This is a genomic window from Caulobacter sp. SRI_008 (genome assembly GCF_057586355.1).
Genome location: NZ_JBYCZS010000003.1, coordinates 169,916 through 221,458 on the forward strand (window position 1 = coordinate 169,916; position 51,543 = coordinate 221,458).

Genomic DNA, 51,543 nt, shown 5'->3' on the forward strand with positions numbered 1-51,543 from the left:
TCGCCCTGGTGCACCTGGGCCTCAACACCGGCCGGACGGTGGATCCTGTCGCCTGGATCCTCGACGCCTCGCTGGTGCTGGGGGCCGGCCTGCTGGCGGCGTCGGTCTGGGGGTCGCGCCGGACGGCCCAGGCCTGATGGATATAAATCCCAATATATGAGTCATTGACTCGTATATTGAAATAATGCCGCTATCTCGGGCGTGCGAGCGGGACGCGGGGGCGACGCCTCCGAACCCGTCCAACGCACGCCCGACAACAAGAAACGATAGCGAGGAAACACTCCCATGCAGCGCACGAAGACCCTCGTCGCCCTGGCCGCGATCCTGTCGGCCGGCGCCTCCCTGACCCAGGCTGGCTTGGCACTGGCCGGCGAGCCCCTGAACGGCGGCCTGGCCCGGATCGACAAGGACGGCGACGGCAAGGTCAGTCCGGCCGAATGGACCACCGAGCGGGCCGGCCTGTTCAAGAAGCTCGACGCCGACCGCGACGGCAAGCTGACCCTGGACGAGATCACCCAGTTCTACCTGAAGGCCGCCCCGGCCGACGATCCCAAGACCCAGAAGCGCATCGACGCGGTCACCGCCGCCGACAAGGACGGGAACGGGGACGGCAAGGTCACCCTGGCCGAGATCACCGCCCTGGCCGACCGCGAGTTCAAGGGCCGCGACAAGGACGGCGACGGCTTCATCACCGGCGACGACAAGTAGGCCGCTTCCGGCGCGGACGGATCCGACGATCCGGACCGCGCCGCCCTGCCAGGGCTCTGTCTCGACTGTCTGGGAAGTTTGGAGCGGGCGGGGGGAATCGAACCCCCGACATTCAGCTTGGGAAGCTGACGTTCTACCTCTGAACTACGCCCGCGCGCGTCAATGTTTTCAAGAGCTTACCGCCCTCTCCGCTGTTCTGAACCTGATCGGTTTACACAGCGGTCAACAGAGACCGTTCCGAAGGCGTCCCGTCTACCCGGTCTTCACGGCCCGCTCAAGCGCAATGAGGGGTGTGGGCGTGGTCGCGGGATCCGCGTAATGCTTGCGGATGGTCGCCCGGCGACCGCCAAGCGCTTGCCGTCGCCAAGGCCCGCAGTGACGTGCTGGGCGTCGAGCCCCAGACCGCAGTCGCCCTGCCGCTTGGTCGAGACCCGGCAGTAGGCGACGAACCGCTATATATGAGCCTCTAGACGGTGGAGCGCGACCATCTAGGGTCCTGGGATCTCGGGGGGTCAAGGGTCTGAGGGGCGGCAAAGCGCCAAAAACCGCCGTTGGCGAGTCTCCAGAAACTCGACGCTTGCCCAGGCGCGGTCAGTCGTTCAGGAGCACGATCTTGCCGGTCACCGATCGAGCCTCAAGCGCGCGATGAGCCTCCGCCGCCGCCCGTAGCGGATAGGTCGCGCCGACCTCAGGGGTCACGACGCCATCCGCCACCAACTTCAGCACGGTGGCCAGATCGTTTTGATAGGCGCTGGGCCGTCCATCGCGCCAGGGCTCGCTGGAGTAGGCGACCACGCCCTGCCCCTTGGCGAACAGGCCAAGGCTGGAGAACCGCGCGTTCAGGAGCAGATCGGCCACCGCCAGCGGATTGACCTTGCCGCCTCGACTGACATCGTAGGCGCCGTAGAACACGCCAACGCCGCCAGGACGCAGCGCCGGCATCGAGACCGTCTTGAAGTGCTTTCCGCCAAGGTGGTCGAACGCCGCGGCCACGCCGCCGCCGCTCAGGGCCATGGCCCGGACGACGACGTCCTCCCGCGCGTAGTCGATCGGTTCGCCGCCGCGCTGGGCGACGGCGTCGGCCTTGCCGCGTGAGGCGGTTCCGATGGCGCGCACGCCGGCGATGCGCGCCATGTCGAGCAGCAGACCGCCCACGCCGCCGCCGGCCCCATGCACCAAAACCCATTCGCCTGGCGCGGGGTTGGCGATGCGATGGAGCATTTGCCAGGCCGTCACCCCGTTCAGGACCGCCGCCACCAGCCGGCCCGCATCCACCCCCTCGGGCGCGGGGACCAGCCATTGCGCCGCGACGTTGCGGCGGGTCGCGTAGGAGCCGAAGACGGTGATCCCGGCAACGCGCTGGCCGATGGCCAGGCCCTTGACGCCTGGTCCGATCGCCTCGACCCGGCCGACCAGGTCATAACCCGGCGTGATCGGCGGCTTGTGTCCCGCATAGACGCCCTGCCGCATCATGATGTCGGCATAGGCCACGCCGACCGCTTCGATCGCGACCCGGACCTCACCGGCGGCCGGTGGCGGCAGACGGCGCTCGACCGCGGTCATCACCATCGCCGATCCCTTGCGAGGGATGTGCATTTCGAGAGCCTGGTCGGTCATTTCGTCAGTCCTGGGGTTCGGGGGTCTCAAAGCGCGAGCCTATGCGGGCAGTCGCATCTGCTTGCGCAGGCTCTTGTCGAAGGCCTTGGCCGGCACGAACCGGCGCAACAGCGTGATCTGCTTGGCCAGCTTGCCGGCCGGGTAGCGCAGACGCGGCTGCGGATCGACCGCGGCCGCGCGAACCACCGCGGCCACCACCTCGGGCAACTCGGCGGTCGGCATGACCTCGTCCAAAAGCGCCCGCACGCCCGCTCGCGCCTGATCATAGACGGCGATCTGGGCGTCCGCCTCTACGGCGTTCTGGTCAAAGGTGCTGCGGATGTAGCCCGGCTCGATCAGGGAGACGCGGACATTGAAGGCCCGAACTTCATGGTCGAGCGACTCCGAATAGCCCTCCAGGGCATGCTTGGTGGCCGCGTAATGGGCGGAATAGGGCGCGGGGATCAGTCCAAGAACCGAGCTGATGTTGAGAATGCGACCTTGGCGCCGGGCGCGCATCGACGGCAGCACGGCGTTGGTCATCCGCATGACGCCGAACAGGTTGACGTCGAACAGGGCCTGGACCTGACCGATCGAGCTTTCCTCGGCCCCGCCTGTCAGGCCAAGACCCGCATTGTTGACCAGCACGTCGATCTGGCCTGCCTCGGCCAGCACTTCGGCGACCAGCTCTCGGACGGACGCCTCGTCGGTGACGTCGCACACCACCATACGAACCCCTTTGGGCGCGGCGACGGTCGGTCGGCGGCTGGTCCCATAGACCGTGTAACCGCTCGCGGCCAGAGCTTGAGCGCTGGCCAGGCCGATGCCGGCGGAAGCTCCGGTCACCAGGGCGATCTTCTTGCGTTGAATGGTCATGGGCCTTCCCGTAGGCAGCAGGCGCAAGAACGACGCTGCTCATTGCATTACAATCATAATGTGGAAGTATGATCGTAATGCAATGAGAATCTCGGAGGCAGGACATGCGCTATGAAAAAGGTCATCGGGACGCGTCGCGCGAGCGCATCCTGCAGGCGGCTTCGGAACGCTTCCGGGCCGACGGCATCGCCGCCTCCGGCCTGGCGCGCGTCATGAAGGATGCTGGCCTGACGAACGGCGCCTTCTATCCCCACTTCGAGTCTAAGGCCGAACTGGTGCGCGAAAGCCTGATCGCCGCCCTCGACGCGCAGGCCGACCAAATGCGACAGATCCTTGCCGCTGACGGTCTCGAAGGGCTGATTGCGGCCTATCTCTCCCCTGTGCACCGCGACAATCCGCAGGACGGCTGCGCCACCTCCGCGCTTGCCGCCGAGATCGCGCGCGAACCTCTGGAAACCAGGTCCGCCTACACCGAGCGCGTCGCTGCGTTCGCCGAGCTGGTCGCGGCTTACCTTCCGCCGCACGCCACGGACCGGGAAGCCGCCGCCACGGCGCTGCTGGCGACCTGCATCGGCACGCTGCAAATCGCGCGCGCCGTCGACGACGTCGAGATGTCCGATCGCATTCTCGCGGCGGGTCAAGAAGCGGCGCTGACGCTTTTGCGAACTAGCGCATCGTCAGCGACCTAAGCGGCGTCAGATCAACTTAATCTTTGGCGACGGTGCGCCAAAAACTGACCCTAGGCGCTGGTCGCAACGGACATTGAACGCGACGCCAATAGGCCGCGTCACTCAGCCACCGCCCCCCCCCTCCCCGCCCCGAAGTTGACGACCGCCCCACGCAGGCGCAGCCTCCGCGTCAAACAGACGTTCGGGAGGAGGACGCCAATGGCCGACGGCGAGGAGCATCCGCGGGCGCGGTTTCACGCCATGACCGAGGGCACGGCCGAGGACTGGGGGATCATCGCCCGGGCGGCCGGCGACTATGGGCGCGAGCTGCCCGACCGGCTGATCGGGCACCTGAAGCTCCTGCAGGGCGACTGCGGCGGCTTCGCGGTGGATCGGCTGGAGCACAGCCTGCAGACCGCCACCCGCGCCCACCTGGCCGGCGAGGACGAGGAATACGTGGTCTGCGCCCTGCTTCACGACATCGGCGACATCCTGGGGCCGCGCAATCACGCCGACATCGCCGCGGCGATCGTCCAGCCCTTCGTGTCGGAGGCCAACCACTGGATGGTGGCCAACCACGCGATCTTCCAGGGCTACTACTTCTTCCATCACCTGGGCCTGGACCGCGACATGCGCGAGGCGTTCCGGGGCCATCCGCACTTCGAGCGGACGGCGAAGTTCTGCCACCAGTACGACCAGCCGGCCTTCGATCCGGCCTATGAGACGATGCCGCTGGAGGCGTTCGAACCCATGCTGCGGCGGGTGATGAGCACGCCCAAGCGGTCGATCTACCTGCGCCCGGAATGAGCACCCGCCCAGGTTGCTCCGGACCCGCGCTCCCCTAGACTGCGCCGGACGATCTGGCGGGGGAGAACATGGTCGACATCCAGGGGACCGCGATCCATGGAACCGCGTGTCCGCACTGCGGAACGCACAACAACTTCCATGCCGACGCCGCCGCCATCGCCGCGCAGTGCGGACGGTGCGACCGCAGGCTGTTCGAGGGCAAGGCCTACGAGGTCGGCGGCGACGCGTTCCTCGCCCACAGCCTGGCGAGCGATCCGCCGCCGGGCAAGATACCGCTGCTGCTGGTCTGTTTCGGGGTCGGCTTCGGCGTGACCCGTATCAACGCCGACCGCTACGCCAAGCTCTACGAGCCCAACCTGCGGGTCCTGAAGATCAACGCCTTCGAGCACCAGGAAGCCCTGGCCGGCTATGCGGTCAGAGCCGTGCCGACCGGCCTGCTGTTCCAGGCAGGAACCGTCGTCGCCAGGGCGCTCGGCGCGCCGATCCCCGAGGCGGACCCGTTCGCGCGCATGCTGGACGAGCATGGCGTGAAGCGGGCCGTCCCGTTGCGCGGGGCGCCGGCGGCCGAGGCCTGAGCGCGCCCTACTGAACCCGCTCGGCCTTGATCCCCAGCTTGGCCAGTTCGGCCTGGACGCTGTCGGGACCGACCAGGTGGCCGGCGCCGACGGCGATGAAGCTGACGCCCTTGCCGCCCAGCTTGGTCTTGAGCTGGCCGGCCCAGGCGGTGTTGCGGGCGACGATCAGGCTCTTGTAGAGCGGCGGATACTTGCCGCGCATCTCGGTGACGAACTCGGCTTCCAGCGCCTTCTGGTCGCCGGCGGCCCAGGCGGTGACCAGGGCGTCGAGCTTGGCCGGGCCTTCGTCGACCTCGTCGAGGGTGGATTCCAGCAGGTCGACCTCGTCCTTGATCGGCAGATCGGCGAAGAAGCGGATCTGCTGCTCGGGGGTCTCCAGGCTGCCCAGGGACTTGCCGGCGGCCTTGGCCTCGGCGGTCAGCACCTGCTCGACGCCCTTCTTCGGGTCGAAGCCGGCCTTCAGCATCGGGCCCAGCGCCAGGGTGATCGAGGCCATCCAGGGGCGCAGGCTGTCGAACGCGGCGGGCGGCAGGCCCATCTCGGCCGCATAGCCCTTGGCCTTGTCCCAGTCGGCGGGCGACAGCTTCTTCGACAGCGGGGTGGCGCGGTCAATGCCGTACTGGATCACCAGCGGCTGCATCACGGCCGGGTCGTCGGCGCCGGCCACCTCGGTGACCAGTTCGCTCGAGGTCTTCAGGGCCTCGTCCAGCTTCGGCGTGCGCCACTGGGTCTGCGGCCGCAGCACGTGGACCGTGCCGAAGAGGTAGATCGTCGAGTCCTTGTCCTTGATCACCCACAGGGCGGGATCGGCCAGGGACGGCGTCGCCGCCCCGAGGGCGAGGACCGAGACGAGGCCGACGACGGCGCGGCGCAGGGTCTTGATGGACGAATGAAACATGCAGCTCCCCTAGTGAAGGTCTGTCGGAAAGGAAAAAGGATCGGGTCGGCGGCTAGTCGACGAAGCCTCGCCGCCAGGCGACGAGCATGGAGATCGCCAGGTAGCCGATCATGGTGACGTTGAAGGCGTCCCACAGGGTCAGGGCCGGCAGCAGGGCCAGTTTCTCGCCCGCCGCCCACAGGAACAGCAGGCCCTGCAGCAGGATGAACGAGACGGCGGCCGTCTCGGCCATCGTCCGGCGCAGCAGTTCGTCGCTGCGCATCCACTGGCTGATGTTGCCGACGGCCTGCACCAGGAACAGGGCGATCAGGCCGGTCATCACCGCCGAGGCCAGCAGCGGCGACAGCGGGTCGAACAGGGTCACGGCCAGCGGCGGCGCGGCCAGCATCGCCCCGGCCAGGATCAGCACCAGGCCCTGACCGGCGTAGAACCGGGCCTGGGCGGGGGTGGCGGCGCGGGCGTCGTCGCCGTTGATCCGCCGGCCCAGCGCCTTGCGGCTGCCGGCGAGGCCGGCGGTGACCAGTCCCGCGAAGACCAGAAACGCCGCCAGGATCAGGGTCAGCATGTCGCTGCCCGACGGGTCGAACCCGCCCCAATGTCCGTCGCGCCTGAGGCCCAGCAGCCAGCGCCCGCCGAAGAAGCCGACAGGCAGGCCGGCGACCATCAGGGTCAGCGCCCGGCGGGCGCGGGGCGAAACTTTCGAAACTTGCGGCTCGGCGCTCATGTCAGGCCTCGTCCTGGAAAATGGCTTCGATGGGTTGGCCGAAGAGACGGGCGATCCTGAAGGCCAGCGGCAGGCTGGGATCGTACTTGCCCGTCTCCAGGGCGTTGATGGTCTGGCGCGAAACGTCGAGCCGCTGGGCCAGGTCGGCCTGGCTCCAGTCGCGTTCGGCGCGCAGCACCTTGAGGCGGTTCTTCATGTCGGCGTCAGCGGTAGCGCCAGGAGACCAGGCCGTGGGAGAGGCCGAACAGCACGGCGAACACCGGCGCGACCACCCACAGCTGGAGATGCGGCGCCAGGCCGAAGCCCTCCAGGATCCCCCAGGCCGTGGCCAGGGTCAGCACGCCGCCCAGGGCCCACAGCAGGCTCTCGACCGCCACCCGCCGCAACAGTTCGTCGGTCTCGCGATGGAGGTAGATCCCGAGGCTGACGAAGGCGCCGACCAGGGCCAGCGCCGGGGCCAGGGCGGCGTAACCCAGCGCGCCGTGGGCCAATCCCGCCGCGTCCAGCCTGATCGCGCCCAGCAGTAGCAGGGCGTAGGCGCTGATGGACGTCAGAAAGCCGATGAGGAAATCGCGCAGCGCCGGGCGCACCGGGTCGCCGCCATAGGACCGGGCGGCGGTCACGCCGAAGGCGATGGCCGAGAGCACCATGCCCACCGCGCCGATATAGCTGGGCCATTCGCCGTCGCCGTTCAGGAGCAGGGCCATGGAGCCGCCGATCCCGCTGACGGCGATGATGGCCAGGGCGGCGGGCTTGGCTTCGGCGGGACGGTTCTTTTTCTTGAAGGCGTTCATCGTCTCGCCCCTTCAGCGCCGCACCAGCCACCAGCCGGCCCAGGCCAGCACGTAGCCCGCGATCTGCAGCATGAAGCACAGCCCCACGCCGCCGATGAAGATCGTGGACGGCGCGGCGTCGGCCAGCGAGGCGTTGAACGAGGCGGGAAACAGGGCGACGTTGGCGAACAGGACCGCGCCGGCGCCGATGCCGCTGCTTCCGCCCCAGTACCAGGCCCATTTGTGCGCCTCGCGCACCATCTCGTCGGCGGCGCGCCACCAGCGGGCGCTGAGCCACAGGGTCACGACAATCACCACGGCCATGACCCCGGCGACGGCCAGTTCCGACAGGCTTGCGGCCAGAGGCGACTTGCGGCCCAGCACCATCAGCACGCCGCCGATGATCCCGCCGAAAATGGCGACCGCGAACGTTCCGAAGACAACGCCGATCAGGCGTTTATTCGCTCTGCTGAGCCCCGACATGCCAAGCATCCCCGTCAAAATGACAAGGTACATTGACATCGCAATCCAGAGTCGTGTCAAGGACCCTGTACAAAAATCGCGTTTAAGCCGCGTTACGCTCCCCGCGCCAGTGGAGCGGCATCGGCGGGGTGACGCCCAGGGCCTTGGCCAGCCAGTGGGCCCTGGGATCGGCGTGCAGCAGCCAGCCATACTGCGAGAAGCGGTCGCCGTAGTCGTCCCAGCGGATCACCCGGCCCTCGGCGTCGCAACGCCAGACGGCCTTGTCGCAACCGGGGATGCGCTCGGCCCGCTCCCAGGCGGAGACGCGCTGGCTGTGGGTCGAGAACGGGCCGGAAAAGAGGCGGTTCATGACGCGATGGCTCCTGTCGACGCGTGCGGATTCGAAACCGAATCTGCGTGTAATCGCAACAACCGGACACTATCACTTGATAACCGCCAACGTGACCGACACCACATGTAGTGCGACGCCGTGTCGCGCGACAGCTTGAGCAGGTCGCCCGACTTGCCTTTTAGGCGACTCGCGGCGGGGTAAGCGGCCGTCGGTTCGCATCCAGACGAACGTGCATGTCGGCCCTCCCTGGCAGGTCAGCGGCGCACCAGGCCGTCAGCCGCTCATAGTGGTCGAGGAAGCGCTCCAGGGCCGCCGGATCGAGGCCCCCTCGCCTGCCCTCTGCGGAGAGCCGCGCCTGCAGCTTCGCCTCCTGCTCGCGCCGCCAGGCCCGGACGGTGGCGAAGTCGGGCGCGGTCAGCACGGCCAGCCAGTCGAGCCGGCCGAAGAGCTCGCGATAGGCGCCGGCCAGGGCGGCGTCGATGAAGCCGCGCCAGGCGCCGTCAGGATCCTCGTCGCGCTCCAGGGCGTTGACCGGCTCGGCCAGGGCCGCCGGACCTTGCGGCCGCACGCCCAGGCACCAGCCTTCCAGCAGCACGACGTCGGCGGGATCGTCGAACACCGGCCAGGCCGCGCGTGGCGCGCGGTCGTCGGCGGCCTTGTCGAAGCGCGGCAGGGTCGTGCTCCCCTCCCCGGCCAGGCTGTCGAGCGTCGCGAGGCCCAGCGCCACATCGTGCGTGCCCGGCGGCCCTCGCGTCGCCAGCAGCGGATGGACCTCGGCGGCCAGCTTCAGGCGTTCGGCGCGGGTCAGGTAGAGGTCGTCCAGCGACAGGGTGGCGACCTTCAGCCCCTCGTCCTCCAGCAGTCGGGCGACTACCGCGACCAGGGTAGACTTGCCCGCCCCTTGCGGTCCCGACAGGCCGGCGACGAAGCCCGGACGGCCATGGGCCCACGCCGCGGCGGCCAGACGCTCGGCCAAAGGCCGGTGCAGCGCGTGGAAGGCTTCGACGAAGTCCGGACCGAGCCGCTCGTCGCGCATGAAATCGGAAAGCCAGGACGGGTCGGACGCGCTCATGCCCTGACCATGCACCGCTTCGCGCGGTTACTGCACCCGCCGCACGCGATAGCCGCGCGCCTTCATCAGGGCCGGCAGGCCGTCGGGGCCAGCCATGTGCAGGGCCCCGACCGTGACCAGTTCGACGCCGGAGCCGGCCATCTCGCGGTCGAGAACCTCGGCCCAGGCCAGGTTGCGGCGCCTGAGCAGGGCTTCGTAGAGCTCGGGCCGGTCGCGGCGCATGCCGGCGACCAGGATCGCGCCCAGCCGATCGACATCGCCCTTCAGCCAGGCCTTCTGCAAGTCGACGCCCCGGCGCGGCGGCGCGTTCTGCTCGGCGGCGACGTCGTCGAGATACTGCACCTCGACGGCCTCGGGCAGATCGGCGAACAGGCGCAGCTGCTGCTCGAAGCTTTCGAAGGCCAGGACGGGCTTTTCGGCGCGGACAGCCTGGCGGGTGACGGCCGCGTCAGCGCCGCTGGCCACCGAACCGCCGGCCTGCGTCATCGGCAGCACCGACAGCATCATCGCCGCCGCCCAGGGCCGCAGGTGATCGACACGGTCGAGGCTGGCGCCGCGCTGGTCCAGCGCCGCGCGCAGGCTGGCGACGGTGCGCGGCGGCAGTTTTTCGGTCAGGGAGCGGTCCACATCGACGCCGTAGCGGTCGACCAGGGCCTTCACCGCGGCGGGGTCGGCGTCGCCCCGGGTCTCGAACCACAGCTTGCCGGCCTGGGCGTAGGCGCGATCGAAGGCCGGGGTGCGCCAGCGGAGGTCGGGCGACAGCACGTGCATCGAGCCGAACAGATAGATGCGGGAGTCGCCGTCGCTGACTTCCCACATGGCCGGGGCGGCATGGGCGACGCCAGACAGCCCCGCCACGGCCGTCATGACCGCCAGCAGGCGTCGTACGCCCTTCACCCACGCTGAAACCATCGCTTCCCCCGACAGGAATACGGTCTCAGCCTAGAGCGAAGGGGGTTAACCGCGCGAGCGCAGAGCGCCGCGGCCTAACGCCACGGCTTGAAGTGCTTCGAAAGCTTCAGCCCCTGCCGCTGATAGTGCGAACCGCCCTCGCCATAGAGGCGGGCCGGACGGGCGGTGAGCGGCTCATAGACCAGCCGGGCGACGGTCTGGCCGTCTTCCAGCAGGAACGGGGTCTCGTGGCTGCGCACCTCGAGCACGCCCTTGGAGCCGACGGCCCCGGCCTCTTCCGTGCCGAAGCCCGGATCGAAGAAGCCGGCGTAGTGGACGCGGAACTCGCCGACCGAGGGGTCGATCGGGGTCATCTCGGCCGCTTCCATGACCGGGATCTCGACGTCGTCCTTGGACGCGAGAATGTAGAACTCGCCCGGATCGAGCAGCAGCTCGCCGTGGCGGGTCTCCAGCGGCTCCCAGAAGTCGCGCGGGTCGTGGCCGTCCTCGTGGTCGAGATCGACGACGCCGGCGTGGCGGCGGCCGCGGAAGCCGACGATGCCGGTCTCGCCCGGGGTCAGGTCGACGCCGACGCTGCGGATGGCCAGCTTGGCCGGCTCGCCGCGCTTGAGGCGCAGCTGGTTCAGGCGCGTGCCGGCGCGGACCAGCACCGAAAAGGTCTGCGGCGCGATCTCGATATAGAGCGGCCCCTCATAGCCGGCCTCGATGTCGTCGAAAGCCTTGGAGCGGTCGCTGAGCAGGCGCACGAAGACGTCCACCCGGCCGGTCGAGCTCTTCGGATTGCCGCGCGCGGCGACATTGGCCGGCAAAGCCAGGCGCTCCTGGATCTCGGCGATGTAGACGCAGCCCTTCTCCAGCACCGCGCCCTTCGACAGGTCCAGCTCGTGCATGGCCACGTCCTTGAGACGCTCGGGCACGCGGCGCGCGACGCCCGGCAGGAACGAGGCCCGCACCCGCCAGCAGCGCACGCCCAGGCGCAGGTCGAGGCTGGCCGGCTGAACCTGGTCACGGTCGAACGGCGTCTGCGAGGTGATCGCCTCCTGGGCGATCAGGTCCTCGATGGTCTGGCAGGGCAGAATCCCCGCGAAATGGGCGTCGGTCATCGGCGGCACACTCCCCCAAAGCGGTGCCGCGAGGCAAGGGCGCTATGGGAGCCGCCGCGAGAATCTGGGCGCCGTCAGGCCCGCTCGAGCAGCCCGTCTAGATAGAGAGCGCCCGCCCCGGCGCCGTCCTCGGCTCGAAACACCGGCGCCAGGGCCTCGGCGGCGGTCGCATAGGCGGGATCACCCAGCAAGGTCCGCAGAGCTTCGGTCGCGCCGCCGCCCTCGTAGCGGTCGGGCCGGAGCCTGCGCCCCACGCCCAGGCGCTTCACCCGTCGGGCGTTGTCGTGCTGGTCGCCCAGGAACGGCGTCACCAGCTGCGGTCTGCCTGACCGCAGGGCCTGGGCCGTCGTGCCGATCCCGCCGTGATGGACGATCGCCGCCGCCCTCGGGAAGACCTGGGAATGGGGGGCGTAGGCGGCCACGAACACGTCCCCTCCCCGCTCGCCCTGAAGGCGCTGCGCCTCCTCCGCCCCGGCCAGCAGCAGCGCCCGTCGTCCCAGGCCGCGCGCCGCTTCGAGGCTGGCGCGATAGAAGTCGCCCGGCGCGTGAACCGCGAAGCTGCCCAGCGAGAACACGATCGGGGCCGGACCGGCGTCGAAGAAGGCCGCCAGCGCCGGATCCAGCGCCTGCGTCCCGCCCGCCTCGCTGTCGTAGGCGGGGAAGCCGACGAGGGTCAGGCCGGCGGGATGGTCGGGCTGGACCGGACCGAAGCGCGGCGAATAGAGGCCGAGCATGGGCGCGCCGTCGCCATGGCCGCAGTCGAACAGGGCGTCGGCGCCGGCATGGGCGACGCCGAGCGTCCGGCCCAGGCGGCGCAGGGGCTTCAGGGACGAGGATATCCGGCCGCGCACGAGCGCCCGGACCAACCCGTTCCAGCCGACCGCCGCGGCCGAGCGCGGCGAGAACACGTAGGGCGCCGGCCCGGTCTCGGACGGATCGGTCGCCGACTGCAGGAAGATCGGCGCCAGGGCGACGCGGACCAGGGGCAGGCCCAACGTCCGGGCCGCCAGCGGCGCGCCAAAGACGATGTTGTGGGTCACGACCATGTCCGCGTCCTGGGCCGCGGCGCGGACGTCCTCGTAGGTCTGCGACAGGAACGGCATCTGCAGGTCGCGCAGCAGAAAGTCGGGATCGCGCGACATCCGCTCGAACACGTCGGCGATATCGAGGCCCAGCCGCGCCTGGATCTCCTCGGTGCTGGGCCGCAGCGGGCGAAACTCCAGGCCCTCGGCCTCGACCTTGGCCCGGTGGTCCTCGTGGGTCGCCAGCACGGGAACATGGCCCAGGCGCCGCAGGGCCAGGGCGAGGGCCAGGAAGGGATGCAGATCGCCGAGCGAACCCGTGGTCGCCAGCACGATCCTTCGTCCGGCCGCCATTCTCGCCCCCTTTTACCGCCCGACGGGATGGGAACCGCAACGGCGCGCCAAGGCAAGGCTTGCGACGCCCGTCAGGCGACCCAGACCATCCTCTCGCTCGCCTGGCGCGCTCGGACCGTGACGAAGCGGTGAAAGATCGCCTATACCCACCGCGATTGCGTCCGCCGAAGCGGCAGGCGCGGGCCTTTTCGTCATCGGGAGTATCGCGTGTCCGAAGATCCGAAGAACTGGGACGTCGCCACCAAGCTGATCCGCGGGGGTCTGGCGCGCTCGCCGTTCATGGAGACCGCCGAGGCGCTCTATCTGACGCAGGGCTTCACCTATGACAGCGCCGAGGGCGCCGACCGCCGCTTCTCGGGCGAGGACCCGGGCTTCGTTTATTCGCGGTTCAACAATCCGACCGTGAAGATGTTCGAGGACCGCCTGGCCCTGCTGGAAGGCGCCGAGGTCTGCCGCGCCACGGCCACCGGCATGGCCGCCGTGCACTCCTCGCTGATGGGCCTGGTGCGGGCCGGCGATCACGTGGTGGCCGGTAACGCCCTGTTCGGCTCGTGCCGCTGGCTGATCGCAGAATGGCTGCCGCGCTTCGGGGTGGAGACCACCTTCGTCGACGCCACCGATCCCAAGGCCTGGGAAGCGGCCATCCGCCCCAACACCAAGGCCGTGCTGATCGAGACGCCGTCGAACCCGGTGCTGGCGATCACCGACATCCGCGCGGTGTCGGAACTGGCCCACGCCGTCGGCGCCAAGGTCATCGTCGACAACGTCTTCGCCACCCCGATCTTCCAGCAGCCGCTGGAACTGGGCGCCGACGTCGTCGTCTATTCGGCCACCAAGCACATCGACGGCCAGGGCCGGGTGCTGGGCGGGGCGATCCTGACCACCGAGGCGATCAACGAGGAATTCTACCGCGACAGCATGCGCCACACCGGCCCGTCGCTGTCGCCGTTCAACGCCTGGGTGATGCTCAAGGGTCTGGAGACCCTGGACCTGCGCGTGCGCCGCCAGACCGACAGCGCCTTCGCCCTGGCCAACACCATGGCCGAGCACAAGAAGGTGACGCAGGTGCTCTATCCCTTCCGCCCCGACCACCCCGGCCACAACGTCGCCAAGAGCCAGATGAGCGGCGGCGGCACGGTGATCGCGCTGGACCTCGGCTCGCGCGAGGCGGCCTTCAAGTTCCTGAACGCGCTGGAGATCATCGACATCTCCAACAATCTGGGCGACGCCAAGTCGATGGCCACCCACCCGCCGACCACCACGCACCGCTCGGTGCCCGAGGAGATGCGCCCGCTGCTGGGCGTGACCGAGGGCGGCGTGCGCCTGTCGGTGGGCCTGGAAAGCCTCGACGACCTGACCCGGGACGTGATCCGTGCGCTCGACCAGGCGTGAGTCCAGTCCGCCCCTGAAGCGGATCCGTCGGCGTCGCGGCGCCGACACCGGCATCTATGAGGCCCGCACGCGCGACATCGTCGTGCGGGTCGCGCCCTGCTACCTGCCCGAGGAATCCTCGCCCGAGCAGGGCCTCTATCTGTGGGCCTACACCGTCGAGATCGAGAACCACGGCGTCGAGACCGTGCATCTGGTGGCGCGCTGGTGGAAGGTCACCGACGCCATGAACCGCAGCAACGAGGTCGAGGGTTCGGGCGTGGTCGGCGAGCAGCCGGAACTGCGGCCGCGCGAGGCCTTCCGCTACGTGTCCAACTGCCCGCTGCCGACGCCGTCGGGCACGATGGTCGGCCGCTACCAGATGGTCACCGAGGCTGGCGAGGCGTTCACCGCCGAGATCCCCGAGTTCTCGCTGCATCTGCCGGGCGCCGCGCGCCGCGCGAACTAAACTCGCGCGCGCCCCTTCCCAGCCTGCAACTTTGAGCTATTGAATCCCCCTGTCTCAGCCACAGGGGGAAGACCATGGCGACCACCTACACGATCCGCGTCGAGAACCATTCCGTAGCGCCGCAGAGCTACACGATCTTCGCCCAGCAGCCCGCGACGGCCGGGCCGGGCGTCTACACCAACGCCTGGGCCACCCTCCAGCACGTGACCAATGGCGGCTTCGACGTCGTCAACTACACGCCCGAAGACGGCGAGCCGGCGCCGCACTTCTATGTCAACGACATCGCCTATGACGCCGGCGAGGAGATCGACCACAGCTCGGTGGCCAGCGCCCCGATCGAGGTCGACTTCAACGGCAAGAGCGAAACCACCGCCACGGTGATCCAGCAGCCCAACCGGGCCTTCCTGGTCAGCTACGAATAAGCGGTCGGCCGCGCCGCAACCTGCGCCGTTGCCAAGTAACGGCGTTACGCGTTTACTTCCTTTTGCGGCGTCAGACCGCGAAACACAGGGAGGTTGCGGCGTGGCCGACTACGAGCTGACCCTCATCAACCGAAGCGACGACACCCAGAATTCGACGGTCGTGGTGTTTTCCAAGGCCGCGACCAGGCCGGTCAGCCTGGCGCGCACGATCCCGCCGGGCGGCTCGTCGAAGATCAGCTTCAACAACCTCGAGCCCAACGCCCAGGCCTATCTGGTGCTGGGCGAGCCGCCGCATCTGGACGCGTGCGAACCGCCGGCCGGCTCGGTGCGGCTGGATCTCGACCTGACGCATGAATACGTGATCGGGCGGGCTTAGGGGGCGAAGGCCCCCTCAGTCGCTCCGCGACAGCTCCCCCAGAGGGGGAGCATCTTCTTGGTGCGGCGCTCCTAGATCCTCCCCCTCTGGGGGAGGTGGCCCGGAGGGCCGGAGGGGGCTTAAGCCTCGCCGTTCGGTTCCAGCGCGTAGACCCGCGAGCAGTATTCGCAGGTCACGTGGATCTTGCCGTCCGGCTCGATCATCTCGGCCTTCTCCTCGGGCGAGAAGGACTGCAGCACCACGCCGATCCGCTCTTCCGAGCAGCGGCAGAAGGCGCGCAGCGGCTTTTCCTCGATCAGGCGCACGCCATCCTCGTTGAACAGGCGCCACAGCAGGGTGGTGGTCGGCACGGTCGGGTCGACCAGTTCGTCCTCGCCCGTGGTCTCGAACAGCGCCTGGGCGTGGTTCCAGGCCTCCTTGGTCTCGCCGCGCGTCTCGTCGCCGGCGATGGTCTGGATCAGCACGCCGCCGGCGCGCCAGGTCGGGCCTTCGCCGGTGTCCACCTGGCCGACGGCCAGGCGCACGCGGGTCGGGATCTGCTCGGACTGCATGAAGTACTGCTCGGCGCACAGGGCCAGGCTCTCGCCTTCGATGGCCGTGACGCCCTGGTAGCGCTCCATGTCGGGGCCCTGGTCGAGGGTCATGATGAACACGCCCCCGCCCAGCAGGGTCTTGGCGCCCGGACGCACGAAGCCTTCCGAGACGGCCGCCACCTCGGCCTCGTCGAACCGGCAGTAGCCGCGCAGGCCGCCGGTGGTGTCGTAGTCGACGACGACGTAGCGCACCGGGCCGTCGCCCTGGGCCTGGACGATCAGCCGGCCCTCGAACTTCAGGCTGGAGCCGACCAGGGCGGCCAGCGCGCAGGCCTCGCCCAGCAGGTTGGCCACCGGCTCGGGATAGGCGTGACGGGTCAGCACTTCGTTGACCGCCTCGCCCAGCCGCACGACGCGGCCGCGCACGGGCAAGCCTTCGATCTGGAAGGCGGAAACGAGGTCGTCGGGAACGGTGATCTGGGGGGCGGCGTCGCTCATGGGGCGGTTAGATAGGCGCTTTCCCAAAAAATGCGAGGGGGCGCCGCAAAACCCCCTCCGGCCCTCCGGGCCACCTCCCCCAGAGGGGGAGGATCTATTAGCGCCGGCTCCAGGATGCTCCCCCTCTGGGGGAGCTGTCGCGGAGCGACTGAGGGGGTCGCCGGAGGCGCTACTTCTTCGCCAGGTAATCCAGGGCCATGAACACCTCGGCCTTCACGCCGGTCTCCAGCACCGCCTCGTCGATGTCGAAATAGGGCGAGTGGTTGGCCGGGGCGCCGGCGGCGGGGACGTCGGCCTTGCGGCCGCCCAGCTGGACGAACACGGCCGGGACCTTCTGGCCGTAGAGGGAGAAGTCCTCGGCCCCGGTGACCAGGGCGGCCTGGTCGTCGACCTTGCCCGGCGAAGCCTTCTCCAGCGGACCCTTGACCCACTTCGACAGCGCCGCGTCGTTCCAGGTGACCGGATAGGGCTGGGTGAACACCGCCTCGGCTTTCGCGCCATAGCGGTCGCCGATGGCGGCCACGGCCTTCTGGGTCTTGGCGATCACCTCGGCCTTACGCTCGGGCGTGAAGGTGCGCAGGGTGCCGCTCATCACCAGGTCCTCGGGGATGATGTTGTTGCGCACGCCCATGTTGATCGTGGCGATGGTCAGCACCGTGGGCGAGGAGCCGACGTCGATCTGGCGGGCGGCGATCTGGTTCAGGGCCTGGATGATGTCGGCCGAGACGCTGGCCATGTCGATGCCGGCCCAGGGGCGCGCGCCGTGGGTCTGCTTGCCCTTGACGGTGATGGTGAGGCGGTCGGCGCCGGCGTAGAAGCCTTCGGGGCGATAGTTCAGGGCGTGGGCGTCGCCGGGGCCGATATGGACGCCGAAGATGGCGTCGACCTTGGGATTGTCGAGCGCGCCGTCAGCGATCATCAGCTTGGCGCCGCCCTCGTCGCCGGCCTGGGGACCTTCCTCAGCCGGCTGGAAGATGAAGACGACCGTGCCGGCGATGTCGGCCTTCATGCCGGCCAGCACCGTGGCCGCGCCCAGCAGCATGGCGACGTGGGTGTCGTGGCCGCAGGCGTGCATGACGGGAACGGTCTTGCCTTCCCAGGTGGCGGTGGCCTTGGAGGCGAACGGCAGGCCGGTCTTTTCCAGCACCGGCAGGGCGTCCATGTCGGCGCGCAGGGCCACGACCTTGCCGGGCTTGCCGCCCTTCAGGATCCCGACCACGCCGGTCTTGCCGACGCCTTCGCGCACCTCCAGGCCCAGAGCCTTCAGTTCCTTGGCCACCAGGGCGGCGGTGCGAACCTCCTGGTTGCCCAGTTCGGGGTGCTCGTGGACGTCGCGCCGCCAGGCCACGACCTGGGGCTGGGCCGCCTTGGCCGCCGCCTCGACCTTGGCGTTGGAGGGGGCCGCGAGAGCGGGGCTTGCCGCCATGATCGCCAGGGCCAGAACCGAAACCGTCGTGCGCACGCCCATACCCGACTCCTAGAGAAGACTTTGCGGGCGAGCTTGGCGGTTCCCGCCGCCGGGTCAAGGCCGGCCATGCTTTCCCTAAGGAACGGCTTTGCAGAAGCGTCACGGAGACTAAGCTTCGTCCATGACCGAGCCCGCATTCGACTCCAAGGATGACGGCGAGGCGCTGGATCCGAGTTCCGGCGTCATCCGCCCCCGCCACGCCGCCACCGTGATCGTGGTGCGCGACGACGGCCCCGCGCCGCGCGTGCTGATGGGCCGGCGCAATCGCGGCCACGCCTTCATGGCCAGCAAATGGGTGTTTCCGGGCGGCCGGGTCGATCGCGGCGACTTCGACGCGCCCTCGGCCAGCGAGCTTTCTGCGGAGGTCGCCGAGCGCCTGGCCAAGCATCCCAGGCACGCCTCCCCCGCCCGCCTGGCCCGCGCCCTGGCGCTGGCGGCGGTGCGCGAAACCTTCGAGGAGACCGGCCTGCTGCTGGCCAAGGCCGCGCCGCCGCGTCCCGGGGCCGGCGCCTGGCGGCCGTTCCTGGCCCAGGGCGCCCTGCCCGACCTGGCGCCGCTGAGCTTCGTGGCCCGCGCGATCACCCCGCCCTATCGCCCCCGCCGCTTCGACGCCCGCTTCTTCATGGCCCCGGCCAGCGCCCTCTTGAGCCTGGAGCGTCAGCCCGACTGCGGCGAGCTGGACGAGATCGCCTGGGTCAGCTTCGACGAGACCCGCGACCTTGATCTGCCCAGCATCACCCGCATGGTGCTGCGCGAGACCGCCCAGCAAATGAAGGACCCCGGCCGCCCGGCGCCGTTCATGCGCTTCCTGCGCGGCAATGCGGTGATGACGGAACTCTGACCATGCTCGCCCTCCTCCTCGCCCTGCAGACCGTCACCGCCCCGATCGACCAGGCCGCCTTCCTGGCCGGCTGCTGGAAGCAGACGCTGCCCAACGGCGTCGTCGAGGAGCAGTGGCTCGCGCCCGGCGGCGGGATGATGCTGGGCATGAGCCGCACGGTGCGCGACGGCAAGGCGCGCGGCTGGGAGTTCACCCGAATCCAGGAGGCCGACGGACGACTCACCTTCGTCGCCCTGCCCTCGGGCCAGGCCGAAGGCGTCTTTCCGTTGAAGAGCGCCGGCCCCGGCGAGCTGGTGTTCGAAAACCTCGCCCACGACTTTCCGCAGCGGGTGATCTATCGCAGCCAAGGCGCGGACGGGCTTGTGGGCCGGATCGAGGGGGAAATCGACGGCAAGGCGCGGTCGGTGGATTTCCCTTACAAGCGATGCGCAGCCGGCAATTGACTTTGCCCCGTTCATGAGTATGTTCCGCGCCTCTCATTTCGACCGCGCGGGGACCTGCGCGATTACCGCAGGGATTCGACCATGGCCAAACCGGCTTCGATCAAGATCCGCCTGAACTCGACGGCGGACACCGGCTTCTTCTACGTCACCAAGAAGAACGCCCGCACCAAGACCGAGAAGATGGTGCTGAAGAAGTACGACCCGGTCGTGCGCAAGCACGTCGAATTCCGCGAAGGCAAGATCAAGTAAGATCGCCTCGTCGCACCGACGAATTTCGAAAACGCCCGGCGGCAACGTCGGGCGTTTTTGTTTTTGGCGTTTTTGTTTTTCCGGCTCAACTCGGCTAGTGACGCAGTGGGCGCCTGCCCTGGCATAGGATTCCCCCGCGTGATCGTTCGCCTCGCCCTAGCCTTCTCGATCCTCGCCGCCGTGCCCGCCTGCTCGGCGCCGGAGCCGGTCCCGCACACCCAGGGCTACGAGATCGTCCGCACCTACCCGCACGACCGCCAGGCCTTCACCGAGGGCCTGCTGTTCCGTGACGGCCAACTCTACGAGAGCACGGGCCTGGAAGGCCGCTCCTGGGTGCGCCGAGTGTCGCTGGAGACCGGCGCGGTCCAGCAGCAGGCCGACATGGACCCCAAGTATTTCGGCGAAGGCATCGTCGACTGGGGCGACAAGCTGGTGCAGCTGACCTGGAAGGACGGCGTCGGCTTCGTGCGCGACCGCGCGACCTTCGCCGTGAAATCGACCTTCACCTACACCGGCGAAGGCTGGGCCCTGACCCGGGACGATCGCCGCATCATCATGAGCGACGGCACGAGCGAGCTGCGGTTCCTGGATCCGGAGACCCTGAAGGAGACCGGCCGGATCAAGGTCACCGAGTTCGGCCAGCCGGTCGACCAGATCAACGAACTGGAATTCATCAAGGGCGAGGTCTGGGCCAATCTCTGGCAGACCGACCAGATCATCCGCATCGATCCCAAGACCGGCAACGTGATCGGGCGCCTCGACATGTCAGGCCTGCTGACGCCGCAGGAAGCCGCCCATGCCGACGTGCTCAACGGCATCGCCTACGACGCCAAGGGCGACCGGATCTTCGTGACCGGAAAGTTCTGGCCGTGGCTGTACGAGATCAAGATCGCGAAGTAGGCCCGCTTCTCATCTCGGAGAGGGGATTTAGGCTGCCGCCTTGCCGACCACCGCGTTGCGACCCGAGGCCTTGGCCTCGTAAACGCCGCTGTCGGCGCGCTTGAGCAGGGCTTCGGGGGTGTCGCCCGCGCCGCTGGTGGCCGAGACGCCGACCGAGATGGTCACCGTCAGCAGTTCCTGGCCGCCGGCCACGCGGAACGGCGAGCCGGCCACGTGCATGCGAATCCGCTCGGCGATGCGCACGGCGTCGACCAGCTGGGTGTCGGGCATGATCACCGTGAACTCCTCGCCGCCGAAGCGGCAAGGCAGGTCGATGGCGCGGACGTTCGAGGCCAGGCGCAGGGCGAACTCGCGCAGCACCTCGTCGCCGACGTCGTGGCCGAAGCCGTCGTTGATCTTCTTGAAGTAGTCGATGTCGATCATCAGCGCCGACACCGGGTCGCCGCCCATGGTGGCGCGGTTGACCAGGGCCGACAGCTGGCCGGTCATGTAGCGACGGTTGTGCAGGCCGGTCAGCGGATCGGTGACGGCCAGCTCCAGCGAGTGGTCGAGATTGTTGCGCAGATAGTCGGTGTAGCGCTTGAGGCGCACCTGGGTGCGGGCGCGGGCCGCCAGTTCCTGCGGGTCGATCGGGCGCGGCAGCACGTCGTTGACGCCCAGGTCCAGCGCCTTGACCATCCGCGGACGGTCGTCGGGATCGACGACGGCCAGGATCGGCAGGTGCCGGGTGCGCTCGCTCGAGCGCAGGGTGGCGGCGAAGCGCAGGCCGTCGAAGCCGCGCGCGGCGGCGTTGACGATGACCAGGTCGACGGGGCCGCTGGCGCTGACCTCGGCCTTGGCCGGATCGGTCTCGACCACCGGGCGGTGCTCGACCGCCAGTTCGGCGGCCACGCGCTGGGCCTGGCGTTCGTTGTCGTCGACGATCAGGACCCGGCCGCCGATGCCGTCGAGGCGGGTGGCGGCGCCGGCGATCACGCCGATGCGGCGGCCCGAGGCCTCGCGCTGGCGCAGTTCGTCGATGACCATCTTCAGGCGGGTCGAGCTGCGCACGCGGGCGAACAGCATGACGTCGTCGATGGGCTTGGTCAGAAAGTCGGCGGCGCCGGCCTCCAGGCCCTGGATGCGGTCGGCGCGGCCGTCGAGGGCCGTGACCAGCACCACCGGGATGTGGCGAGTGGCGGGATCTTCCTTGAGCCTGCGGCAGACGGTGAAGCCGTCCATGCCGGGCATCATCACGTCGAGCAGGATGATGTCGGGCAGTTCCTCGGCCGCCTTTACAAGCGCGGTCGGGCCGTCATAGGCGCAGGAGACCTGATAATACTCGGCCGAAAGCTTGGCCTCGAGCAGGCGCACATTGGCCTCGATGTCGTCGACGACGAGGATTCGCGCGCTCACGGCCTGTTACCTCTCCAGCAGTCGGCGAATGGTTTCGAGGAAGTGCGTCACCGAGATGGGCTTCGAGATGTAAGCCTCGCAGCCGCCCTCGCGAATCCGTTCCTCGTCGCCCTTCATCGCAAATGCCGTAACGGCGACGACTGGGATATGTGACAGATCGTCGTCCTCCTTGAGCCACTTGGTCACTTCCAGGCCCGAAATCTCGGGCAACTGGATGTCCATGAGGATCAAATTGGGGCGATGCTCACGGGCGATCGACAACGCCTGCAGGCCCTCACGGGTCTGCAGGGTCTCATAGCCCTGGGCTTCGAGCAGATCATGAAAGAGCTTCATGTTCAGCTCGTTATCCTCGACGATGAGGACCTTCTTCGTCATCCTGACCCCGACCATACGGTCCGTGGCGACACGTGAGGGATTCGCGCCGCTTCTTCATCCTCAGATCGCACGAATATCCTTAAGCCCGCGCTAATCGCGTTTCCAACGCCCGATTGCAGAACATGGACCCCTGCTCCCTAGACCTTAAGGCCTGCACGCTCGATACGCACCGTCCGCTCGTCATCGTGGATGTCGACGAGGTGCTGGCCCAGTTCATGGCCGGCTTCGGCGCGTTCATCGGCCGGCACGGCTTCGAGCTGCGCGTCGATCGCTTCGCCCTGTTCCAGAACATCTATCGCCCCGGCGAGACCGAACACCTGGACCTGATCGCCGGCCGGGCCCTGTTCGACGACTTCTTCCGCGACGGCGGCGAGGACCTGGAGCCCGCCGAGGGCGCGGCCGACGCCCTGGCCGACCTGTCGCTGGACGCCAATGTGGTGATCCTGACCAACGCCCCCGAGCACGGCCGCCAGACCCGCGCCAAGTGGCTGAAGACCCACGGCTTCGACTATCCGCTGGTGATCAATTCGGGTCCCAAGGGTCCGTCGGCCGCGCAATTGGCCGGACGGGTCGAGGCCCCGGCGGTGTTCATCGACGACCTGCTACCGCAACTCGAATCGGTGGCCACAAGCGCCCCCTCGGTCGGCCGCTTCCAGATGGTGGCCGACAAGCGCCTGCGCCCGCTGGCCCCCAGCGCTCCCGACCGCCACGCCCGCATCGACCTGTGGCCCGACCTGAAGATCGCCATCCGCGAGGCGCTGGCGCTCGAAGGCCGATGAAAGCCCCCAGATGAAAGCTCTTTGCCGCGATTGCCTGTGGACCGGCGAGCGCAAGGCGCCGCGCTGCCCGTCGTGCGGCTCGCCGCGCACGGTCTTCCACGAGGAGCTCGGCCAGCTGTCCATGGCACACCTCGACTGCGACGCCTTCTACGCCTCGGTGGAGAAGCGCGACGATCCGTCGCTGCGCGACAAGCCGGTGATCGTCGGCGGCGGCAAGCGCGGGGTCGTGACCACGGCCTGCTACATCGCCCGGATGAGCGGGGCGCGCTCGGCCATGCCGATGTACAAGGCGCTACAGCTGTGCCCCGACGCCGTCGTGGTGAAGCCCAACTTCGCCAAGTACAAGCACGAGAGCGCGCTGATCATGGCGCGGCTGTCGAACCTGACGCCGCTGGTCCAGCCGCTGTCGCTGGACGAGGCCTGGATCGACCTTTCCGGCACCGAGCGCCTGCACGGCGCGCCGCCGGCGGTGATGCTGGCCAAGGTGCAGAAGGAGATCGAGGCCGAGCAGAACCTGACCGTCTCGGTGGGCCTGGCCCCCAACAAGTTCCTGGCCAAGATCGCCTCGGAGCTGGACAAGCCGCGCGGCTTCTCGGCGATCGGCGCGGCCGAGGCGGTGACGTTCCTGGCGTCCAAGCCGGTGTCGATCCTGCCGGGCGTGGGCCCGGCCACGGTGACCACTCTGGCCGGCCTTGGCCTGCCCACGGTCGGCGACATCGCCAATGCGGACCTCAAGATGCTGGCCAAGGAGTTGGGCGCGGGCGGGCTGCGGCTGCACCGCCTGGCCCACGGCGAGGACGCCCGGGCCGTCGATCCCGACAGCGTGCGCAAGACGATCAGCGCCGAAACCACCTTCAACGACGACCTCTTTCGCCGCGAGGAGCTGGAGGACCAGCTCTGGCCCCTGTGCGAGAAGGTGGCCCGCCAGGCGCGCCGCGAGGACGTGGCCGGGCGTGTGGCGACGCTGAAGCTGCGCACCCCCGACTTCAAGATCCACACCCGCCGCCGCACCCTGCCCGTCCCCACCCAGACGGCCCAGACCCTGTTCCAGGTGGCGCGCGAGCTCTTGGCCGCCGAGCCGGCCGGCCGCTCCTATCGCCTGATCGGGGCGGGCCTGACCGAGTTCGTCCCCGCCGCCGGGGCGGCCGACGACTTCTTCGCCGGCGACGAGCGCCGGGCGCTGAAGAGCGAGACCGCCATCGACGCCCTGCGCGGCAAGTTCGGCCTGGGCGCCGTCGTCACCGGCCGGGCGCTGAAGAACCGCTAGGCGGAACGACATTCATCCACTGACCGTGCCCCTCCAATCCGTCTTTCCCCGCGAAGGCGGGGATCCAAGCTGACGTTCAGGACGAGGCGAGGCCGTGGATCCTCCGCAGCCTCGGCTTGGATCCCCGCCTTCGCGGGGATGCACGGAGAAAAATCAGCTCAAATTCGTAACGGTTACCCCGCCTCAGGAACCGCCAGCGCCTCTCCCGCCGTCGTCCGCACCGCCAGGGTCAGCTGGTCGAGCAGTCGCGCCGAAAGCCGCGTGCGCTGCCAGTACAGCGCGACGGCGATGGAACGTTTGGGCGGAAGCTCCACCAGTCGCCCGGCCTCCAGATGCGGCTTGGCGAGAACACGCGGCGTCATCGCCCAGCCCAGGCCGGCCAGGTTCATGTCCAGCATGCCTTGGGTGGCCGGGGTGAAGTGGACAGGGCCGGCGGGCTTCACGCCCAGCGCCTCCTGCGCCCAGCGGGCCTGCAGGCCATCGCGGCGGTCGAAGCGCAGCATCGGGGCCGCGCCCAGGCTCTCGCCGTTCACCCCGCTCGCGAAGAACCGGGCGACGAAGTCGGGGCTGGCGGTGGCGACATAGTCGATCGCGCCCAGCGGATAGGTGCGGCAGCCCTGGACCGGCGCGGGGTCGGCGGTGACGGCCGCCAGCACCTGGCCGTCGCGCAGGCGCTCGGCGGTGTGGGCCTCGTCGTCCATGACCAGATCGAGCATGGCCCCGGTCTGCGCCGCGAACCGGGCGGCGGCCTGGGGAAACCAAGTGCTGACGCTGTCGGCGTTGACGGCGATCCGCAGCACGGCCGGGCCGGCGTCGGGCGCGGCCAGGCGCGGCAGGTCGGCGACGAGGTCGCTTTCCAGCAGGCGCACCTGCTCGACATGGGCGCACAGCCTGGCCCCGACCGCCGTCGGCCGGCAGGGCTGGCCGCGCGTCAGCAGCACCGCGCCCAGGCGCTCCTCCAGCCCCTTCACCCGTTGCGAGACCGCCGAGGGGGTGACGCCCAGCGCCATCGCGGCCTTGTCGAAGGCGCCCTCGCGGGCCACCGCCGCCAGGGCGGCCAGGGAAGCATAGTCCAACATTAGCCAACCTAAATTCGATTTAGCATCCTTAGTTAGACTACAGCGACGCCGGCCGGCATCAAGCCGCCATGACCAGCGCCCTCCTCCCCGCCTTCATCAAGGGCTTCGCCCTCTCCGCCGGCCTGATCGTCGCCATCGGGGCCCAGAACATGTTCGTGCTGCGCCAGGGGCTGAAGCGCGAGCACGTGCTCCCGATCGTGCTGTTCTGCGCCCTGGCCGACGCCAGCCTGATCGTCGCCGGGGTCAGCGGCCTTGGCCAAGTGCTGGCCCTGGTTCCCGCGCTGTCTCTGATCCTCAGCCTGGGCGGGGCGGCGTTCCTGGCCTGGTACGGGGTGAGCGCCCTGCGCCGCGCCGCCAGCCCGGCCGCCCTGGTGGTCGCCGACCAGGCGGGTCTGACGCTAGGCGCCGCCCTGGCCGGGACGGCGGCCTTCACCTTCCTGAACCCTCACGTCTACATCGACACCGTCATGCTGATGGGCGCGGTGGGGGCCAGCCTGCCGGCGGGCGAGCGGCCGCTGTTCATGGCCGGCGCGGCCCTGGCCAGCCTGGCGTGGTTCTCGGGACTGGGCTTCGGCGCCCGCTTCCTGACGCCGCTGTTCGCGCGGCCCGCGGCCTGGCGCGTGCTCGATCTCTGCATCGGCGTGGTGATGCTGGCCCTGGCGGCCAGCCTGCTGGTCGGCGCGGCGGCCGCCTGACCACCTTCAGAGAACTCTGCTTGACAGAGTAACTAATCGACATCACTCTGCACCACAGAGGGCCATGCGCCCCTATGGAGGATGTGATGGTGCTGACCAAGGACGAGGCCGCCGCCGCGCTGGCCGAGATAGACACGACCACCCGCCGCAGCGGCATGCTCAAGGGCTATCGCATCGGCGGGCCAATCCTGATGCTGTGGAGCGTGATCTGGGCCCTGGGCTACCTGAACATGGGCCTGCTGCCGCCCACGTTCTGGAGCTGGACCTGGTTCGGGCTGGACGCGATCGGCGCCATCGGCAGCGTGCTCCTGGCCCAGCGCCTCAAGGGCCAGGCGGGCGTGGGCGGCAAGGGCGGCAGAGCCGACGTCACCAGCCTGCGCATGCTGGGCGGCATGGGCGTGGTGATGCTCTTCGTGCTGGCGGTGTTCTCGGTGCTGAGGCCGACCGATCCGGCCGGCTATCTCGCCTTCCCCGGCCTGCTAGTCGGCACGATCTACGCCGCGGTCGGGGTGTTCCTGGCCCGCCGCTACCTGCTGATCGGCGCGGTGATGTTCGCCCTGACCCTGATCGGCTTCTACGCCTTCAAGGAATACCTGGCCTTCTGGATGGCCAGCGCCAGCGCGGCGCTGTTCGTCAGCGGCGTCTGGCTGGCGAGGGCCTGACCATGGCGCAAGCAGACGACCTGATCCACCAGCCCCTGCGCCTGAAGATCATGGCCGCCCTCTATGCCGAGCGGCAGGGCGAGCCGCTGGAGTTCTCGCGGCTGAAGACCATCACCGAGGCCACCGACGGCAACCTCGGCAGCCACCTGACGGCCCTGGAAAAGGCCGGCTATGTCGAGATCCTCAAGGACCACGTCGGCAAGCGCCCGCGTACCCGCGTGAAGGTGACGCCGACCGGATCCAAGGCCTTTCGCGGCCACGTCGCCTATCTGCGCGAACTGGTCGAGGGCGTTCTGGACTGATCCCCGCCCCTAGGCGCGGCCCCTCCGTCAGGAGCCGGCCGCGCCCCGCTCGGCGCGAGCCTTGCGCATGAACTCCATCTGCCTGGCGACCCGCTCGGCCTTGCAGACCTCGTGACTCTGGCCCTTGGCCTCGAGGTCCAGACACTGGTTGGCCGCCGCCATCGGCGGGATCATGTCGATCGGTTCGGACGAGGCGTCCCCGCGATCGATCACGGCCCGCAACCGGACGAGGAAGCCCAGCAGACCGCGCCGGTTGGCGACCTCCTCGGACTCCTGGGCGCCGTCGGCCGGGGCGGCCGGCAGGGCGGCCAGCCGCTTGTCGATCTCCAGCCGGGCGAGATCGGCCTTGGCGGCGTCGAACTGACCCAGCTCCCGCCGGCTGTTGGCCGCCTGCCCCAGCAGGCCCACCCAGCCCTGGTCCTCGGACTTGACCGGCTCGGCCTCGGCCCGCTCGGCGAATTCACGTTGATAGCGGGCCTTGAGCTCCGGCTGACGGTCGGCCTGCCAACTGGCCTGCAGCAGCAGCCACAGCGGATCGCCCTCGCCTTTCAGGGCCGCCTCCAGCCAGGCGGCCCGATAGTAGCTGGTGTCCGTGCGAACCAGGCGCTTGTAGTCGTCCGAGGCGACCAGGGTCTCCAGTTGCTTGATCTCCGACTTGGAGAAGTCGCGGTACATGACCAGGCCGTTGCCCGGGCACACCGGGACCGGCATCGGAAACTCCCAGCTGCCATAGGGCTTGCCGTCCGGCCGTCGGCCCCAGGTGCTGTAGGAGGCCGTGCCGACGTGGGTGAAGCTCTCGCCGCCCACGGCGCACTGCATCTTGATGGGCGTGGGGATGCCCGCCTCGGCGGCGCCCGCGACGCAAACCGCAGCCAGAGCGGCGCCGATCAACCAGAGCTTCAATTCAGCCTCCCAACTCGCATGATGGGAGAGCGTCGCACTTCAATTGACGTACGTAAACAGGAAAGCGACGCGGGTCGCCTCCTACATCAGCGAGCCCTTGCCGCTGGTGACTTCGGTGTAGCGGTGCACGCGCACGGCCTGGACGAGGCCGAAGCCGATCATCACCGTCATCATCACGGTGCCGCCGTAGGACAGCATCGGCATGGGCACGCCCACCACCGGCGCCAGGCCCATGACCATGGCCCCGTTGATCAGCACGTAGAGGGCGAAGGTCGCCGTCACGCCGGAGGCGGCCAGACGTCCGAAGTGGCTGTGGCTGATCGAGGCGATACGCAGGGCCATGAAGATCACCACGCCGTAGAGCGCCAGCACCCACAGGCAGCCGATGAAGCCGAACTCCTCGGCCAGGGTGGCGAAGATGAAGTCGGTCTGCTTTTCCGGCAGGAAGTTCAGCTGGCTCTGCGAGCCCAGGCCAAAGCCCTTGCCCAGCAGGCCGCCCGAGCCCAGGGCGATCTTCGACTGGTAGATGTGGTAGCCCGAACCCGACTGGTCGGCCTCGGGGTTGAGGAAGGTCAGCACCCGCTTGCGCTGGTAGTCGTGCAGCACGAACAGCACGAACGGCGGGATGGCCACCAGGGCGCCGATGACGCCGGTGGCGATCACCCGCCAGGACAGGCCGGCGAGAATGACGATGGCCAGGCCCGTCAGGGCGATCAGCATGGCGGTGCCGAGGTCGGGCTGGTGGGCCACCAGCAGCACCGGCGCGCCGATCATCGCCGCCGGGACCAACAGCCGCCACGAGAACCGGGCGCTGTCGGCCGACAGGCCGTGATAGTAGCGGGCCAGGGCCAGCACCACGCCCAGCTTCATGATCTCGGACGGCTGGAAGCGGAAGCCGCCGATCGACAGCCAGCGCTGGGCGCCCAGCGACACGTCGCCGATCGCCTCTACCGCCACCAGCAGCAGCAGCCCGATGATGTAGACCGGATAGGCCAGCGAGAACCAGACCCGCAGGTCGATCATCGCCAGCACGATCATCATCACGAAGTAGAGGCCGAAACGCAGCAGGTGCTTGTCGGCCCAGGGCTCCCACGAGGCCCCGGCGATCGAGAACAGCATCAGCGCCCCGGAGCCCGCGATCAGGCACAGGAGCAGGCAAAAGGTCCAGTCGATCTCCATGAACTTGATGATCGGCCGGTCGCGTTCGCCGGGCCGGGAGAGGCCGCCGCTGAGGGTCATATGTGGCCTCCCTGAGGCGGCTGGCCGGTGGGCGGGGTCGCCTCCGGCGGCGACGGCGCGCCCAGTTCGGGCTCGTCGGGGGCCGCGCCCTCGACCACGCCGTCGACGGTTTCGACGGGAGCCTCCGGCAGCGGCATCGGCCTTTCGATGCGGGCGCGGATCTCCGGATCCTTCAGCAGGGCCACGCGCATCACCTCGCGGGCGCGCGGCGCGCCGGCGGTGGCGCCGCCCAGGCCGCCGTGCTCGACCAGCACCGCCACGGCGTAGCGCGGATCGTCATAGGGCGCGAAGGCCACGAACAGGTTGTGGTCCTTGAGCTTCCACTGCACCGAGGCGCTGTTGCGGCTCTTGACCTTGTCGTAGCTGCGGACCTGCGCGGTGCCGGTCTTGCCGGCCATCTGCACATCGCCCAGGCCCAGCTGGCTCTGCTTGTAGGCCGTGCCGCGCACGTCGTTGGCCACGGCGGCCATGCCGCCGCGCACGTAGTCGAGGTGCTCCTTGGAGAACGGCAGGTCGGGCACGTCGGCGCCGCTGGGCTGCTCCTCGCCGCCCACCGACTTCACCAGGCGCGGCACCAGGGCCTTCTTACCGTTGGCCAGGCGCGCGGTCATCGTCGCCAGCTGCAGCGCGTTGACGTTCAGGGCCCCCTGCCCGATCCCGTAGCTGGGGGTCTCGCCCGGAAACCAGATCTGGTTGGCCGGATTGCGCTTGAAGGCCCGCTTCTTCCACTCGCGGTCAGGGACGATGCCCTTCTTCTGGCCGGGGATGCCGATGTCGAACACCTGGCCAAAGCCCATGCCGCGCGCGGCGGTGGCGATGGCGTCCGGGCCGATCTTCAGGGCCGTCTGGTAGAAGTAGATGTCGCACGAGTTCTTGATGGCGTCGTGCATGTTCTGGGCGCCGTGGCCGCCCTTCTGCCAGCAGCGCCAGGTGCGGCCGCCGTAGTACCAGCTGCCCGGGCAGTTGATGCGGACCTCGGGATCGATGCCGGCCGTCAGCGCGGCCAGGCCCACCGTCGGCTTGAAGGTCGAGCCCGGCGGATAGGTGCCGGTCATGGCCTTGTCGAGCAGCGGCTTGCGCTCGTACTCCGACAGCGCCTTGTACTCGGCCCCGGACAGCCCCTTGACGAAGCGGTTGGCGTCGAAGCTGGGGGCCGAGACCATGGCCAGCAGGTCGCCGTTGCGCACGTCCATCACCACGATGGCGCCGCTCTCCTCGCCCATCACCTCGAGGGCGCGGTTCTGGATGTCAGCGTCGAGGGTGAGGCGCACTTCCTTGCCGGGCGTGGCCGGGATGTCGCCGGCCGGGTCGAGACTGACCACGCGGCCTTGCGCGTCGACCTCGGCCTTGATGGCCCCCGCCCTGCCCCGCAGAGCAATGTCGAAAGCCTTTTCCACGCCCTGGCGACCGATGCGGAAGCCGGGATTGTGCAGCAGTTCCTGGTCCTGGGTCAGGTCCGTCCGCGCCGCCTCGACGTCCTTGTCCGACACCTTGGCCACGTAGCCGATGACGTGGGCGAAGGCGCCGCCGAACGGATAGACCCGCACCTCGCCCATGTCGGCGCTGATGTTGGGCAGCTCGGGGGTGCGGATGTTGATCCGGGAGAACTCCTCCCAGCTCATGTCCTCCATCACCACCACCGGCGCCTTGCGCGGGGCGTTGTTGACTTCCTTGAGCAGGCGGGCGCGGCGCGTGCCGTCGATCGGCACCAGGGTGGCCAGGTCGTCGAGGGTGGCCTCGACGTCCATGCCCTTCTCCTTGATCACCATCAGGCGGAAGTTGGGACGGTTGGAGGCCAGGGCCACGCCGTTGCGGTCGAGGATCAGGCCGCGCGGCGGCGGCACCAGGCGGTAGTTGAACTGGTTGCCGGCCGAAAGCTTCTGGTAGCGCTGGGCTTCGACTAGCTGGAGCTGGGCCAGGCGCCCGGTCAGGGTCAGCAGGCCCAGGCCCGCGAAGCCGCCCAGCAGGAAGGCCCGGCGGTGGAAGACCCCCTGCCGTTCGTTGACCTCGAAGAAGAAGATCGACGGTTCGCTCATCGCCTCACCGGAACCGGACGTCGGCGTCTTCGAAGCGATCGATCAGCCTGTGCGCGAAGGGGAACAGCAGCGCCGTGACCAGGAACTGCCAGAACACCGCCACCAGGCTGGGCATGGCCAGGCTGTCCATCATCGTGAACAGGAAGCCGGCGCTCATCGAGACGGCGCAGGCCCCGGCGTACCAGGCCCACATCATCGGCCGGCTCTGGCCGGTCAGCATGTTGCGCGCCGCCAGCACCGAGGCGTAGGCGACCAGCAGCGACAAGCCCCACAGGCCGGTCGGCCCGCCCCAGAAGGTGTCGAGGAACAGGCCCAGCACCAGCAGGGCGAACGGCGCCAGGATCGAGGGCCGGATCACCGCCCAGGCGAAGGCCGGGACCATGGCGAACACCGGCTCGGGCAGCTGCAGGCCCCACATGCGGATCGGCGCGGCGAAGGCCAGCGTCGCCAGGATCACGAACAGCATGGGGACGCCCAGCCAGCGCCCCGGATTGAGGGGCCGGGCGCCGGTCATTGCGGCGTCCTGGCCGGAGCGGCCGGAGGCGTCGTCGCGGCGGCCGGAGGCCTGGCGGCGGGCGGCTTGGCCGGCGTCGTGGTTCCAGCCGTGGCGGGCTTGGGCGCGGCGGGCTTCGGAGCCGTGGTCGTCGCCGGAGCGGCGGTTCCAGCGGCCGGAGCCGGCGCGGCGGGCTTCACCGGACCGAGCATCGACTCCTCGGGGTTCTCGGTGATCACCGGCGGCAGCACCTTGGCGGCCAGGGCCTGCTGGTCGGCGAGCTGGGCGAAGTCCTTGAACAGCAGGATGCGGATGTAGTCGATCGAGGTGCTGTCGGCGAACAGCACCACCCGCCAGCGGCCGTCCAGGCCCTTGACGGCCGCGCCCACCGGCAGGCCGCGCGGCACGACGCCGCCGTCGCCGGAGGTGACGACGCGGTCGCCCGGCTGGATCGGATCGGCCCCGCGCAGGTAGTCGAGCTTGGGATTGGGGCCGCCGTCGCCGGTCAGGATGGCGCGGGCGTTGGTGCGGTCGATCATCACCGGTGTGCGCGAGGCGATGTCGGTCAGCAGCAGCACGCGGCTGACGCCGGGCGCGACGCCGACCACGCGACCGACCAGGCCGCGCTCGTTCATCACCGGATTGCCGACCACGACGCCCTTCTCCTTGCCGGCGTCGGCCAGGCGGGTGTTGGCGAAGGGGCCGCGGCTGTCGGCGACCACGCGGGCGGCGACCATCGGGATCGGCGGATCGGTCTTCAGGCCCAGCAGCGACTTGTAGCGGTCGTTCTCGTCGACCAGCGCCAGGTACTTGTCGCGATAGGCCCGCATCTCCTGAAGCTCGGCCTTCAGGCGGGCGTTCTCGGCGCCGGCGAAGAAGTAGTTGCGCACGGCGCCGACGCCGACGCCGGTCCAGCGGCCGGGCGCGGCGATGACGCCGCTGACCGGCTTGGCCACCGTGTCGACAGTCTGGCGGGTGACGCCGTAGGCCTGCAGCTGCAGGGTCTCACGCCGGTCGGCCAGGAGGAAGGCCACCGCGATCACGACCGCGACGATGAGCGCCACGGCCGCGGTCCAGGTGAGCGGCACTTTCAGGTCGCCGAGCGGACCTTCACGAAAGGGCACGAACTGTTCTCCTGGCGCCCCCCGGCGCCGATACGGATTGTACTACGCTTAGGCCAGGGTCGACTCGAGGACGCCCTTCATCCACTTGGGATGCTCGAGCACCTTGCCGCAGCCGAGGGCGACGCACGACAGCGGGTCGTCGGCCACGGTCACCGGCAGGCCGGTATGGTCGCGGATCTCGGCGTCCAGGCCGCGCAGCAGCGCGCCGCCGCCGGTCAGCATGATGCCCTTGTCGGCGATGTCCGAGGCCAGTTCCGGCGGGGTGGCTTCCAGGGCCACCTTCACGGCTTCGACGATCTGCCCGACCGGTTCGGCCAGGGCGTCGGCGGCCTGCTTTTCGCTGATGCGGACTTCGCGCGGCACGCCCTGCATCAGGTCGCGGCCCTTGACGTCGATCGACAGGCCTTCGCCGTCGGCCGGCGCGCGGGCGGTGCCGATTTCCTTCTTGATGCGCTCGGCGGTCGTTTCGCCGATCAGCAGGTTATGGTGGCGACGCATGTAGCTGATGATCGCCTCGTCCATCTTGTCGCCGCCGACGCGGACCGAGCGCGAATAGACGATGCCCGACAGCGACAGCACGGCCACCTCGGTGGTGCCGCCGCCGATGTCGACGACCATCGAGCCGGTCGGCTCGTGGATCGGCAGGCCGGCGCCGATGGCGGCGGCCATCGGCTCGTCGATCAGGCCGACGCGGCGGGCGCCGGCGTTCAGGCAGCTGTCGTTGATGGCGCGGCGTTCGACGGCGGTGGCGCCCGACGGCACGCACACGATCACCTTCGGGTTCACGAAGCCCTTGCGGTTGTGAACCTTGCGGATGAAGTACTTGATCATCTCTTCGGCGACTTCGAAGTCGGCGATGACCCCGTCACGCATCGGGCGGATGGCTTCCATGTGGCCCGGCGTGCGGCCCAGCATCTGCTTGGCCTCTATACCGACGGCGTGCACGATCTTGCGGCCGCCGACGTTGCGCAGCGCAACCACCGACGGCTCGTTCAGCACGATGCCCTTGCCCTTCTGGTAGATCAGGGTGTTGGCCGTGCCCAGGTCGATGGCGATGTCGTTCGAGATGACGCCGAAGAGGGAAGAGAACATCGAAAACCCTGACTGAGGGGTAGAAGGGGCGAGACGTCAAAAACCACGGAAACCGTGGGCGAGGAGCCTTTTCCGCCGCGAGGACGGAGCAGACGAGAAAAAGGCTCCTACTGCAAATCGAGGAGAGGACAACATGATTCCCCGCGTACGCGGATCATCGCCTTGCCCTGCCCTGCGCCTTCCTGCGGCGACGGGAGCGCAGCCGCCGGGCCGCGCCGTCGTCCAACCACCGGAAGAGTGTGGGAGACGCCGCCCGTTTGCACCGCGAAAGCGTTGATTTCAAGGTCTATTCGCCAAGCCTTCTCACCTGTTTCAAACTCGTGAGCGAAGCGGCAGGGGGAACGCATAAACGTGGCGAAAACTAGCCGAGCGCGGCCATGACGACTCCGAGGGCGGTAACCACCCCGGCGGCGATCTGAAACAGGGTCAACCGTTCGGCGAACAGCCGGCGTCCAGCCAATGCGGCCAAGGGAATTTCGACCACGCCGACCGCCCTCACCGGCCCCACCGGGCTCAGCGCCATGGCCGTGAACCACAGGCCCGAAGCGGCCGCGCCGCAGAAACCGGCGCCCAGCGACTTGCGCCAGGCCGCCAGCACAGCGACCACGGCGTCGGGATTGCGGACCAGCAGGATCGCCGTCAGGGCGACCGACTGGATGGCCTGGACCACCATCACCGTCACGAAGGCCGAATAGGCCAGGTGCGCGGGATCGAAGGTCAGCGAGGCCTGGCGGAAGCAGTTGGCGCTGAGCGAGAACATCGCCCCCGCGCCCAGACCGGCCAGGGCCGCGCCACGCTTCATCGTCACCGGACCACGCGGCCAGGACAGGGCGGCGAGACCCGCCGTGGCCACCAGGCCGCCGGCCCATTGCAGGCCGCTGATGTGGTCGCCGAACAGCAGCGCGCCCCAGACCAGGGCGAACGGCAGGCCGCTCTGCTGCATGGCCGTGCCCAGGGCGAAGGACGAGCGCTGCATGGCGACCAGCAGCGCCGCCGTGGCCGCCATCTGCAGGCCGGCGCCGGCGAAGGCGCCCAGCCAGAAGCGCGTCGTCAGATGCGCCTGAGGGTCCTTGGTGACCAGGAACGCGATCGCGGCGAAGATGATCGCGAACGGCAGGCCGAACAGGAACCTCACAAGGGTCGCGCCCCAGGGGCCGGCCCCGCCCATCACCGATCGCTGCGCCGCGTTGCGGGCGACCTGGAGGGCCGCCGCGCCGATGGTGATGGGGATCCAGATCATGCCGCTCTCTTCGCCGCCACCAGAACGCCCGAGGCCCAGTCCATGCCGACGATGGCCAGGCGCGGATCGCTGGCCAGGCGCAGCACCAGGTCGTCGACCCGCGCCTGGTGGCCCTCGGGCCAGTTCGGCTGGGGCGACATGTCGTCGACCACGTAGATGCCGCCGACCTGCAGCAGGCGCAGGGCGTCGTCCAGGCTCTCGTACTTGCCGGGAACGGCGTCGGCGAAGATCAGGTCGAAGCCGCCGTCGTTCTGGCCCGCCAGATAGGCCGCGCCGTCCTCGGTTACGAAGTCGACGCGCGGGTCCTCGCCCAGCACGTCGCGCGCCACGGCCTGGACCTCGGGATCATTGTCGACGGTGGCCAGGCGGGCGTCCTCGTCCATGCCGTCCAGCAGCCAGGCGGTCGCCAGGCCCGTGCCCGTGCCCATTTCCAGCAGCGCCTTGCGGCCCACGGCGAGCATGCGAAGCATTTCGCCGATGCGCGCCTCGGACGACATGTCGAAACCGGCCTCGATGGTGCGCATGGCGATTTCGTGCCAACGCGGCGGCGAGGCGACGCTGCCTTCCAGGGTCGAGCTCATGGGTTCGGCTCCTTTATGCCGCCCTTACGCCGGCGGCGGGTTTACGAATAGCGCCCTGACGCGGCGCGGCGGCAGAACAGTGGGGTTGGCGCACTTAAGCTGCGTTCCCTAACAAGGTGTTCACCATGTCTGCCCACCCGCTTCGTCAAGCCGCACAGTTCCTGCTGGGCGTCCCGACCGAGGGGATCGATCCGACGCTCGACCGGATGCTCGAGCTCGCCCAGTCCACCCCGCTGTGCTTCGTCGCCGTGACCGGACCCGACGCCGCCGAGGCCATGGGCCAGCTGTGGCGTCGCGGCTACCAGCGCGTCGAGATCGCCCGCCGGGCCACCTGCTCGGCCGCCGACGAGCGCAACGACGTGCTGCTGGTCGTGGGCTGCCCCACGGCCGACGACATGCGCGCGACCGCGGCCTCCACCCTGGGCCTGCTGCGCCCGGGCGGGGTGATGGTGATCGACGTGAGCGCCGTGGTGGACGCGGAGGAACGCCTGTCGCTGTGCGAGGGCCTGGCCCAGTTGGGCCTGGACGTGCAGCCGCAGGCGCACCTCGCCGCCGAGATCCTGGCGACGCGACGCTGGGGCTGGCGCAAGGCGGCTTAAGACCGCCCTGCCCCGTCAGCTAGGAAACAGGTGAGGCTTTAGCGCCTCAGAACCCGCTGGCGATGGCCGCCGGCGCGCTCTTCTCCTTGCGGGCGAAGAGGTTGTTGAGGGCGTTGACGTACGCCTTGGCCGAGGCCGTGAGGGTGTCGGTGTCGGCGGCCGCGCCGGTGGCGATGCGGCCGTCTTCTTCCAGACGCACCGAGACCTGGGCCTGGGCGTCGGTGCCTTCGGTGACCGCATGCACCTGGAACAGGCGCAGGGCGGCGCTGTGCGGCACGATCTTCTGGATGGCGTTGAACACGGCGTCCACCGGACCATCGCCCGAGGCTTCGGCGCTCTTGGGCTGGCCGTCGACGTCCAGGGTCAGCTCGGCCGACTGGCCTTCGGTGCCGGCCACCACGCGCAGGTGCGAGACGCGGATCTTCTCCGAGCCGCGCGCCAGGGCGTCGTCGACCAGGGCGATGATGTCGTCGTCGTAGACGTGCTTCTTGCGGTCGGCCAGGTCCTTGAAGCGGCCGAAGGCCTCCTTCAGGGCGTTCTGGCCCAGCTCGTAGCCCAGGTCCTTCAGCTTGGCGCGGAAGGCGTGGCTGCCCGAGTGCTTGCCCATGACCAGGCTCGACGGGGCCTGGCCCACCGATTCCGGCGTCATGATCTCGTAGGTCTCGCGGTTCTTGAGCATGCCGTCCTGGTGGATGCCGCTCTCGTGCGCGAAGGCGTTCTTGCCGACGATGGCCTTGTTGTACTGAACCGGGAAACCGGTGATGGCCGATACGTAGCGGCTGGCGCGGGTGATGTGGGTGGTGTCGATGCGGGTGTCGTAGGGCAGCTTGTCGCCGCGCACCTTCAGGGCCATCACCACTTCTTCCAGCGCCGCGTTGCCGGCCCGCTCGCCCAGGCCGTTGATGGCGCACTCGATCTGACGAGCGCCGCCCTGCACGCCGGCCAGGCTGTTGGCCACGGCCAGGCCCAGGTCGTTGTGGCAGTGGGTCGAGAAGATCACCTTGTCGGCGCCCTCGACGTTGTTGACCATCCAGTTGAACAGGTCGGCGTATTCCGACGGGTAGGTGTAGCCCACCGTGTCGGGCAGATTGATCGTCGTGGCGCCGGCCTTGATGGCGGTCTCGATGGCGCGGCGCAGGAACTGGCGGTCGCTGCGGGTGGCGTCCTCGGCCGACCACTCGACGTCGTCGCGCAGGTTGCGGGCGTGGGTCACCGAGCGGGCGATCACGTCGATGACGGCGTCCGGCTCCATCTGCAGCTTGTGCTTCATGTGCAGGTCGGAGGTGGCGATCACCACGTGGATGCGACCGCGCTGGGTCGGGCGCAGGGCCTCGGCGCAGCGGTCGATGTCGACCTGGTGGGCGCGGCACAGGCCGGCGATGGTCGAGTTCTTGACGATCTTGGCGATCTCGTTGACCGACTGGAAGTCGCCGTTCGAGGCGATCGGGAAGCCGGCCTCGATGATGTCGACCCCCATCTCCTCGAGGATCTTGGCCAGTTCCAGCTTTTCTTCCAGCGACATCGAGGCGCCGGGCGACTGCTCGCCGTCGCGCATGGTGGTGTCGAAGATGACGACGTTGTCGCGGCCGGACTCTTTCTTGGAATCGACGGCGGCGGTGATCGGGGCGGTCATGGAGTTGTCTTTCGCGAGGTCCGGAGGGCTGAAGGGCGGTTCATCCCCTGAGCGACCGGCCGCGACGATTCGTACGCGCGGCTAGACGGACGCCCAGGGGCGGCTAAGCCCCAGCGCAAGGAGAAGGAGATTGTCGCGTTCGCGGCACATGACGGATTGTTTAGCGAACCACGCCAAATCCAGCAAGCCGTTTGCTCGCAAGACGGGCATTTCGCCGCGACAGGGGCAAGAAATGCCCCTGTCGGAATTAAGCGTCGGTTTGTTCTTCCTTGGCTTTCAGCCAATTGCGGGCGACCCAACCCGCTCCGATCCAGATCGCGGCCGCGATGACCAGCATCACGATGTGCTGGATCCCGCCGCCCCGCATGGCCTGGACGATGGTGTTCCCGGCGAAGGCGGTCAGGGCGATCTTGGGGATGATCCCGATCGCGGTGCCGGCCGTGAAGTCGCGCACCTTCATCGGCGTGACTCCGGCGGCCATGTTGACGACGATGAACGGGGCGGACGGCACCAGGCGAACGATCAGGCTGGCCAGGAAGCCGTTCTTGCCGATCAGCTTCATGAACTTGTGCACGCCGTCGCTGGGCAGGCTGGCCAGCATCTTGCCGCCGAACGCCCGGCCGACCCAGAAACCGACCAGCGACGAGACCAGGGTGCCGATCCAGCTGTAGGCCAGGCCCGTCCACGGACCGAAGGCGACCACCGCCGCGGCGATCAGCACGAACTGCGGCACGCCCACGAAGGCCAGGGCCGCGAAGGCCCCGACGGCCGCCGGCAGCGCCCAGGGGCCGTGCGCGGCGGTCAGCCACTGCTCGACCGTGGTCTCGCCGTTGAGGCCCAGAAGCTGGGCGCCGAACAGGAAGACGATCCCCACCCCGCCGAACAGCACGAAGGAGACGGCCACCGCGCGCCAGGCGCGGGCGTCCATGTTGGTGAAGAAGTCTATGAGACGGCGGATGATCACGGGTCCTGCCTCGCGCATGGTCGGCGCCGGGTCAAGCGCCCCGATGGCGTCAAAAGCGTGGCCGCTGTGCATCGACGGGAAAAGTTCGCCCCGGCGGCGGGCGCCGAGAGGCCGGATTCCCGCGTGGCGACTTTGACGTTGCGATAACGTCGTATACCAACGCTAGTTATCCACAGGCCTGCAGGGGGACGCGGGCGCAGTGAGGAAACGAACGTGAAGACCTTGGCCGTCATCTCGCGCAAGGGGGGCGCGGGCAAGACCACCCTTTCCGTCAACCTGGCGCTCGCCGCTCATCTGGCCGGCCGCCGGACGATCCTGGCCGACATCGATCCGCAGCGCTCGGCCTCCGACGTGCTGCGCGGCCGCGCCGCCGACGGTCCCGTGCTGTTGGAAAGCAGCGCCGGCAAGCTGCACCAGGCCCGCTTCCACGCCGAGCACGAGGCCTTCGACCTGATGGTGGTCGACACGCCCGCCGCGCCCGACGCCGACGTCGTCACCGCCGTCAATGTCGCCGACCTGTGCCTGCTGGTCTGCCGCCCGACCTTCCTCGACATCGCCGCCGTGGCCCGCTCGGCCGAGGCCGTGCGCCGCCTGGGCAAGAGCGGTCTGATCGTGCTGAACCAGGCCCCGGCCAAGCGCGGCGGCGTCGAGCCGTCCAGCGTGGTCAAGGCGGCCGAGGCCCTGCGCTTCTGCGGCCTGCCGCTGGCCGTCGTGGGCCTGCGCTCGCGCACGGCCTTCCAGCAGTCGATCGCCCACGGCCGCTCGGTGCTGGAATGGGAGCCGGCCGGCGCCGCGGCCCAGGAGATCGGCCGCCTGTGGAGCCAGGTCGCCGCCCAGCTTCACCTGACCGAAGCGGACCTCGCCGCCGTTCGCGCCGGCTGAGGCTTGCCCCGGCCCGACGGCGACGGGCATGGTCGCGCCTCCCTTTTCCTAGGAGTCGCGCATGAACCTTCTCGGCGTCTCGGGCAGCCTGCGGGCCGCCTCGCTCAACACCGCCCTGCTTCGCGCGGCCCAGAACCTGGCGCCGGAGGGCGTGACGATCACGCCGTTTTCGCTGCACGACCTGCCGTTCTTCGACCAGGATCTCGAGGACGAGGGCGACCCGCCCGCCGTCGTCGCTTGGAAAGAGGCGATCCGCGCCGCCGACGGCCTGGTCATCGCCTGCCCCGAATACAATGGCGGGATCACCGGCGTGCTGAAGAACGCCGTCGACTGGGCTTCGCGCGGCAAGTCCGCGCCGCTGGCCGGCAAGCTGTGCTGCCCGTTCGGGGCCTCGCCCGGGATCACCGGAACCGTCCGCGCCCAGGACGCCCTGCGCCTTAGCCTCCGCCGCGCCGGCGCCCGCACCGAGCCGCAGGGCGACGTGCTGGTCGGCCAGGCCCATCTGAAGATTGTCGACGGCGTGCTGACGGACGAACGCACGATCGAGGGCCTGCGGAGGCACTTGGCGGGGTTCGTGGAGGCGGTGCGGGGCTGAGCCCAAGATCCTCCCCCTCTGGGGGAGGTGGCCCAGAGGGCCGGAGGGGGTAGCGCCGGCCTATGCCGAGCAGACCCCCTCAGTCGCTTCGCGACAGCTCCCCCAGAGGGGGAGCATCTAAGCGCCCGCCCCCTACTTCAGCTGCGACGGATCGTAGTTCGGGCCGAAGTCCAGCACGAACAGCGGACCCAGCACGATCGTCTGCTTGGTCGAGCCCAGGTGCAGGGCGACGCCCGCCCCGCCCTTGTCGGCGTCCATCGTGGCGCGACCGCTGACGCTGTAGATCTTCCACTCGGCGCTATCGACCTTCACCGAGCCGCCCTCGACGATGCCGCCCCACGGCTCGCTGGACTGCTGGACGCGCACCGAGGCGACGGTGGCCGCGGCCGGGCCGCCTTCCACCGCTTCGGCCTTGGCCCAGAAGGCCACGGTGATGACGTCGCCCTTGGTGATCTTGCCGTTGACCGCCTGGCCGCCCGAGACCCGCCAGGCCGCCGCCGGGTCGGGCGTGGCGACCACGACCCGCACCCCGCCGCCGCCGGCCACGGCCTTGTCCTTGACGTAGCCGTTGGTCTGGCCCGGGCCGTAGACGTTCCAGGCCGTCGAGGGCTTGTTGAGGGCGTATTTCATGATCCCCTCGTCGCGCGCCGAGGCGACCGGCGCGACAAGCGAGAGAGAGAGGGCCGCGACGGCGGCTCCGAGGATGGTCTTCTTCATCAGGTGTTCCCCCTTCCGAAAGGCGTGACTTGTGACCGCTCGCCTGTGCGAGTCGGCGGGCCGTTTCCTTCCCAGGGGGATGCCGGATGCTCCGACCACGTCCCCCGACGCGTGGCTCCGCCGTACGCGCGGCGGACCCTTGTTATCGAATGGTAGCGGTAGCGCGACCGCCACAGCCTGGCAAGAAGCGCAGCTTTAGTCCGGTCTCGCGTTGCGCCGCGAAGGGGTCGGGCGTAAAGACCGCCGCAATCCTGAAACCGGTCCTTTCCAGGGGAGTCCAAGACCATGTCGCTCGAGTCCGCCGCCCTGCGGCGCATCGCACCTTCGGCCACCATCGCCATCAGCGCCAAGGCGCGCGCGCTGAAAGCCGCCGGTCGCGACGTGATCGCCCTCTCCGCCGGCGAACCGGACTTCGACACCCCGGACAACATCAAGGACGCGGCCATCGCCGCCATCAAGGCCGGCCACACCAAGTACACCGACCCGGACGGCATGCCCGCGCTGAAGCAGGCGATCTGCGACAAGTTCAAGCGCGAGAACGGCCTGGAGTACAAGCCGAGCCAGGTGCATGTCGCCCCGGGCGGCAAGCCGGTGATCTACAACGCCCTGGTCGCCACCCTGAACCCGGGCGACGAAGTGATCATCCCCGCGCCATACTGGGTGTCGTATCCCGACATGACCCTGCTGGCCGGCGGCACGCCCGTCTCGGTCGAGACCACCGCCGAGAGCGGCTTCAAGATCACGCCGGAAGCGCTGGAAGCGGCGATCACGCCGAAGTCCAAGTGGCTGATCATCAACAGCCCGTCCAACCCCTCGGGCGGCGCCTACACCCGCGCCGAACTGCAGGCGATCGCCGACGTGCTGCTGCGCCATCCGCAGGTCTGGGTGCTGACCGACGACATGTACGAGCACCTGGTGTTCGACGACTTCGAATTCACCACCATCGCCCAGGTCGAGCCCAAGCTCTATGACCGCACCCTGACGATGAACGGCGTCTCGAAGGGCTATTCGATGACCGGCTGGCGCATCGGCTACGCCGCGGGTCCCGAAGCGCTGATCAAGGCCATGGGCAAGATGATCAGCCAGACGACGTCCAACCCCTGCTCGATCTCGCAGTGGGCGGCGCTGGAGGCCCTCAACGGCACGCAGGACTTCATCAAGCCGAACGCCAAGCTGTTCCAGGAGCGCCGCGACCTGGTGGTGTCGATGCTGAACCAGGCCCAGGGCCTGCACTGCCCGACCCCGGAAGGCGCCTTCTACGTCTATCCGTCCTGCGCCGGCGTGATCGGCAAGACGGCCCCGTCGGGCAAGGTCATCGAGACCGACGAGGACTTCGCCGGCGAACTGCTGGAAGCCGAGGGCGTAGCGGTCGTGCACGGCGCGGCCTTCGGCCTGTCGCCGTTCTTCCGCATCAGCTACGCCACCAGCAACGACGTGCTGGAAGACGCCTGCCAGCGCATCCAGCGCTTCTGCGCCAGCGTTAAGTAGGCGTTGGTTGGAACGCTAGATTGTGGATCTAGCGATATGATCGAAGGGGACCGGTCGATGGCCGGTCCCCTTTTTCGTTGGCCCCGCGAGATCAACCTAAATCCGTCTCTCCCCGCGAAGGCAGGGATCCAAGCTGGCTCTCAGGACGAGGCGCGGCTGCGGATCATCCACCGGCTCGGCTTGGATCCCCGCCTTCGCGGGGATGCTCGGAATAAAAGGTGCAAATCGGGTATGCCCGCGCCCTCAGTGCTTTTCGCGCCAGCGGGCCTTGGCGTCTTCCTGGGTGAGGCTCAGGTGCACCGCGTCGTCATCGACATAGTCGACCCACGACAGCGGGATCATGTGGTGCTTGAGGCCGCCGCCGAGGTCGAACTTGGCCAGTTCGATCTCAGTGCCGACCACATGATCGACCCGGCCGACGTGCTTGCCGTCCGATCCGACGACTTCCAGATGCTCGTGGATTTGAGATGCATCCATCATGGATGTGTCCTCCCGTCGGCCGCGCCGTCATAGCGCGGCCCTGACCGCATCAACGGCCGTGGGCGACCGTTGGTTTCCCGATTGCCGAGGCCTCGCGTTCGCCATACGTTCGCTGGCGAGACCCGCGAAAGAGACGGGTCCCAGGAGACGCCGCCATGCTCACCCTGTTTCACGCGCCGCGCTCGCGCTCGACCCGCTTCCTCTGGCTGCTGGAGGAACTGGGCGCGCCCTACAAGATCGAGAAGGTCGACATCTTCCGCAGCACCACGGGCACGGGCGCGCCCGACCCGCGCAACCCCCATCCGCACGGCCAGGTGCCGGCCCTTCTGGACGACGACGTGCTGATCACCGAAAGCGCGGCCATCGCCCTCTACCTGACCGACAAGTTCCCGACCGCGGGCCTGGGGCCCATGATCAGCGACCCGCATCGCGGCCCCTATCTCAGCTGGCTGGCCTATTACGCCGGCGTGCTGGAGCCGGCGGTGACCAATCTCTGGAAGAAGCGCCAGGACGACCAGGACAAGGCCCAGTACGCCGCCCTCGACGAGCGCCTGCGCACCACCCTGGAAACGCAGCCCTGGCTGCTGGGCGAGCATTTCTCGGCGGCCGACATCCTGTTCGTCAGCCTGCTGCAGTTCGCCCGCCAGATGCTGCCGCCCCACGCCGTCTATGACGCCTGGCTGGCCCGCGCCAACGCCCGCCCCGCCCTCGCCCGCGCTCTGACCAAGGACGACCTCTCCTGATGAAGAAAGCCGCCCTGCTCGCCGCCGCCCTTCTGGTTGGGGCGTCGCCCGCCTTCGCCGGCCGCATCGACGCCGCGCTCAGCGACGACGCCATCACCGTGACGGAAGACGGCAAGACCGCCCTCGTCTACCGCACCAAGCCGCTGGACCCGGCCAAGGAGCCGGGCCGCGCCAACTACGTCCACCCGCTCTACGCGCCGGACGGAACGGTGCTGACCGAGGACCGGCCCGCCGACCACCTGCATCAGCGGGGCGCGTTCTGGAGCTGGCATCAGGTGCTGGTGAACGGCAAGAGCGTCGGCGACGGCTGGTTCATGCAGGGCCTGAGCTTCCACGTGCACGATCGCGGCTTCGAGGGCGACGCGGCCGGACGCGGGATCGTGACGATCAAGGCCGACTGGCTGGTCAATTCGGGGCCGGAGGTGGTCTATGCCGCCGCCGAGACCACCAAGGTCACCGTCCATCCGCTGAAGGGCGGCGCGCGGCGGATCGACTTCGACACCACCATCACCGCTCGCACCGACACCCTGGCCCTGGGCGGCAGCGACGACGCCAAGGGCTATGGCGGCTTTTCCATCCGGCTGATCCGTCCCGACGCCCTGGTGTTCGGCTCGGGCGGCAAGCAGGTGAAGCCGCAGAACGAACCGGTCGAGGCCGGCAAGGCCATGGGCTTTGCCTGGTCATCGGCCGCGAGCGGCTCGGGCGTTGCGGCCTGGACCGTGGGGCTGAGCTGCAAGGCGAACGACAAGCCGGTGACCCGCTGGATCCTGCGCAACGAGCTCTCCATGCAGAACTGCGTCTTCCCCGGACGCGCGCCCTATGTGATCAAGAAGGGTGAAAGCCTGCGCCTGCAGGAGACCCTGATCATCCGCCCGGCCAGCAAGCGCGCTCCCAAGCCCGCCGCCGCGCCGGCGCCGAAGCCCTGAAGACAGACCCAAGACCGAAGACATGGCCGAGATCCTCAACCTCAACCAGGCCCGCAAGGCCAAGGCCAAGACCGACGCCAAGCAGGTCGCGGCCGAGAACCGCGCCCGCTTCGGCCGCACCAAGGCCGAAAAGACCCTCGACGCCGCCCGCGCCGAGAAGCTGTCGCGCACGCTGGACGGCGCGAAACGCGAGGAATGACGGAGCCGTTTTTCCGCACGCGGCGGGCGGAATCGTTTTCCGGCCAGGAACGAAAGTTCGCCGAACTGGCGCTCTACGTCGTCGGAATCGGCGCCTGCCATGTGCTACGCCGCAAGGCCCCGGCCACGCCTTCCCCCTCGACCGAATGACCAAGCCTTCCCCCTCTCCCTGGCCGTTCCAGGCCTTGGCCGTCCGGTTCGCGCCGATTCTGGTCGCCGTGATCGGCTGGAACACGATCTGGACCTGGGCGACGCCGCTCGATCCGGCCTGGACGCCGCCGCCGCGCGACGGGACCGTGCTGACGATCGGCGTGCTGAGGAGCCCTACCGACAAGCCCCAGGCCGACGGCTACGATTACGAAACCGTCGACGGTCGCCGCCTGCGCCTGCGCTGCGCGCCGGTCGGCGCGACGGCCGACGACTGCCTGAACGGCGGCGGGCGGGTGGGCGATCATGCGGGCCGCTACGCCACCGTGCGCTACTATGAACTGGCCGACGGCGCCGGCGGCGCGCCCCGGCGGGTCCTGCTCGGCGCCAAGTCCGGCGCGGACTGGCTGCTGCGGCCCGAGGACCAGAAGGCGCGGCTGGCGGCCCAGGCCAAGAGCGAAAAGAACCGCAAGGTGCATTGGCGGGCGGCGATCTCGGCGGCCCTGACCCTGGCGGCCGGCTTCATCGGGTTTCTGCTCTACCGCCGCTTCCGGCGCTGAGCCCTCACCGCGGAACGAGGTAGCGCGCGCCCTTGGGCAGGGCGTCGCAGCAGCCGATCACCGGCGCCGTCGGTACCGGCGGCGGCGTGGCCTGGCTCTTCCAGGCGGCGATCAGGCGTTCGATCGCCCACACCCAGCCGAACGTGGTTTCCTTATGGGTCTTGTGGAACTCTTCCATGATCGCGCCTCCTGACGCCTTTCAGCATCAGGAAGATCGGCTTGATCGCGGCCAGCGACAAACGCGGTTCGCTGCGCTATGGATAAGCCATCCTTATGGCAGACATCCTCGCATCCGTTCCGCTCGGCGCCGTCCGCGCCTTCGAAGCCGCCGCCCGGCTGAAGAGCTTCACGCGCGCCGCCGACGAGCTGGGCGTCACCCAGGCCGCCGTCAGCTGGCAGGTGAAGGCGCTGGAGCAGCGGCTGGGCCAGGCCCTGTTCGTGCGCAAGGTGCGCGAGGTCGATCTCACCCCGGCCGGCGAGCGGCTGTCACGGGCGGCGACCGAGTCGATGGGCCTGCTGCGCTCGGCCTTCGCCGACCTGATCGAGGCCGACGAGGGCGTGCTGGCCCTGACCACCATGCAGAGCCTGGCCAGCCATTGGCTGGCGGCGCGTCTGGGCGCCTTCCAGCTGGCCCATCCGCGCATCGCCGTGCGCCTCGACACCACCTCGGCCATGCGCGACCTGACGCGCGGCGAGGCCGATCTGGCCCTGCGCGCCGGAAACGGCGACTGGCCGGGCCTGACCGCCCACTTCCTGATGCCCTTCGTGCAGACGCCGCTGTGCTCGCCGGACTTCCTGGCCCGAATGGGCGGCTTCGAGCGCCCCGCCGACCTGCTGGACGCGCCCCGCATCGGCTCGCCCGGCGAATGGGCCGTGTGGTTCGCCGCCGCCGGCGTCACGCCGCGCGAGGGCGCGCAGGCGCCGCGCCTGGCCGCCGACGCCCAGTCGGTGGAGGTGGCCACGGCGATCGCCGGCCAGGGTCTGGCCTTGGGCTCGCCGATCTTCTTCGCGCCCGACATCGCCGCCGGACGCCTGGTGCAACCGTTCGACATCGCGCCCCGCTACGGCGGCGGCTATTGGCTGGCCTATCCCGAGGAGCGCCGGCGGGTGCGCAAGATCGCCGCCTTCCGCGACTGGCTGCTGGAAGCCGTCGCCGCCGACCCGGCCGTCGCCCGCTACAGGGACATCGCCTGACCTGATCAGGCGGCCCGGTGGAAGTGCTGGCGCAGGTTCGCCGGAATGGCGTCGTAGGTGGTCGGCGGAACGATGCGCAAGACTCGCCGGGCCTCGTTCAGCGGCATGGCGAACAGGGCCGGATAGTCGACCTCGGGCAGCCAGGCGGCCTTGCGCCCCGCTCGCCAGGCCTCGCGCACGGCGCGGCCGTAGGGCTGGCCGTCCTTCAGGCGACGGAACTCGCGGGTGCCGGCCAGGGCGATCAAGGCAAAGCCCAGGCTGCGGGTCTGGGCGTAGGAGAAGGCCACGACGCAAACCTCGCCCAGAGCGTCGGTCCCATAGCCGGTCAGCACATGCCAGACGTCGTGCACGTCGCGCAGGCGGCGGGCGTACCACAGCAGCGGGTGGGCCGCGTCCATGTCGGCGTCGGCGACCTTGCGGCTCTCGTCGGCCAGGCCCTCGGCGGTCAGGCCGCGCTGGGCGATGAAGTCGCGATAGGCCGCGCCCACCGTCCCCGGTTCGAACCGCGCCAGCCAGGCCACGTCCGACAGCCGGTCGGCGAATTCCTCGCGGCGATAGGCGATCGCCCCGCCCTGCGGCGTCTTCAGCAGGCGGGCGTAACCGCGGGGGATCGCGCGGCCGGAAAGCGCCCGCATGATCTCGAACACCTGGGCGGTGTCCTCCTTGTCGGCGATCAACCGGCGGACGGCGCGAAACGCCCGCAAAGGCTGCAAGCGGAAGCTCGCATCGCGGGCGCCGAGCGGCGGACGCGCCGAACCGGCGTCAAGGGCTTGCGCGGCTGCGTTCATCAGGCATGCTCCCGGCGTGACGTGAGTAAAGATGACACGACGTCATTTTTATTCAAGGGCCGAACAGGCGATCACAGGGGACCCACGTCGATGGGCAGTCTGAAAAAGCGATCGGTGAACCTCGCGGGCCACGCCACCTCTCTGGCGCTGGAGCCAGAGTTCTGGGCCGCGCTGGAGCGCATCGCCAAGCAGGACGCCGTCAGCATCGCGGCCCTGATCCAGCGCATCGACGTCGGCCGCGCCGATCGGCCGTTGGCCTCGGCGTGTCGGGTGTACGCGCTGGAACGGGCTGGGGACTAACCCCCTCCGGCCCTCCGGGCCACCTCCCCCAGAGGGGGAGGATTTCGAGATGCTCCCCCTTTGGGGGAGCTGTCGCGAAGCGACTGAGGGGGCCTCCCCTACCCCGGCCGAGGAACCGGCGCCGGCAGCGGCTCGGGATTGGGCGTCGGCATGGTCGGCGGCGCCAGGTTCGGTAGCCGCAGCTCGGCCAGGTCCGGCCGCACGGCCAGCAGACCCGAGTTCCAGATCGCGTAGATCAGCAGCGCGACGAACAGCAGGACGGCCAGCATGGCCGCTCCACTCCATGCGCCTTCGTGATGGGCGCCCTCGTGATGATTGTCATGATGGCGAGCCATGCCCGCCTCCTTCCGTTAGCCCGGCGCCTTGGGCGCTTCGGGGACCTTCGGCGCGTCCGGCAGCTTGGGCGCGGAGGCCGAGATGTCGACGTCCACCGTCTTCTTCTGCGTGAAGCCGCCGGAGAACATCATGAAGGCCAGCACCGCGACGATCACCACCAGGGCGCCGACGATGAAAGCCAGACCCGCGTTGCCGCCCGATTTGGTTTCTTCCGCCATTCTTCCTGCTCCTGCTTCGTCCCTGCGGATCAACGGGAGCGTCGCGGCCGGAGTTCCCTAAGCGGGCACCACGGGGCTTAAGCCGGAGGAAGTTTGTGCTACATATGTTCCCATGTCTTCCGGCTTCGACTCGACCGACCCTTTCGGCGACCTCCCCGCTCCGCGCATCTCCGACCTGGCCCGTCCGCAGGCTCCCGGCGGCGGCGGACCCGCGCCCGACTACCTGAACGGCCTCAACACCGAGCAGCACGAAGCGGTCGTCACCACTGAAGGCCCGGTCTTGGTGCTGGCCGGGGCCGGCACCGGCAAGACCCGGGTGCTGACCACGCGCCTGGCTCACATCCTGACCACCGGCCGCGCCAAGCCGTGGGAGATCCTGGCGGTCACCTTCACCAACAAGGCCGCGCGCGAGATGCGCGAGCGGATCACCCACATCATCGGCCCGGAGGCCGAAGGCCTGCGGTGGCTGGGCACCTTCCACTCGGTGGCCGCCCAGATCCTGCGCCGCCACGCCGAGCTCGTCGGCCTGAAGTCGAACTACACGATCATCGACACCGACGATAACGAGCGGCTGCTCAAGCAGCTGATCGAGGCCGAGAACATCGACGCCAAGCGCTGGACGCCGCGCATCCTGTCGGGCCTGATCGACGCCTGGAAGAACCGCGGCTGGACGCCCGACCGCGTGCCGCCCAGCGAGGCCGGCGAGTTCGCCAACGGCAAGGGCATCAGCCTCTATCGCCAGTACCAGGAGCGCCTGCGCATCCTGAACGCCTGCGACTTCGGCGACCTGCTGCTGCACAACATCACCATCTTCACCGGCAATCCGGATGTGCTGGCCGACTTCCAGCGCCGCTTCCAGTACGTGATGGTCGACGAGTACCAGGACACCAACGTCGCCCAGTACCTGTGGCTGCGCCTGCTGGCCCAGGGCCGCCAGAACGTCTGCTGCGTGGGCGACGACGACCAGTCGATCTATGGCTGGCGCGGGGCCGAGGTCGACAACATCCTGCGCTTCGAGCGCGACTTCCCCGGCGCCAAGGTGGTGCGGCTGGAGCGCAACTACCGCTCGACCGAGCACATCCTGGCCGCCGCCTCGACCCTGATCACCGCCAACAAGGGCCGCCTTGGCAAGACCCTGTGGACCGAGGCGACCGGCGGCGAGAAGGTCAAGGTTTCGGGCGTCTGGGACGGCGAGGCCGAAAGCCGGATGGTCGCCGACGAGATCGAGAAGGCCAAGAAAGCCGGCCGCCGCTACAACCAGATGGCCATTCTCGTGCGCGCCTCGTTCCAGATGCGGGCCTTCGAAGAACGCTTTGTGATGCTGCAGATCCCTTACAAGGTGGTCGGCGGCCCGCGGTTCTTCGAGCGAGCGGAAATCCGCGACGCCCACGCCTATCTGCGGCTGATCCAGTCGCCGGATGACGATCTGGCCTTCGAGCGCATCGTCAACACGCCCAAGCGCGGCATCGGCGACACCTCGGTGCAGAAGCTGCTGCAGATCGCGCGCGGCGAAGGCATCTCCACCGTCGAGGCGGCCCGGGTGATCATCGGCAGCGACGACCTGCCGGCCCGCACCCGCACGGCGCTCAGCAACTTCATCCGCGACCTCGACCGCTGGCGGGCGCAGATCGGGAACATGCACCACCAGCGGGTGCTGGAGATGGTGCTGGAGGAAAGCGGCTACACCGACGCCCTGCGCCTCGACAAAGGCCCGCAGAGCCAGACCCGGCTGGAGAACCTGAAGGAACTGGTCCAGTCGATGGGCCAGTTCGACAGCCTGGAGGCCTATCTGGAGCACGTGTCGCTGGTCATGGACCTCGACCGCGAGGCCACCGGCGACGCAGTCTGGATCATGACCCTGCACTCGGCCAAGGGCCTGGAGTTCCCGCTGGTGTTCCTGCCGGGCTGGGAGGAAGGCGTGTTCCCCAGCCAGCGCAGCATGGACGACAAGGGCGAGAAGGGCCTCGAGGAAGAGCGGCGGCTGGCCTATGTGGGCATCACCCGCGCCCGCGAGGAGGCCCGCATCAGCTTCGTGGCCAACCGGCAGGTCTATGGCCGCTGGACCTCGCAATTGCCCAGCCGCTTCGTCGACGAACTGCCGCTGGAGCACGTCGATGCGGGCTCGGAGACCGGCTATTACGGCGGCGGTCCGGGCATGCAGCAGACGGCCTCGTCGCGCTGGGACGATCCGGGCACGAGCGCCTTCCAGAGCGGCAGCTACGACAGCCCCGGCTGGAAGCGCGCCCAGGATCGGGTGCAGGCGCGCGGCTTCGCCGAAAAGGGCGGCGGCCACGCGGCCTGGCGCGGCGGCGGCTCGGCGGCGCGGTCCAAGCCGATCGAGGGCGAAGGCCGCCTCGTCGCCGTCTCGGCCCCGACCAACAGCGCCTACAGCCGCGGCGACCGCGTGTTCCACGTCAAGTTCGGCTACGGCAAGGTCGCCTCGATCGAGGGCAACAAGCTGACCGTCAATTTCGACAAAGCCGGCGAGAAGAAGGTCATCGACAGCTTCGTCGAGAAGGCCTGATGACGGCGGGGGCCAAGCGCGGGATCAATCCCGACAGCCCCCTCGCCCGGCTGATCGCCGGACCGATGCGCCCCGGCCGCCTGGCCTGGATCGGCCTGAGGCCCGCCCGCCGCGCGCCGCTGGTCGCCGTCGATCGAGCGGAGGCCACGATCGAATCCGGCCTGGTCGGCGACCGCTATGCCGGCCGGCCCGGCGGTCCGCGCCAGGTGACCCTGATCCAGGCCGAGGACCTAGCCGCGATCGCCGGCTTCCTCGGCCGCGCCGAACCCACCTCACCCTTCGACCTGCGCCGCAACCTTGTGGTCGAGGGGATCAACCTGCTGGGCCTGTCCGACAAACGTTTTCGGGTCGGGCCCGTGCTGCTGGAAGCCACCGGCGGTTGCCACCCGTGCAGCCGCATGAACGAGATCCTCGGCGAAGGCGGCTACAACGCCGTGCGCGGCCGCGGCGGCCTCACCGCCCGTGTCATCGAGGGCGGCGAGATCGCGGTGGGCGACGCGGTGAGGGTCGCCCCCTAGGC

65 protein-coding genes and 1 tRNA gene (2 of these 66 only partly in view) are annotated in these 51,543 nt (G+C 69.2%); 31 read left to right on the top strand and 35 right to left on the bottom strand.

Going from position 1 to position 51,543, the window contains the following annotated elements:
* Both AC2YHT_RS04190 and AC2YHT_RS04195 read left to right on the top strand, forming a co-directional pair.
* On the top strand, window positions 1-137 hold the end of the coding sequence (locus AC2YHT_RS04190) for a PepSY-associated TM helix domain-containing protein (protein ID WP_487288327.1). 1,360 nt of this gene lie to the left of the window's left edge; 137 of the gene's 1,497 nt are visible here — the last part of the coding sequence; its start codon lies beyond the left edge, outside the window; the stop codon is at window positions 135-137.
* 148 nt (window positions 138-285) lie between these two features.
* The gene (locus AC2YHT_RS04195; protein WP_487288328.1) at window positions 286-708 is read left to right on the top strand and encodes an EF-hand domain-containing protein; all 423 of its coding nucleotides are present in this window, start codon (window positions 286-288) and stop codon (window positions 706-708) included.
* A 79-nt stretch (window positions 709-787) separates the two neighbouring features.
* Here AC2YHT_RS04195 and AC2YHT_RS04200 read toward each other — a convergent pair.
* From AC2YHT_RS04200 to AC2YHT_RS04210, 3 genes are all read right to left on the bottom strand, one after another.
* Window positions 788-862 (bottom strand) — tRNA-Gly (locus AC2YHT_RS04200).
* Between the two features lie 437 nt (window positions 863-1,299).
* Window positions 1,300-2,325 (bottom strand): zinc-binding dehydrogenase, encoded by a 1,026-nt coding sequence (locus AC2YHT_RS04205; RefSeq protein ID WP_487288329.1) that lies wholly within the window; start codon window positions 2,323-2,325, stop codon window positions 1,300-1,302.
* A gap of 39 nt (window positions 2,326-2,364) precedes the next feature.
* Window positions 2,365-3,180, bottom strand: coding sequence for an oxidoreductase (locus AC2YHT_RS04210; RefSeq protein WP_487288330.1), 816 nt, complete (start codon window positions 3,178-3,180; stop codon window positions 2,365-2,367).
* Window positions 3,181-3,284: 104 nt separating this feature from the next.
* Between AC2YHT_RS04210 and AC2YHT_RS04215 the strand changes: the two genes are divergently transcribed.
* The 3 genes from AC2YHT_RS04215 to AC2YHT_RS04225 all read left to right on the top strand — a co-directional run bounded on the left by AC2YHT_RS04215 (window position 3,285) and on the right by AC2YHT_RS04225 (window position 5,230).
* Window positions 3,285-3,869 carry a TetR/AcrR family transcriptional regulator gene (locus AC2YHT_RS04215; RefSeq protein ID WP_487288331.1) on the top strand — a complete coding sequence of 195 codons (585 nt, stop codon included), beginning with the start codon at window positions 3,285-3,287 and terminating at the stop codon, window positions 3,867-3,869.
* Window positions 3,870-4,067: 198 nt separating this feature from the next.
* Window positions 4,068-4,655: an HD domain-containing protein gene (locus AC2YHT_RS04220; RefSeq protein ID WP_110119981.1), complete on the top strand. Its 588-nt coding sequence runs from the start codon at window positions 4,068-4,070 to the stop codon at window positions 4,653-4,655.
* A gap of 68 nt (window positions 4,656-4,723) precedes the next feature.
* Window positions 4,724-5,230, top strand: a complete 507-nt coding sequence (locus tag AC2YHT_RS04225) for a hypothetical protein (protein WP_487288332.1) — start codon at window positions 4,724-4,726, stop codon at window positions 5,228-5,230.
* Between the two features lie 7 nt (window positions 5,231-5,237).
* On the opposite strand, the gene AC2YHT_RS04230 is transcribed toward AC2YHT_RS04225, so the two are convergent.
* The 10 genes from AC2YHT_RS04230 to AC2YHT_RS04275 form a co-directional block, all read right to left on the bottom strand.
* Window positions 5,238-6,128 (bottom strand): TraB/GumN family protein, encoded by an 891-nt coding sequence (locus tag AC2YHT_RS04230; RefSeq protein WP_487288334.1) that lies wholly within the window; start codon window positions 6,126-6,128, stop codon window positions 5,238-5,240.
* A 52-nt stretch (window positions 6,129-6,180) separates the two neighbouring features.
* Window positions 6,181-6,852, bottom strand: coding sequence for a hypothetical protein (locus AC2YHT_RS04235; RefSeq protein WP_487288335.1), 672 nt, complete (start codon window positions 6,850-6,852; stop codon window positions 6,181-6,183).
* Between the two features lies 1 nt (window position 6,853).
* On the bottom strand, window positions 6,854-7,048 hold the full coding sequence (locus tag AC2YHT_RS04240; protein ID WP_110119977.1) for a helix-turn-helix transcriptional regulator: 195 nt from the start codon (window positions 7,046-7,048) through the stop codon (window positions 6,854-6,856).
* Between the two features lie 7 nt (window positions 7,049-7,055).
* Window positions 7,056-7,646, bottom strand: a complete 591-nt coding sequence (locus AC2YHT_RS04245) for a hypothetical protein (RefSeq protein WP_487288336.1) — start codon at window positions 7,644-7,646, stop codon at window positions 7,056-7,058.
* A 12-nt stretch (window positions 7,647-7,658) separates the two neighbouring features.
* Window positions 7,659-8,108 (bottom strand): hypothetical protein, encoded by a 450-nt coding sequence (locus AC2YHT_RS04250; protein ID WP_487288338.1) that lies wholly within the window; start codon window positions 8,106-8,108, stop codon window positions 7,659-7,661.
* 82 nt (window positions 8,109-8,190) lie between these two features.
* Window positions 8,191-8,457, bottom strand: a complete 267-nt coding sequence (locus AC2YHT_RS04255) for a hypothetical protein (protein ID WP_487288339.1) — start codon at window positions 8,455-8,457, stop codon at window positions 8,191-8,193.
* 160 nt (window positions 8,458-8,617) lie between these two features.
* Window positions 8,618-9,511, bottom strand: a complete 894-nt coding sequence (locus AC2YHT_RS04260) for a kinase (protein WP_487288340.1) — start codon at window positions 9,509-9,511, stop codon at window positions 8,618-8,620.
* Between the two features lie 27 nt (window positions 9,512-9,538).
* Window positions 9,539-10,423, bottom strand: coding sequence for a TraB/GumN family protein (locus AC2YHT_RS04265; protein WP_487288341.1), 885 nt, complete (start codon window positions 10,421-10,423; stop codon window positions 9,539-9,541).
* A gap of 74 nt (window positions 10,424-10,497) precedes the next feature.
* Window positions 10,498-11,526, bottom strand: coding sequence for a 2'-deoxycytidine 5'-triphosphate deaminase (locus tag AC2YHT_RS04270; RefSeq protein ID WP_110119971.1), 1,029 nt, complete (start codon window positions 11,524-11,526; stop codon window positions 10,498-10,500).
* A gap of 74 nt (window positions 11,527-11,600) precedes the next feature.
* Window positions 11,601-12,902, bottom strand: a complete 1,302-nt coding sequence (locus AC2YHT_RS04275) for a nucleotide disphospho-sugar-binding domain-containing protein (RefSeq protein WP_487288342.1) — start codon at window positions 12,900-12,902, stop codon at window positions 11,601-11,603.
* 207 nt (window positions 12,903-13,109) lie between these two features.
* Between AC2YHT_RS04275 and metZ the strand changes: the two genes are divergently transcribed.
* The 4 genes from metZ (at window position 13,110) to AC2YHT_RS04295 (ending at window position 15,537) form a co-directional block, all read left to right on the top strand.
* Window positions 13,110-14,294 (top strand): O-succinylhomoserine sulfhydrylase, encoded by a 1,185-nt coding sequence (metZ, locus tag AC2YHT_RS04280; protein ID WP_487288343.1) that lies wholly within the window; start codon window positions 13,110-13,112, stop codon window positions 14,292-14,294.
* The gene (gene apaG, locus AC2YHT_RS04285) at window positions 14,275-14,739 is read left to right on the top strand and encodes a Co2+/Mg2+ efflux protein ApaG (protein ID WP_487288345.1); all 465 of its coding nucleotides are present in this window, start codon (window positions 14,275-14,277) and stop codon (window positions 14,737-14,739) included. The genes metZ and apaG overlap by 20 nt, the downstream gene beginning before the upstream one ends.
* 74 nt (window positions 14,740-14,813) lie before the next feature.
* On the top strand, window positions 14,814-15,161 hold the full coding sequence (locus AC2YHT_RS04290; protein ID WP_487288346.1) for a hypothetical protein: 348 nt from the start codon (window positions 14,814-14,816) through the stop codon (window positions 15,159-15,161).
* A gap of 100 nt (window positions 15,162-15,261) precedes the next feature.
* Entirely contained in the window at window positions 15,262-15,537 is a 276-nt protein-coding gene (locus AC2YHT_RS04295; RefSeq protein ID WP_110119967.1) for a hypothetical protein, read from the top strand.
* A 119-nt stretch (window positions 15,538-15,656) separates the two neighbouring features.
* Here the strand turns inward: AC2YHT_RS04295 and AC2YHT_RS04300 are convergent, their stop codons facing one another.
* A complete protein-coding gene (locus tag AC2YHT_RS04300) occupies window positions 15,657-16,568 on the bottom strand; it encodes an Hsp33 family molecular chaperone (RefSeq protein ID WP_487288348.1) in 912 nt (303 codons plus the stop codon).
* A gap of 169 nt (window positions 16,569-16,737) precedes the next feature.
* On the bottom strand, window positions 16,738-17,994 hold the full coding sequence (locus AC2YHT_RS04305; protein ID WP_487288430.1) for an amidohydrolase: 1,257 nt from the start codon (window positions 17,992-17,994) through the stop codon (window positions 16,738-16,740).
* Window positions 17,995-18,157: 163 nt separating this feature from the next.
* Between AC2YHT_RS04305 and AC2YHT_RS04310 the strand changes: the two genes are divergently transcribed.
* From AC2YHT_RS04310 to AC2YHT_RS04325, 4 genes are all read left to right on the top strand, one after another.
* Window positions 18,158-18,877, top strand: coding sequence for an NUDIX hydrolase (locus AC2YHT_RS04310; protein WP_487288349.1), 720 nt, complete (start codon window positions 18,158-18,160; stop codon window positions 18,875-18,877).
* A gap of 2 nt (window positions 18,878-18,879) precedes the next feature.
* The gene (locus AC2YHT_RS04315; RefSeq protein WP_487288350.1) at window positions 18,880-19,320 is read left to right on the top strand and encodes a DUF6265 family protein; all 441 of its coding nucleotides are present in this window, start codon (window positions 18,880-18,882) and stop codon (window positions 19,318-19,320) included.
* Window positions 19,321-19,401: 81 nt separating this feature from the next.
* Window positions 19,402-19,569: a 50S ribosomal protein L33 gene (rpmG, locus tag AC2YHT_RS04320; protein ID WP_004620056.1), complete on the top strand. Its 168-nt coding sequence runs from the start codon at window positions 19,402-19,404 to the stop codon at window positions 19,567-19,569.
* A gap of 138 nt (window positions 19,570-19,707) precedes the next feature.
* Window positions 19,708-20,469 (top strand): glutaminyl-peptide cyclotransferase, encoded by a 762-nt coding sequence (locus AC2YHT_RS04325; RefSeq protein ID WP_487288352.1) that lies wholly within the window; start codon window positions 19,708-19,710, stop codon window positions 20,467-20,469.
* Window positions 20,470-20,496: 27 nt separating this feature from the next.
* Here AC2YHT_RS04325 and AC2YHT_RS04330 read toward each other — a convergent pair whose 3' ends face one another.
* The gene (locus AC2YHT_RS04330; RefSeq protein WP_487288353.1) at window positions 20,497-21,864 is read right to left on the bottom strand and encodes a PleD family two-component system response regulator; all 1,368 of its coding nucleotides are present in this window, start codon (window positions 21,862-21,864) and stop codon (window positions 20,497-20,499) included.
* Window positions 21,865-21,870: 6 nt separating this feature from the next.
* The gene (gene divK / locus AC2YHT_RS04335; protein ID WP_487288354.1) at window positions 21,871-22,239 is read right to left on the bottom strand and encodes a cell-cycle response regulator DivK; all 369 of its coding nucleotides are present in this window, start codon (window positions 22,237-22,239) and stop codon (window positions 21,871-21,873) included.
* A 122-nt stretch (window positions 22,240-22,361) separates the two neighbouring features.
* On the opposite strand from divK, the gene AC2YHT_RS04340 reads away from it, so the two are divergent.
* On the top strand, window positions 22,362-23,018 hold the full coding sequence (locus AC2YHT_RS04340) for a hypothetical protein (protein WP_487288355.1): 657 nt from the start codon (window positions 22,362-22,364) through the stop codon (window positions 23,016-23,018).
* A gap of 10 nt (window positions 23,019-23,028) precedes the next feature.
* Window positions 23,029-24,285 carry a DNA polymerase IV gene (locus AC2YHT_RS04345; RefSeq protein WP_487288356.1) on the top strand — a complete coding sequence of 419 codons (1,257 nt, stop codon included), beginning with the start codon at window positions 23,029-23,031 and terminating at the stop codon, window positions 24,283-24,285.
* A 173-nt stretch (window positions 24,286-24,458) separates the two neighbouring features.
* On the opposite strand, the gene AC2YHT_RS04350 is transcribed toward AC2YHT_RS04345, so the two are convergent.
* Window positions 24,459-25,364 (bottom strand): LysR family transcriptional regulator ArgP, encoded by a 906-nt coding sequence (locus tag AC2YHT_RS04350; protein WP_487288357.1) that lies wholly within the window; start codon window positions 25,362-25,364, stop codon window positions 24,459-24,461.
* A gap of 68 nt (window positions 25,365-25,432) precedes the next feature.
* On the opposite strand from AC2YHT_RS04350, the gene AC2YHT_RS04355 reads away from it, so the two are divergent.
* The 3 genes from AC2YHT_RS04355 (at window position 25,433) to AC2YHT_RS04365 (ending at window position 27,023) form a co-directional block, all read left to right on the top strand.
* Window positions 25,433-26,059, top strand: a complete 627-nt coding sequence (locus AC2YHT_RS04355; protein WP_487288358.1) for a LysE/ArgO family amino acid transporter — start codon at window positions 25,433-25,435, stop codon at window positions 26,057-26,059.
* An 86-nt stretch (window positions 26,060-26,145) separates the two neighbouring features.
* Window positions 26,146-26,721: a hypothetical protein gene (locus AC2YHT_RS04360; protein ID WP_487288359.1), complete on the top strand. Its 576-nt coding sequence runs from the start codon at window positions 26,146-26,148 to the stop codon at window positions 26,719-26,721.
* A 2-nt stretch (window positions 26,722-26,723) separates the two neighbouring features.
* A complete protein-coding gene (locus tag AC2YHT_RS04365; protein ID WP_487288361.1) occupies window positions 26,724-27,023 on the top strand; it encodes a winged helix-turn-helix domain-containing protein in 300 nt (99 codons plus the stop codon).
* 27 nt (window positions 27,024-27,050) lie between these two features.
* On the opposite strand, the gene AC2YHT_RS04370 is transcribed toward AC2YHT_RS04365, so the two are convergent.
* The 8 genes from AC2YHT_RS04370 to AC2YHT_RS04405 form a co-directional block, all read right to left on the bottom strand.
* Window positions 27,051-27,926: a hypothetical protein gene (locus AC2YHT_RS04370; RefSeq protein WP_487288363.1), complete on the bottom strand. Its 876-nt coding sequence runs from the start codon at window positions 27,924-27,926 to the stop codon at window positions 27,051-27,053.
* 81 nt (window positions 27,927-28,007) lie between these two features.
* Window positions 28,008-29,165 carry a rod shape-determining protein RodA gene (gene rodA / locus AC2YHT_RS04375; RefSeq protein ID WP_110119952.1) on the bottom strand — a complete coding sequence of 386 codons (1,158 nt, stop codon included), beginning with the start codon at window positions 29,163-29,165 and terminating at the stop codon, window positions 28,008-28,010.
* On the bottom strand, window positions 29,162-31,201 hold the full coding sequence (gene mrdA, locus AC2YHT_RS04380; RefSeq protein WP_487288364.1) for a penicillin-binding protein 2: 2,040 nt from the start codon (window positions 31,199-31,201) through the stop codon (window positions 29,162-29,164). The genes rodA and mrdA overlap by 4 nt, the downstream gene beginning before the upstream one ends.
* 4 nt (window positions 31,202-31,205) lie before the next feature.
* Entirely contained in the window at window positions 31,206-31,715 is a 510-nt protein-coding gene (locus AC2YHT_RS04385; protein ID WP_487288365.1) for a hypothetical protein, read from the bottom strand.
* On the bottom strand, window positions 31,712-32,818 hold the full coding sequence (gene mreC, locus AC2YHT_RS04390) for a rod shape-determining protein MreC (RefSeq protein WP_487288366.1): 1,107 nt from the start codon (window positions 32,816-32,818) through the stop codon (window positions 31,712-31,714). Before mreC ends, AC2YHT_RS04385 begins: the two co-directional genes overlap by 4 nt.
* A gap of 48 nt (window positions 32,819-32,866) precedes the next feature.
* The gene (locus tag AC2YHT_RS04395; RefSeq protein ID WP_056761599.1) at window positions 32,867-33,910 is read right to left on the bottom strand and encodes a rod shape-determining protein; all 1,044 of its coding nucleotides are present in this window, start codon (window positions 33,908-33,910) and stop codon (window positions 32,867-32,869) included.
* A 361-nt stretch (window positions 33,911-34,271) separates the two neighbouring features.
* Window positions 34,272-35,150: an EamA/RhaT family transporter gene (locus tag AC2YHT_RS04400; protein WP_487288367.1), complete on the bottom strand. Its 879-nt coding sequence runs from the start codon at window positions 35,148-35,150 to the stop codon at window positions 34,272-34,274.
* Window positions 35,147-35,731 (bottom strand): O-methyltransferase, encoded by a 585-nt coding sequence (locus tag AC2YHT_RS04405; RefSeq protein ID WP_110119946.1) that lies wholly within the window; start codon window positions 35,729-35,731, stop codon window positions 35,147-35,149. Before AC2YHT_RS04405 ends, AC2YHT_RS04400 begins: the two co-directional genes overlap by 4 nt.
* Before the next feature lie 125 nt (window positions 35,732-35,856).
* Here AC2YHT_RS04405 and AC2YHT_RS04410 point away from each other — a divergent pair, with 125 nt between their 5' ends.
* Entirely contained in the window at window positions 35,857-36,330 is a 474-nt protein-coding gene (locus AC2YHT_RS04410) for a hypothetical protein (RefSeq protein WP_110119945.1), read from the top strand.
* Window positions 36,331-36,376: 46 nt separating this feature from the next.
* Here the strand turns inward: AC2YHT_RS04410 and AC2YHT_RS04415 are convergent, their stop codons facing one another.
* Window positions 36,377-37,963 (bottom strand): 2-isopropylmalate synthase, encoded by a 1,587-nt coding sequence (locus AC2YHT_RS04415; protein WP_487288368.1) that lies wholly within the window; start codon window positions 37,961-37,963, stop codon window positions 36,377-36,379.
* A gap of 247 nt (window positions 37,964-38,210) precedes the next feature.
* Complete coding sequence (locus AC2YHT_RS04420) at window positions 38,211-38,924, bottom strand: TVP38/TMEM64 family protein (RefSeq protein ID WP_487288431.1); 714 nt, start codon at window positions 38,922-38,924, stop codon at window positions 38,211-38,213.
* 216 nt (window positions 38,925-39,140) lie between these two features.
* Here AC2YHT_RS04420 and AC2YHT_RS04425 point away from each other — a divergent pair, with 216 nt between their 5' ends.
* Together AC2YHT_RS04425 and AC2YHT_RS04430 are read left to right on the top strand one after the other, a co-directional pair.
* A complete protein-coding gene (locus AC2YHT_RS04425; RefSeq protein WP_487288369.1) occupies window positions 39,141-39,809 on the top strand; it encodes a nucleotide-binding protein in 669 nt (222 codons plus the stop codon).
* A 61-nt stretch (window positions 39,810-39,870) separates the two neighbouring features.
* Window positions 39,871-40,404 carry an NADPH-dependent FMN reductase gene (locus AC2YHT_RS04430; protein WP_487288370.1) on the top strand — a complete coding sequence of 178 codons (534 nt, stop codon included), beginning with the start codon at window positions 39,871-39,873 and terminating at the stop codon, window positions 40,402-40,404.
* A gap of 132 nt (window positions 40,405-40,536) precedes the next feature.
* Here the strand turns inward: AC2YHT_RS04430 and AC2YHT_RS04435 are convergent, their stop codons facing one another.
* A complete protein-coding gene (locus AC2YHT_RS04435; protein WP_487288371.1) occupies window positions 40,537-41,121 on the bottom strand; it encodes a hypothetical protein in 585 nt (194 codons plus the stop codon).
* Window positions 41,122-41,406: 285 nt separating this feature from the next.
* Between AC2YHT_RS04435 and AC2YHT_RS04440 the strand changes: the two genes are divergently transcribed.
* On the top strand, window positions 41,407-42,609 hold the full coding sequence (locus tag AC2YHT_RS04440) for a pyridoxal phosphate-dependent aminotransferase (RefSeq protein ID WP_487288373.1): 1,203 nt from the start codon (window positions 41,407-41,409) through the stop codon (window positions 42,607-42,609).
* 243 nt (window positions 42,610-42,852) lie between these two features.
* Here AC2YHT_RS04440 and AC2YHT_RS04445 read toward each other — a convergent pair whose 3' ends face one another.
* Window positions 42,853-43,089, bottom strand: a complete 237-nt coding sequence (locus tag AC2YHT_RS04445; RefSeq protein ID WP_110119940.1) for a DUF2171 domain-containing protein — start codon at window positions 43,087-43,089, stop codon at window positions 42,853-42,855.
* A gap of 155 nt (window positions 43,090-43,244) precedes the next feature.
* On the opposite strand from AC2YHT_RS04445, the gene AC2YHT_RS04450 reads away from it, so the two are divergent.
* The 5 genes from AC2YHT_RS04450 to AC2YHT_RS04470 are packed head-to-tail and all read left to right on the top strand — an operon-like array spanning window position 43,245 to window position 45,663.
* The gene (locus AC2YHT_RS04450) at window positions 43,245-43,832 is read left to right on the top strand and encodes a glutathione S-transferase family protein (protein WP_487288374.1); all 588 of its coding nucleotides are present in this window, start codon (window positions 43,245-43,247) and stop codon (window positions 43,830-43,832) included.
* Window positions 43,832-44,758 (top strand): DUF6807 family protein, encoded by a 927-nt coding sequence (locus AC2YHT_RS04455; protein ID WP_487288375.1) that lies wholly within the window; start codon window positions 43,832-43,834, stop codon window positions 44,756-44,758. The genes AC2YHT_RS04450 and AC2YHT_RS04455 overlap by 1 nt, the downstream gene beginning before the upstream one ends.
* A 22-nt stretch (window positions 44,759-44,780) precedes the next feature.
* Window positions 44,781-44,957 (top strand): DUF4169 family protein, encoded by a 177-nt coding sequence (locus AC2YHT_RS04460; RefSeq protein WP_110119937.1) that lies wholly within the window; start codon window positions 44,781-44,783, stop codon window positions 44,955-44,957.
* Window positions 44,954-45,106: a hypothetical protein gene (locus AC2YHT_RS04465; protein ID WP_487288376.1), complete on the top strand. Its 153-nt coding sequence runs from the start codon at window positions 44,954-44,956 to the stop codon at window positions 45,104-45,106. The genes AC2YHT_RS04460 and AC2YHT_RS04465 overlap by 4 nt, the downstream gene beginning before the upstream one ends.
* Window positions 45,103-45,663, top strand: coding sequence for a hypothetical protein (locus AC2YHT_RS04470; protein ID WP_487288377.1), 561 nt, complete (start codon window positions 45,103-45,105; stop codon window positions 45,661-45,663). The genes AC2YHT_RS04465 and AC2YHT_RS04470 overlap by 4 nt, the downstream gene beginning before the upstream one ends.
* A gap of 4 nt (window positions 45,664-45,667) precedes the next feature.
* Here the strand turns inward: AC2YHT_RS04470 and AC2YHT_RS04475 are convergent, their stop codons facing one another.
* Complete coding sequence (locus tag AC2YHT_RS04475) at window positions 45,668-45,841, bottom strand: hypothetical protein (RefSeq protein ID WP_487288378.1); 174 nt, start codon at window positions 45,839-45,841, stop codon at window positions 45,668-45,670.
* A 95-nt stretch (window positions 45,842-45,936) separates the two neighbouring features.
* Between AC2YHT_RS04475 and AC2YHT_RS04480 the strand changes: the two genes are divergently transcribed.
* On the top strand, window positions 45,937-46,857 hold the full coding sequence (locus tag AC2YHT_RS04480; RefSeq protein WP_487288379.1) for a LysR substrate-binding domain-containing protein: 921 nt from the start codon (window positions 45,937-45,939) through the stop codon (window positions 46,855-46,857).
* Between the two features lie 5 nt (window positions 46,858-46,862).
* Here the strand turns inward: AC2YHT_RS04480 and AC2YHT_RS04485 are convergent, their stop codons facing one another.
* The gene (locus AC2YHT_RS04485; RefSeq protein WP_487288380.1) at window positions 46,863-47,645 is read right to left on the bottom strand and encodes a Coq4 family protein; all 783 of its coding nucleotides are present in this window, start codon (window positions 47,643-47,645) and stop codon (window positions 46,863-46,865) included.
* A gap of 90 nt (window positions 47,646-47,735) precedes the next feature.
* Here AC2YHT_RS04485 and AC2YHT_RS04490 point away from each other — a divergent pair, with 90 nt between their 5' ends.
* Window positions 47,736-47,945, top strand: coding sequence for a ribbon-helix-helix domain-containing protein (locus AC2YHT_RS04490; protein ID WP_487288381.1), 210 nt, complete (start codon window positions 47,736-47,738; stop codon window positions 47,943-47,945).
* A 98-nt stretch (window positions 47,946-48,043) separates the two neighbouring features.
* Here the strand turns inward: AC2YHT_RS04490 and AC2YHT_RS04495 are convergent, their stop codons facing one another.
* Both AC2YHT_RS04495 and AC2YHT_RS04500 read right to left on the bottom strand, forming a co-directional pair.
* Window positions 48,044-48,280 (bottom strand): hypothetical protein, encoded by a 237-nt coding sequence (locus AC2YHT_RS04495; protein ID WP_487288382.1) that lies wholly within the window; start codon window positions 48,278-48,280, stop codon window positions 48,044-48,046.
* A gap of 15 nt (window positions 48,281-48,295) precedes the next feature.
* Window positions 48,296-48,499 carry a flagellar basal body-associated FliL family protein gene (locus AC2YHT_RS04500; RefSeq protein WP_110121633.1) on the bottom strand — a complete coding sequence of 68 codons (204 nt, stop codon included), beginning with the start codon at window positions 48,497-48,499 and terminating at the stop codon, window positions 48,296-48,298.
* A 112-nt stretch (window positions 48,500-48,611) separates the two neighbouring features.
* Between AC2YHT_RS04500 and AC2YHT_RS04505 the strand changes: the two genes are divergently transcribed.
* On the top strand, window positions 48,612-51,023 hold the full coding sequence (locus AC2YHT_RS04505; RefSeq protein ID WP_487288383.1) for a UvrD-helicase domain-containing protein: 2,412 nt from the start codon (window positions 48,612-48,614) through the stop codon (window positions 51,021-51,023).
* The gene (locus AC2YHT_RS04510) at window positions 51,023-51,541 is read left to right on the top strand and encodes an MOSC domain-containing protein (RefSeq protein ID WP_487288384.1); all 519 of its coding nucleotides are present in this window, start codon (window positions 51,023-51,025) and stop codon (window positions 51,539-51,541) included. The genes AC2YHT_RS04505 and AC2YHT_RS04510 overlap by 1 nt, the downstream gene beginning before the upstream one ends.
* Here AC2YHT_RS04510 and AC2YHT_RS04515 read toward each other — a convergent pair.
* A protein-coding gene (locus AC2YHT_RS04515) for a PepSY-associated TM helix domain-containing protein (RefSeq protein WP_487288385.1) crosses the window boundary here: on the bottom strand, window positions 51,538-51,543 show its end. 1,116 nt of this gene lie beyond the right edge of the window; the window shows 6 of its 1,122 coding nt (coding positions 1,117-1,122); the start codon falls outside the window, past its right edge — the gene reads right to left on this strand; its stop codon occupies window positions 51,538-51,540. The two genes, AC2YHT_RS04510 and AC2YHT_RS04515, sit on opposite strands and share 4 nt — an antisense overlap.

Excerpts from the sequence above, each read along its gene's own strand:
- AC2YHT_RS04195 (WP_487288328.1), top strand. The coding sequence starts at position 286 with ATGCAGCGCACGAAGACCCTCGTCGCCCTGGCCGCGATCCTGTCGGCC.
- AC2YHT_RS04205 (WP_487288329.1), bottom strand. The coding sequence starts at position 2,325 with ATGACCGACCAGGCTCTCGAAATGCACATCCCTCGCAAGGGATCGGCG.
- AC2YHT_RS04210 (WP_487288330.1), bottom strand. The coding sequence starts at position 3,180 with ATGACCATTCAACGCAAGAAGATCGCCCTGGTGACCGGAGCTTCCGCC.
- AC2YHT_RS04215 (WP_487288331.1), top strand. The coding sequence starts at position 3,285 with ATGCGCTATGAAAAAGGTCATCGGGACGCGTCGCGCGAGCGCATCCTG.
- AC2YHT_RS04220 (WP_110119981.1), top strand. The coding sequence starts at position 4,068 with ATGGCCGACGGCGAGGAGCATCCGCGGGCGCGGTTTCACGCCATGACC.
- AC2YHT_RS04225 (WP_487288332.1), top strand. The coding sequence starts at position 4,724 with ATGGTCGACATCCAGGGGACCGCGATCCATGGAACCGCGTGTCCGCAC.
- AC2YHT_RS04230 (WP_487288334.1), bottom strand. The coding sequence starts at position 6,128 with ATGTTTCATTCGTCCATCAAGACCCTGCGCCGCGCCGTCGTCGGCCTC.
- AC2YHT_RS04235 (WP_487288335.1), bottom strand. The coding sequence starts at position 6,852 with ATGAGCGCCGAGCCGCAAGTTTCGAAAGTTTCGCCCCGCGCCCGCCGG.
- AC2YHT_RS04240 (WP_110119977.1), bottom strand. The coding sequence starts at position 7,048 with ATGAAGAACCGCCTCAAGGTGCTGCGCGCCGAACGCGACTGGAGCCAG.
- AC2YHT_RS04245 (WP_487288336.1), bottom strand. The coding sequence starts at position 7,646 with ATGAACGCCTTCAAGAAAAAGAACCGTCCCGCCGAAGCCAAGCCCGCC.
- AC2YHT_RS04250 (WP_487288338.1), bottom strand. The coding sequence starts at position 8,108 with ATGTCGGGGCTCAGCAGAGCGAATAAACGCCTGATCGGCGTTGTCTTC.
- AC2YHT_RS04255 (WP_487288339.1), bottom strand. The coding sequence starts at position 8,457 with ATGAACCGCCTCTTTTCCGGCCCGTTCTCGACCCACAGCCAGCGCGTC.
- AC2YHT_RS04260 (WP_487288340.1), bottom strand. The coding sequence starts at position 9,511 with ATGAGCGCGTCCGACCCGTCCTGGCTTTCCGATTTCATGCGCGACGAG.
- AC2YHT_RS04265 (WP_487288341.1), bottom strand. The coding sequence starts at position 10,423 with ATGGTTTCAGCGTGGGTGAAGGGCGTACGACGCCTGCTGGCGGTCATG.
- AC2YHT_RS04270 (WP_110119971.1), bottom strand. The coding sequence starts at position 11,526 with ATGACCGACGCCCATTTCGCGGGGATTCTGCCCTGCCAGACCATCGAG.
- AC2YHT_RS04275 (WP_487288342.1), bottom strand. The coding sequence starts at position 12,902 with ATGGCGGCCGGACGAAGGATCGTGCTGGCGACCACGGGTTCGCTCGGC.
- AC2YHT_RS04290 (WP_487288346.1), top strand. The coding sequence starts at position 14,814 with ATGGCGACCACCTACACGATCCGCGTCGAGAACCATTCCGTAGCGCCG.
- AC2YHT_RS04300 (WP_487288348.1), bottom strand. The coding sequence starts at position 16,568 with ATGAGCGACGCCGCCCCCCAGATCACCGTTCCCGACGACCTCGTTTCC.
- AC2YHT_RS04305 (WP_487288430.1), bottom strand. The coding sequence starts at position 17,994 with ATGGCGGCAAGCCCCGCTCTCGCGGCCCCCTCCAACGCCAAGGTCGAG.
- AC2YHT_RS04310 (WP_487288349.1), top strand. The coding sequence starts at position 18,158 with ATGACCGAGCCCGCATTCGACTCCAAGGATGACGGCGAGGCGCTGGAT.
- AC2YHT_RS04315 (WP_487288350.1), top strand. The coding sequence starts at position 18,880 with ATGCTCGCCCTCCTCCTCGCCCTGCAGACCGTCACCGCCCCGATCGAC.
- rpmG (WP_004620056.1), top strand. The coding sequence starts at position 19,402 with ATGGCCAAACCGGCTTCGATCAAGATCCGCCTGAACTCGACGGCGGAC.
- divK (WP_487288354.1), bottom strand. The coding sequence starts at position 22,239 with ATGACGAAGAAGGTCCTCATCGTCGAGGATAACGAGCTGAACATGAAG.
- AC2YHT_RS04340 (WP_487288355.1), top strand. The coding sequence starts at position 22,362 with ATGGACCCCTGCTCCCTAGACCTTAAGGCCTGCACGCTCGATACGCAC.
- AC2YHT_RS04345 (WP_487288356.1), top strand. The coding sequence starts at position 23,029 with ATGAAAGCTCTTTGCCGCGATTGCCTGTGGACCGGCGAGCGCAAGGCG.
- AC2YHT_RS04350 (WP_487288357.1), bottom strand. The coding sequence starts at position 25,364 with ATGTTGGACTATGCTTCCCTGGCCGCCCTGGCGGCGGTGGCCCGCGAG.
- AC2YHT_RS04355 (WP_487288358.1), top strand. The coding sequence starts at position 25,433 with ATGACCAGCGCCCTCCTCCCCGCCTTCATCAAGGGCTTCGCCCTCTCC.
- AC2YHT_RS04360 (WP_487288359.1), top strand. The coding sequence starts at position 26,146 with ATGGTGCTGACCAAGGACGAGGCCGCCGCCGCGCTGGCCGAGATAGAC.
- AC2YHT_RS04365 (WP_487288361.1), top strand. The coding sequence starts at position 26,724 with ATGGCGCAAGCAGACGACCTGATCCACCAGCCCCTGCGCCTGAAGATC.
- rodA (WP_110119952.1), bottom strand. The coding sequence starts at position 29,165 with ATGACCCTCAGCGGCGGCCTCTCCCGGCCCGGCGAACGCGACCGGCCG.
- mrdA (WP_487288364.1), bottom strand. The coding sequence starts at position 31,201 with ATGAGCGAACCGTCGATCTTCTTCTTCGAGGTCAACGAACGGCAGGGG.
- AC2YHT_RS04385 (WP_487288365.1), bottom strand. The coding sequence starts at position 31,715 with ATGACCGGCGCCCGGCCCCTCAATCCGGGGCGCTGGCTGGGCGTCCCC.
- AC2YHT_RS04395 (WP_056761599.1), bottom strand. The coding sequence starts at position 33,910 with ATGTTCTCTTCCCTCTTCGGCGTCATCTCGAACGACATCGCCATCGAC.
- AC2YHT_RS04400 (WP_487288367.1), bottom strand. The coding sequence starts at position 35,150 with ATGATCTGGATCCCCATCACCATCGGCGCGGCGGCCCTCCAGGTCGCC.
- AC2YHT_RS04405 (WP_110119946.1), bottom strand. The coding sequence starts at position 35,731 with ATGAGCTCGACCCTGGAAGGCAGCGTCGCCTCGCCGCCGCGTTGGCAC.
- AC2YHT_RS04410 (WP_110119945.1), top strand. The coding sequence starts at position 35,857 with ATGTCTGCCCACCCGCTTCGTCAAGCCGCACAGTTCCTGCTGGGCGTC.
- AC2YHT_RS04415 (WP_487288368.1), bottom strand. The coding sequence starts at position 37,963 with ATGACCGCCCCGATCACCGCCGCCGTCGATTCCAAGAAAGAGTCCGGC.
- AC2YHT_RS04430 (WP_487288370.1), top strand. The coding sequence starts at position 39,871 with ATGAACCTTCTCGGCGTCTCGGGCAGCCTGCGGGCCGCCTCGCTCAAC.
- AC2YHT_RS04435 (WP_487288371.1), bottom strand. The coding sequence starts at position 41,121 with ATGAAGAAGACCATCCTCGGAGCCGCCGTCGCGGCCCTCTCTCTCTCG.
- AC2YHT_RS04440 (WP_487288373.1), top strand. The coding sequence starts at position 41,407 with ATGTCGCTCGAGTCCGCCGCCCTGCGGCGCATCGCACCTTCGGCCACC.
- AC2YHT_RS04445 (WP_110119940.1), bottom strand. The coding sequence starts at position 43,089 with ATGATGGATGCATCTCAAATCCACGAGCATCTGGAAGTCGTCGGATCG.
- AC2YHT_RS04450 (WP_487288374.1), top strand. The coding sequence starts at position 43,245 with ATGCTCACCCTGTTTCACGCGCCGCGCTCGCGCTCGACCCGCTTCCTC.
- AC2YHT_RS04455 (WP_487288375.1), top strand. The coding sequence starts at position 43,832 with ATGAAGAAAGCCGCCCTGCTCGCCGCCGCCCTTCTGGTTGGGGCGTCG.
- AC2YHT_RS04460 (WP_110119937.1), top strand. The coding sequence starts at position 44,781 with ATGGCCGAGATCCTCAACCTCAACCAGGCCCGCAAGGCCAAGGCCAAG.
- AC2YHT_RS04465 (WP_487288376.1), top strand. The coding sequence starts at position 44,954 with ATGACGGAGCCGTTTTTCCGCACGCGGCGGGCGGAATCGTTTTCCGGC.
- AC2YHT_RS04470 (WP_487288377.1), top strand. The coding sequence starts at position 45,103 with ATGACCAAGCCTTCCCCCTCTCCCTGGCCGTTCCAGGCCTTGGCCGTC.
- AC2YHT_RS04475 (WP_487288378.1), bottom strand. The coding sequence starts at position 45,841 with ATGGAAGAGTTCCACAAGACCCATAAGGAAACCACGTTCGGCTGGGTG.
- AC2YHT_RS04480 (WP_487288379.1), top strand. The coding sequence starts at position 45,937 with ATGGCAGACATCCTCGCATCCGTTCCGCTCGGCGCCGTCCGCGCCTTC.
- AC2YHT_RS04485 (WP_487288380.1), bottom strand. The coding sequence starts at position 47,645 with ATGAACGCAGCCGCGCAAGCCCTTGACGCCGGTTCGGCGCGTCCGCCG.
- AC2YHT_RS04490 (WP_487288381.1), top strand. The coding sequence starts at position 47,736 with ATGGGCAGTCTGAAAAAGCGATCGGTGAACCTCGCGGGCCACGCCACC.
- AC2YHT_RS04495 (WP_487288382.1), bottom strand. The coding sequence starts at position 48,280 with ATGGCTCGCCATCATGACAATCATCACGAGGGCGCCCATCACGAAGGC.
- AC2YHT_RS04500 (WP_110121633.1), bottom strand. The coding sequence starts at position 48,499 with ATGGCGGAAGAAACCAAATCGGGCGGCAACGCGGGTCTGGCTTTCATC.
- AC2YHT_RS04505 (WP_487288383.1), top strand. The coding sequence starts at position 48,612 with ATGTCTTCCGGCTTCGACTCGACCGACCCTTTCGGCGACCTCCCCGCT.
- AC2YHT_RS04510 (WP_487288384.1), top strand. The coding sequence starts at position 51,023 with ATGACGGCGGGGGCCAAGCGCGGGATCAATCCCGACAGCCCCCTCGCC.